47 protein-coding genes and 1 tRNA gene (2 of these 48 cut by a window edge) are annotated in these 57,671 nt (G+C 51.6%); 23 read left to right on the top strand and 25 right to left on the bottom strand.

The features are described 5' to 3' along the window. The 6 genes from uvrB to ACAW87_RS21655 all read left to right on the top strand — a co-directional run. A protein-coding gene (uvrB, locus tag ACAW87_RS21680) for an excinuclease ABC subunit UvrB (protein ID WP_370725743.1) crosses the window boundary here: on the top strand, nucleotides 1-1,448 show its 3' portion. 574 nt of this gene lie to the left of the window's left edge; only the last 1,448 of its 2,022 coding nucleotides appear in the window; the start codon falls outside the window, past its left edge; the stop codon is at nucleotides 1,446-1,448. Between the two features lie 131 nt (nucleotides 1,449-1,579). Beyond that, nucleotides 1,580-2,017 (top strand): nucleoside deaminase, encoded by a 438-nt coding sequence (locus ACAW87_RS21675; RefSeq protein WP_370725742.1) that lies wholly within the window; start codon nucleotides 1,580-1,582, stop codon nucleotides 2,015-2,017. A gap of 48 nt (nucleotides 2,018-2,065) precedes the next feature. Further along, nucleotides 2,066-2,680 carry a superoxide dismutase gene (locus tag ACAW87_RS21670; protein ID WP_370725741.1) on the top strand — a complete coding sequence of 205 codons (615 nt, stop codon included), beginning with the start codon at nucleotides 2,066-2,068 and terminating at the stop codon, nucleotides 2,678-2,680. 112 nt (nucleotides 2,681-2,792) lie between these two features. Further along, nucleotides 2,793-2,866: transfer RNA gene (locus ACAW87_RS21665), tRNA-His, on the top strand. Nucleotides 2,867-2,961: 95 nt separating this feature from the next. Next, nucleotides 2,962-3,630 (top strand): carotenoid biosynthesis protein, encoded by a 669-nt coding sequence (locus ACAW87_RS21660; protein ID WP_370725740.1) that lies wholly within the window; start codon nucleotides 2,962-2,964, stop codon nucleotides 3,628-3,630. A 194-nt stretch (nucleotides 3,631-3,824) separates the two neighbouring features. Then, nucleotides 3,825-4,703, top strand: a complete 879-nt coding sequence (locus ACAW87_RS21655) for a MerR family transcriptional regulator (protein ID WP_370725739.1) — start codon at nucleotides 3,825-3,827, stop codon at nucleotides 4,701-4,703. Nucleotides 4,704-4,843: 140 nt separating this feature from the next. Here ACAW87_RS21655 and rpsJ read toward each other — a convergent pair whose 3' ends face one another. From rpsJ to ACAW87_RS21640, 3 genes are all read right to left on the bottom strand, one after another. Continuing rightward, nucleotides 4,844-5,149, bottom strand: coding sequence for a 30S ribosomal protein S10 (gene rpsJ / locus ACAW87_RS21650; RefSeq protein WP_085411961.1), 306 nt, complete (start codon nucleotides 5,147-5,149; stop codon nucleotides 4,844-4,846). A gap of 161 nt (nucleotides 5,150-5,310) precedes the next feature. Continuing rightward, nucleotides 5,311-7,425: an elongation factor G gene (fusA, locus tag ACAW87_RS21645; RefSeq protein WP_370725738.1), complete on the bottom strand. Its 2,115-nt coding sequence runs from the start codon at nucleotides 7,423-7,425 to the stop codon at nucleotides 5,311-5,313. Nucleotides 7,426-7,718: 293 nt separating this feature from the next. Beyond that, on the bottom strand, nucleotides 7,719-8,618 hold the full coding sequence (locus ACAW87_RS21640) for an AraC family transcriptional regulator (RefSeq protein ID WP_370725737.1): 900 nt from the start codon (nucleotides 8,616-8,618) through the stop codon (nucleotides 7,719-7,721). A gap of 290 nt (nucleotides 8,619-8,908) precedes the next feature. Between ACAW87_RS21640 and ACAW87_RS21635 the strand changes: the two genes are divergently transcribed. The 4 genes from ACAW87_RS21635 (at nucleotide 8,909) to ACAW87_RS21620 (ending at nucleotide 16,133) form a co-directional block, all read left to right on the top strand. After that, nucleotides 8,909-11,083, top strand: coding sequence for a protein-disulfide reductase DsbD family protein (locus ACAW87_RS21635; RefSeq protein ID WP_370725736.1), 2,175 nt, complete (start codon nucleotides 8,909-8,911; stop codon nucleotides 11,081-11,083). A gap of 159 nt (nucleotides 11,084-11,242) precedes the next feature. Continuing rightward, nucleotides 11,243-11,935, top strand: a complete 693-nt coding sequence (locus ACAW87_RS21630; RefSeq protein WP_370725735.1) for a DUF2064 domain-containing protein — start codon at nucleotides 11,243-11,245, stop codon at nucleotides 11,933-11,935. Nucleotides 11,936-12,053: 118 nt separating this feature from the next. Next, nucleotides 12,054-15,095 (top strand): TonB-dependent receptor, encoded by a 3,042-nt coding sequence (locus ACAW87_RS21625; RefSeq protein WP_370725734.1) that lies wholly within the window; start codon nucleotides 12,054-12,056, stop codon nucleotides 15,093-15,095. A 63-nt stretch (nucleotides 15,096-15,158) separates the two neighbouring features. Next, complete coding sequence (locus ACAW87_RS21620) at nucleotides 15,159-16,133, top strand: nucleoside hydrolase (RefSeq protein ID WP_370725733.1); 975 nt, start codon at nucleotides 15,159-15,161, stop codon at nucleotides 16,131-16,133. Here ACAW87_RS21620 and ACAW87_RS21615 read toward each other — a convergent pair. After that, on the bottom strand, nucleotides 16,111-17,067 hold the full coding sequence (locus ACAW87_RS21615; protein ID WP_370725732.1) for an SPFH domain-containing protein: 957 nt from the start codon (nucleotides 17,065-17,067) through the stop codon (nucleotides 16,111-16,113). The genes ACAW87_RS21620 and ACAW87_RS21615 overlap by 23 nt on opposite strands. 153 nt (nucleotides 17,068-17,220) lie before the next feature. Continuing rightward, nucleotides 17,221-18,414 carry an MFS transporter gene (locus tag ACAW87_RS21610; protein ID WP_370725731.1) on the bottom strand — a complete coding sequence of 398 codons (1,194 nt, stop codon included), beginning with the start codon at nucleotides 18,412-18,414 and terminating at the stop codon, nucleotides 17,221-17,223. Between the two features lie 243 nt (nucleotides 18,415-18,657). Here ACAW87_RS21610 and ACAW87_RS21605 point away from each other — a divergent pair, with 243 nt between their 5' ends. Next, complete coding sequence (locus ACAW87_RS21605; protein WP_370725730.1) at nucleotides 18,658-20,187, top strand: M20/M25/M40 family metallo-hydrolase; 1,530 nt, start codon at nucleotides 18,658-18,660, stop codon at nucleotides 20,185-20,187. A gap of 32 nt (nucleotides 20,188-20,219) precedes the next feature. Here ACAW87_RS21605 and ACAW87_RS21600 read toward each other — a convergent pair whose 3' ends face one another. From ACAW87_RS21600 to ACAW87_RS21575, 6 genes are all read right to left on the bottom strand, one after another. Then, nucleotides 20,220-20,933, bottom strand: coding sequence for a LytR/AlgR family response regulator transcription factor (locus ACAW87_RS21600; protein ID WP_370725729.1), 714 nt, complete (start codon nucleotides 20,931-20,933; stop codon nucleotides 20,220-20,222). A 15-nt stretch (nucleotides 20,934-20,948) separates the two neighbouring features. Continuing rightward, nucleotides 20,949-22,040, bottom strand: coding sequence for a sensor histidine kinase (locus tag ACAW87_RS21595; protein WP_370725728.1), 1,092 nt, complete (start codon nucleotides 22,038-22,040; stop codon nucleotides 20,949-20,951). After that, a complete protein-coding gene (locus ACAW87_RS21590) occupies nucleotides 22,034-23,239 on the bottom strand; it encodes a sensor histidine kinase (RefSeq protein WP_370725727.1) in 1,206 nt (401 codons plus the stop codon). Before ACAW87_RS21590 ends, ACAW87_RS21595 begins: the two co-directional genes overlap by 7 nt. Continuing rightward, nucleotides 23,236-23,520 carry a hypothetical protein gene (locus ACAW87_RS21585; RefSeq protein WP_370725726.1) on the bottom strand — a complete coding sequence of 95 codons (285 nt, stop codon included), beginning with the start codon at nucleotides 23,518-23,520 and terminating at the stop codon, nucleotides 23,236-23,238. The genes ACAW87_RS21590 and ACAW87_RS21585 overlap by 4 nt, the downstream gene beginning before the upstream one ends. Nucleotides 23,521-23,550: 30 nt before the next feature. After that, nucleotides 23,551-23,745, bottom strand: a complete 195-nt coding sequence (locus ACAW87_RS21580) for a hypothetical protein (protein WP_370725725.1) — start codon at nucleotides 23,743-23,745, stop codon at nucleotides 23,551-23,553. A 156-nt stretch (nucleotides 23,746-23,901) separates the two neighbouring features. Further along, nucleotides 23,902-26,280 carry a PAS domain S-box protein gene (locus ACAW87_RS21575; protein WP_370725724.1) on the bottom strand — a complete coding sequence of 793 codons (2,379 nt, stop codon included), beginning with the start codon at nucleotides 26,278-26,280 and terminating at the stop codon, nucleotides 23,902-23,904. A gap of 248 nt (nucleotides 26,281-26,528) precedes the next feature. Here ACAW87_RS21575 and ahcY point away from each other — a divergent pair, with 248 nt between their 5' ends. Further along, nucleotides 26,529-27,839: an adenosylhomocysteinase gene (gene ahcY, locus ACAW87_RS21570; RefSeq protein ID WP_370725723.1), complete on the top strand. Its 1,311-nt coding sequence runs from the start codon at nucleotides 26,529-26,531 to the stop codon at nucleotides 27,837-27,839. Between the two features lie 73 nt (nucleotides 27,840-27,912). On the opposite strand, the gene ACAW87_RS21565 is transcribed toward ahcY, so the two are convergent. Beyond that, nucleotides 27,913-28,764: a helix-turn-helix domain-containing protein gene (locus ACAW87_RS21565; RefSeq protein ID WP_370725722.1), complete on the bottom strand. Its 852-nt coding sequence runs from the start codon at nucleotides 28,762-28,764 to the stop codon at nucleotides 27,913-27,915. 344 nt (nucleotides 28,765-29,108) lie between these two features. On the opposite strand from ACAW87_RS21565, the gene ACAW87_RS21560 reads away from it, so the two are divergent. After that, nucleotides 29,109-29,906, top strand: coding sequence for a phytanoyl-CoA dioxygenase family protein (locus ACAW87_RS21560; protein ID WP_370725721.1), 798 nt, complete (start codon nucleotides 29,109-29,111; stop codon nucleotides 29,904-29,906). Nucleotides 29,907-29,948: 42 nt separating this feature from the next. Beyond that, the gene (locus tag ACAW87_RS21555; protein ID WP_370725720.1) at nucleotides 29,949-31,793 is read left to right on the top strand and encodes a glycoside hydrolase family 13 protein; all 1,845 of its coding nucleotides are present in this window, start codon (nucleotides 29,949-29,951) and stop codon (nucleotides 31,791-31,793) included. An 84-nt stretch (nucleotides 31,794-31,877) separates the two neighbouring features. On the opposite strand, the gene ACAW87_RS21550 is transcribed toward ACAW87_RS21555, so the two are convergent. From ACAW87_RS21550 to ACAW87_RS21510, 9 genes are all read right to left on the bottom strand, one after another. Further along, nucleotides 31,878-32,909, bottom strand: a complete 1,032-nt coding sequence (locus tag ACAW87_RS21550; RefSeq protein ID WP_370725719.1) for a cyanophycinase — start codon at nucleotides 32,907-32,909, stop codon at nucleotides 31,878-31,880. A gap of 48 nt (nucleotides 32,910-32,957) precedes the next feature. Next, nucleotides 32,958-35,039, bottom strand: coding sequence for a T9SS type A sorting domain-containing protein (locus tag ACAW87_RS21545; RefSeq protein ID WP_370725718.1), 2,082 nt, complete (start codon nucleotides 35,037-35,039; stop codon nucleotides 32,958-32,960). 115 nt (nucleotides 35,040-35,154) lie between these two features. Beyond that, nucleotides 35,155-35,817: a zinc metallopeptidase gene (locus ACAW87_RS21540; protein WP_370725717.1), complete on the bottom strand. Its 663-nt coding sequence runs from the start codon at nucleotides 35,815-35,817 to the stop codon at nucleotides 35,155-35,157. Between the two features lie 219 nt (nucleotides 35,818-36,036). Beyond that, the gene (rfaE2, locus tag ACAW87_RS21535) at nucleotides 36,037-36,519 is read right to left on the bottom strand and encodes a D-glycero-beta-D-manno-heptose 1-phosphate adenylyltransferase (RefSeq protein WP_370725716.1); all 483 of its coding nucleotides are present in this window, start codon (nucleotides 36,517-36,519) and stop codon (nucleotides 36,037-36,039) included. 1 nt (nucleotide 36,520) lies between these two features. Next, nucleotides 36,521-37,561 (bottom strand): lysylphosphatidylglycerol synthase transmembrane domain-containing protein, encoded by a 1,041-nt coding sequence (locus ACAW87_RS21530; protein ID WP_370725715.1) that lies wholly within the window; start codon nucleotides 37,559-37,561, stop codon nucleotides 36,521-36,523. Nucleotides 37,562-37,693: 132 nt separating this feature from the next. Continuing rightward, nucleotides 37,694-38,065 carry an aspartate 1-decarboxylase gene (gene panD, locus ACAW87_RS21525; protein WP_370725714.1) on the bottom strand — a complete coding sequence of 124 codons (372 nt, stop codon included), beginning with the start codon at nucleotides 38,063-38,065 and terminating at the stop codon, nucleotides 37,694-37,696. Nucleotides 38,066-38,364: 299 nt separating this feature from the next. Further along, a complete protein-coding gene (locus ACAW87_RS21520; protein WP_370725713.1) occupies nucleotides 38,365-38,559 on the bottom strand; it encodes a hypothetical protein in 195 nt (64 codons plus the stop codon). Between the two features lie 123 nt (nucleotides 38,560-38,682). Beyond that, complete coding sequence (locus ACAW87_RS21515) at nucleotides 38,683-41,103, bottom strand: TonB-dependent receptor (RefSeq protein ID WP_370725712.1); 2,421 nt, start codon at nucleotides 41,101-41,103, stop codon at nucleotides 38,683-38,685. A 230-nt stretch (nucleotides 41,104-41,333) separates the two neighbouring features. Further along, on the bottom strand, nucleotides 41,334-41,729 hold the full coding sequence (locus ACAW87_RS21510) for a DUF8478 family putative metalloprotein (RefSeq protein ID WP_370725711.1): 396 nt from the start codon (nucleotides 41,727-41,729) through the stop codon (nucleotides 41,334-41,336). A gap of 219 nt (nucleotides 41,730-41,948) precedes the next feature. On the opposite strand from ACAW87_RS21510, the gene ACAW87_RS21505 reads away from it, so the two are divergent. After that, nucleotides 41,949-43,583, top strand: a complete 1,635-nt coding sequence (locus tag ACAW87_RS21505; protein ID WP_370725710.1) for an acyl-CoA carboxylase subunit beta — start codon at nucleotides 41,949-41,951, stop codon at nucleotides 43,581-43,583. 104 nt (nucleotides 43,584-43,687) lie between these two features. On the opposite strand, the gene ACAW87_RS21500 is transcribed toward ACAW87_RS21505, so the two are convergent. Further along, a complete protein-coding gene (locus ACAW87_RS21500; RefSeq protein ID WP_370725709.1) occupies nucleotides 43,688-43,909 on the bottom strand; it encodes a Kazal-type serine protease inhibitor domain-containing protein in 222 nt (73 codons plus the stop codon). 170 nt (nucleotides 43,910-44,079) lie between these two features. Further along, complete coding sequence (locus ACAW87_RS21495; RefSeq protein WP_370725708.1) at nucleotides 44,080-44,892, bottom strand: lysophospholipid acyltransferase family protein; 813 nt, start codon at nucleotides 44,890-44,892, stop codon at nucleotides 44,080-44,082. A gap of 259 nt (nucleotides 44,893-45,151) precedes the next feature. On the opposite strand from ACAW87_RS21495, the gene ACAW87_RS21490 reads away from it, so the two are divergent. From ACAW87_RS21490 to atpC, 5 genes are all read left to right on the top strand, one after another. Beyond that, a complete protein-coding gene (locus ACAW87_RS21490) occupies nucleotides 45,152-45,850 on the top strand; it encodes a porin family protein (protein WP_370725707.1) in 699 nt (232 codons plus the stop codon). A gap of 124 nt (nucleotides 45,851-45,974) precedes the next feature. Further along, complete coding sequence (locus tag ACAW87_RS21485) at nucleotides 45,975-46,142, top strand: hypothetical protein (RefSeq protein ID WP_370725706.1); 168 nt, start codon at nucleotides 45,975-45,977, stop codon at nucleotides 46,140-46,142. Nucleotides 46,143-46,354: 212 nt separating this feature from the next. Continuing rightward, nucleotides 46,355-47,389: a fatty acid desaturase gene (locus tag ACAW87_RS21480; RefSeq protein ID WP_370725705.1), complete on the top strand. Its 1,035-nt coding sequence runs from the start codon at nucleotides 46,355-46,357 to the stop codon at nucleotides 47,387-47,389. 412 nt (nucleotides 47,390-47,801) lie between these two features. Next, complete coding sequence (gene atpD / locus ACAW87_RS21475) at nucleotides 47,802-49,325, top strand: F0F1 ATP synthase subunit beta (protein WP_370725704.1); 1,524 nt, start codon at nucleotides 47,802-47,804, stop codon at nucleotides 49,323-49,325. Nucleotides 49,326-49,438: 113 nt separating this feature from the next. Continuing rightward, nucleotides 49,439-49,687 (top strand): ATP synthase F1 subunit epsilon, encoded by a 249-nt coding sequence (gene atpC, locus ACAW87_RS21470; RefSeq protein ID WP_370725703.1) that lies wholly within the window; start codon nucleotides 49,439-49,441, stop codon nucleotides 49,685-49,687. A gap of 111 nt (nucleotides 49,688-49,798) precedes the next feature. Here the strand turns inward: atpC and ACAW87_RS21465 are convergent, their stop codons facing one another. Beyond that, entirely contained in the window at nucleotides 49,799-51,196 is a 1,398-nt protein-coding gene (locus ACAW87_RS21465; RefSeq protein WP_370725702.1) for an APC family permease, read from the bottom strand. 122 nt (nucleotides 51,197-51,318) lie between these two features. Further along, nucleotides 51,319-52,794, bottom strand: coding sequence for an ATP-binding protein (locus ACAW87_RS21460; protein ID WP_370725701.1), 1,476 nt, complete (start codon nucleotides 52,792-52,794; stop codon nucleotides 51,319-51,321). Nucleotides 52,795-53,080: 286 nt separating this feature from the next. On the opposite strand from ACAW87_RS21460, the gene ACAW87_RS21455 reads away from it, so the two are divergent. The 3 genes from ACAW87_RS21455 to ACAW87_RS21445 all read left to right on the top strand — a co-directional run. Beyond that, nucleotides 53,081-53,233 carry a hypothetical protein gene (locus ACAW87_RS21455; protein ID WP_370725700.1) on the top strand — a complete coding sequence of 51 codons (153 nt, stop codon included), beginning with the start codon at nucleotides 53,081-53,083 and terminating at the stop codon, nucleotides 53,231-53,233. 345 nt (nucleotides 53,234-53,578) lie between these two features. After that, a complete protein-coding gene (locus tag ACAW87_RS21450) occupies nucleotides 53,579-55,465 on the top strand; it encodes a 3-keto-disaccharide hydrolase (RefSeq protein WP_370725699.1) in 1,887 nt (628 codons plus the stop codon). Between the two features lie 190 nt (nucleotides 55,466-55,655). Next, a protein-coding gene (locus ACAW87_RS21445) for a plastocyanin/azurin family copper-binding protein (protein WP_370725698.1) crosses the window boundary here: on the top strand, nucleotides 55,656-57,671 show its 5' portion. It continues 159 nt past the right edge of the window; only the first 2,016 of its 2,175 coding nucleotides appear in the window; the start codon lies at nucleotides 55,656-55,658; the stop codon falls past the right edge of the window.

The raw sequence follows: 57,671 nt of genomic DNA, 5'->3' as shown, positions 1-57,671 counted from the left end.
TCCGTGTGAAAGGCGATACCGTCGATCTGTTCGTATCCTACGCCGATTTCGCGTACCGGTTCATTTTCTTCGGCGACGAAATCGAGTCTATTCAACGGATCGACCCGGCTTCGGGTAAGAAGCTGTCGAACGAAAAGTCGGTGACTATTTTCCCGGCCACGCTCTTCGTCACGGGTCGCGAGACGTTGAACGGGGCCATTCACCAGATTCAGGACGACCTGGTAGCGCAGATCAAGTTTTTCGAAGGTGAATACCGGGAACAGGAAGCCGAACGTATCAAGGAACGCACCGAGTTCGACCTTGAAATGATGCGTGAACTGGGCTACTGCTCCGGCATCGAGAACTACTCGCGCTATTTCGACAACCGACAGCCGGGTCAGCGTCCGTTCTGTCTGCTCGATTATTTCCCCGACGATTTCCTGATGGTGGTCGACGAAAGTCACGTGACTATTCCGCAGATCCGCGCTATGTGGGGCGGTGACCGGTCGCGCAAAGTAGCGCTGGTCGATTACGGATTCCGGCTACCGTCGGCGATGGATAACCGCCCGCTGACGTTCCAGGAGTTTGAAGACCTGACGCCGCAAACCATCTACGTGTCGGCCACGCCATCTGACTACGAACTGCGCAAAAGTGAAGGTGTGGTGGTAGAACAGCTTATTCGGCCAACGGGCCTGCTCGACCCTGAAATCGAGGTACGTCCAAGTCTGAATCAGATCGATGATCTGCTGGAGGAAGTGGACGCGCGTATCAAACGCAACGAACGTGTGCTGATCACGACCCTGACCAAGCGTATGGCCGAGGAACTGAGCAAGTATCTGGAGCGTGTCGGCATCAAAACGCGCTACATTCACTCGGAAGTAAAAACCCTCGACCGCGTCGAAATCCTGCGCGACCTGCGCTTGGGTAACTTCGATGTGCTGGTGGGCGTAAACCTGCTGCGTGAAGGACTTGACCTCCCCGAAGTGTCACTCGTGGCCATTATGGATGCGGATAAGGAAGGCTTTCTGCGCGACATTCGGTCATTGATTCAAACGATTGGTCGGGCAGCGCGGAACGTAAATGGTCGTGTGTTGATGTACGCCGACCGAATTACCGGTTCGATGGCGAAAGCGATTGACGAAACCAACCGCCGCCGCGCCATTCAACTGGATTACAACATCGCAAACGGCATTACCCCAAAAACGGTGCTCAAATCGCGTGAGTCGATCATGGGACAAACCAAAGTAGCCGACTCAAAACCGAAGCAATTCTACGTGGAGCCCGACGAGATCAATATTGCGGCCGATCCGGTTGTGCAGTACATGGGCAAAAACGACCTGCAACAGCTCATCAAAGAAACCCAAACCAGGATGGAACGCGCCGCCAAAGATCTCGACTTCATGGAGGCCGCCCGCCTTCGCGACGAGCTTTTCCAACTTCGCGACAAGCTGAAGGCTGAGACGGTTTAAGTAAAGCGTCATTAGGTGGTCATTACGCTACGCGGTCATTCGTGGTCATTCGTTGCGAAACAATAAATGACCACGAATGACCGCGTAGCGTAATGACCCGCAGCGGCGGACCGTACCTAATGACGTTTCAAATGTTTACCGACGAATATTTCATGGAAATGGCCCTGGCTCTGGCCGAAGACGCGGCTGATGCGGGCGAAATTCCGGTGGGGGCGCTGGTGGTTTGTCAGAACCGTATTATCGGAAAAGGACGTAACCAGACCGAGCGACTGAACGACGTTACGGCCCACGCCGAGATCATTGCCATAACGGCGGCTACCCAGGCTTTGGGCGGCAAATACCTGACCAACTGCACCCTGTACGTCACGCTCGAACCCTGTGTAATGTGTGCAGGCGCTATTTTTTGGGCGCAGTTGGGGCGACTGGTTATTGGTGCCGACGATCCCAAGCGGGGCTATTCGCGGTTAACTCCATCGCCGATGCACCCGAAAACACGGATCGAAACAGGCGTTTTGGCCGATGAAAGCAGAGCCTTGATCACGAACTTTTTCGGACGGCTAAGAACATAAAGCAAAACCACGGTGTTAGACCGGGTGAATTAAACCTTAAACACAGATATGGCTTTCGTACTCGATCCACTGCCTTATTCAAGCGATGCGCTTGAACCGAACATAGACAAGCAGACCATGGAAATTCACCATGGCAAACACCATAACGCCTACGTAACCAACCTGAACAACGCTGTGACAGGCACCGAAATGGAAAACCTGTCGATCGATGAGCTGGTAGCTAACGTGAGCAAATACCCCGTTGCCGTTCGCAACAATGGCGGTGGACATTTCAACCATACATTCTTCTGGAATATCCTGTCGGCAAACGGCGGCGGTCAGCCTTCAGGCGAACTGGCCACAGCTATTGACGCGAAATTTGGTTCTTTTGATGCCTTCAAAGAAGAATTCACGAAAGCCGCTACCACGCGTTTCGGTTCGGGTTGGGCGTGGCTGATCGTTACGGCCGACGGCGAACTGGCCGTTTCGTCAACGCCAAACCAGGATAACCCCCTGATGGATGTTACCGAGCAGAAAGGTACCCCCGTTATTGGTCTCGACGTTTGGGAGCATGCGTACTACCTGAAATACCAGAACAAACGCCCCGATTACATCGCCGCTTTCTGGAATGTAGTTGACTGGAGCGCAGCCGACGCCCGCTACGTACAGGCTAAAGCCGCTTAAGTAATTAAGAATGAGGAATTAAGAATTAAGAGCGAAATTTTATGCGAAAAACGCACTCAAAGGCACTCTTAATTCTTAATTCTTAATTACCTTTGCATTCTCAAATTAAATGGTGCGCGTAGCTCAGTCGGTTAGAGCGCTGGTTTGTGGTGCCGGAGGTCGTGGGTTCGAGACCCATCGTGCACCCACCGTTTGAAAGTCCTGACATACGTGTCAGGACTTTTTTTTTAGCCTGATTCGCTTCATTTAACAGTAACTTGCTAGCAACAGCACTCCTCTGTATGGCCGATATTTCTGCACTGCAACCGCGCTACGACAAGCTAATTCGTACCATTCTGACGCTGGCATATATTGCCGGGCTAATTGGGCTGCAGGTACCAGCTGTTGCGCCTCTTTTTAAGATGTTAACCCCCCTAAACTTGCTGGGTACGTTGGCAGCGTTGATGTGGTACCATACTGATTGGCGCCCTGCTTTTCTGTTCTACATCGCCCTTGCCGTACTGACGGGCTATTTCATCGAGTTATTGGGCGTGCGGACTGGCTATGTGTTTGGTGGCCCATACGCGTATGGCGAAGGCCTTGGACCAAAGCTCTTCGATATTCCACCTATCATTGGTGCCAACTGGCTGTTGCTGACTTACTGTTTCGGCTCGCTTTTTGATCGCTATCCGTGGCCGGTCTATCTGAAAACAGCTATTGCAGCCACCGCTATGGTAGCCCTGGATTTGGTAGTAGAACCCGTTGCCATTCGCCTCGATTTCTGGACCTGGTTTGGTCATCCAATTCCTATTCAAAATTACCTGGGTTGGTGGTTAGTGTCCGTTGCCTTACTCAGTATATGGTACGGGTTGCCTTTTCGGAAAGACAACAGGCTTGTAGTACTGATAATCAGCCTACAAGTTTTCTTTTTTATTGGTCACCAACTGCTGTACACACTTCTCCGTAACTAAACAATAGGGTAGCGTTTAGGGTTAATTACTCGTAATTGCAACCGAATTTCCATGTCTTAACCCGAAAAGTTGGAAAGTGGTGAGTAGGTACTTAGTTTCGACATTGCATTCTCGTGAGCAGTGGTAAATGAGGCCTATTTGACCTGTTTTGAAAGCGTTTATTGTCTGCACCACTTTTATAATCTGATCATCCCATGAGTAACTACTCGATTAAAGATTTAGAGCAACTCTCTGGCATCAAAGCCCACACGTTGCGGATCTGGGAGCAGCGTTATAATATTATTCAGCCAAAGCGAACAGATACGAACATACGTACCTACGATGACCATGATTTAAAGCTGGTACTGAACATCTCGTTGCTGAAAGACCACGGATATAAGATTTCAGAAATTTCCAAACTCTCTGTTGAGGAGATGTATCAGGAGGTTATAAAAATTTCTGATAAGCAACTTAGCTATCCCGACCAGATTCATGCCCTCACCATTTCTATGATCGATTTGGATGAAGAGCGCTTTGAAAAAATTATCAGTACTAACATCCTGCAGTTCGGTTTCGAGAATACGATGATCAACATCATCTATCCGTTTCTGAGCCGTATAGGTACGCTGTGGGTAACGGGCTCTATTGGTCCGGCGCAGGAACACTTCATCACGAATTTAATTCGTCAGAAACTAATTGTGGCCATTGATGGTCAAGTGAGCAAGCAACGTCCTAATGGTAAAAAATACTTACTGTATTTGCCAGAGGGGGAGATGCATGAGATTAGTTTGTTGTTCGCTAACTACATCATTCGGGCGCGGTACAATAAAGTAGTGTATCTGGGTCAAAATCTGCCGTTTTCTGAGTTGGCTTTCGCTTATAATGTGCACAAGCCCGATTATATCTTCTCAGCCATTACGTCGGTGCCATCCAACCACGAAGTGCAGGCATACGTGAACAAACTGGCCGCTCAGTTTCCTGAGTCGCACCTGTTATTAACGGGTTACCAAATCGTAGGCCAGGATATTGAGATGCCGGAGAACGGAACCATCGTTAACAACATCGACGATCTGATCAGAATGGCGAGTACGTAGAAAGTTCAAAGGTTTAATGTCTAAAGGTTCAAGGTTGCTTCGCACGCAAGCGGAGCAACCTTGAACCTTTAGACATTAAACCTTTGAACAAAAAAAAGCCCTCCGCTAAATAGCGGAGGGCTTTTTTTTACTACGGAAACTTAAACTTTGATTTCTACATCAACGCCGCTAGGCAGCTCGAGTTTCATCAGGGCGTCAACCGTTTTAGAGCTGGTCGAGTAAATGTCAACCAACCGCTTGTAGGTGCAAAGCTGGAATTGCTCACGCGCCTTCTTGTTCACGTGGGGTGAACGAAGCACCGTGTAAATCTCTTTGTCGGTAGGCAGTGGAATTGGACCACTTACCATCGCGCCCGTTGATTTAACGGCCTTTACAATTTTTTCAGCCGATTTGTCAACCAACATGTGGTCGAACGACTTCAGTTTAATGCGAATCTTCTGATTCATACAAAGCGGTTCGTTTAGTTAATTAGACCCCATCCGAAAGAACCATTTACTCCGGGAGGGGAAGATTGAATGTTCAAGGTTCAAAGTCTAATGTTCAAGGTTGCTCTGCTGCTATAGCGAAGCAACTTTGAACGTTAGACTTTGAACCTTGAACTAATTTTCTAAGAAAGTCCGCCTTTCTCTTTCTTCACTACGGTGTCGGCGATGTTGTTCGGCACGATTTCGTAGTGGGCAAAGGTCAAGTTAGCTGTGGCACGTCCTGATGACATAGTACGGAGTTCAGTAATATAACCGAACAGTTCCGACAGAGGCACATCGGCTTTGATTACCTGCGAACCAGCGCGGCTATCCATACCTTTCATGATACCCCGGCGACGGTTCAGGTCACCCGTGATCGGACCCGTGTATTCTTCCGGCGTCAATACTTCAACGGCCATGATTGGTTCGAGCAGTTTTGGACCGGCCTGACGACCTGCCTCACGGAAGCCCATCCGAGCAGCCAATTCAAACGACAGTGAGTCTGAGTCAACATCGTGGAATGAACCGTGGAACAACCGAACTTTCATTGAATCGACAGGGTAGCCAGCCAATGGGCCGGTAGACATCGCTTCAGCGAAACCTTTCTGGATGGCAGGGATGAATTCACGAGGGATTACACCACCAACAATGGCATTATCGAACTGGAGACCAGCTTTGATAGAACCATCTTCTTCCGGGTCACGGGGCATCAGTTCAAACACGATGTCGGCAAATTTACCGCGACCACCCGTTTGCTTCTTATATACCTCGCGGTGTTCAACCTTCTTGGTGATGGTTTCTTTGTAAGCCACCTGAGGTGCACCCTGGTTCACTTCAACCTTGAACTCACGACGCATCCGGTCAATGATGATCTCGAGGTGAAGTTCGCCCATACCACGAATGATGGTTTGGCCGGTTTCTTCGTTCGACTCAACTTTCAGGGTTGGGTCTTCTTCGATCAGTTTACCAATGGCTTTCGAGAAGTTGTCCTGATCGGCCGTCTTCTTAGGCTCAATGGCGTAACCAATAACTGGCTCTGGGAATACCATCGACTCCAGAACGATTGGGTTCTTTTCGTCTGACAGGGTATCGCCCGTTTTGATGTCTTTGAAACCAACTACAGCTCCAATATCACCCGCTTCGAGACGGTCGATCTGGTTTTGCTTGTTGGCGTGCATCTGGAAAATCCGTGAGATACGCTCCTTGTTACCTGACCGGTTGTTGAGAACGTATGAACCTGACTCCAACACGCCCGAGTATGAACGGATGAAGCACAGACGACCTACGTAAGGGTCAGTAGCAATTTTAAACGCCAGAGCCGAGAAAGGCTCTTTCGTTGATGGCTTACGTGAAATCTCTTCGCCGGTGTCGGGGTTTGTACCCGTGATGCTCTCTTTGTCCATTGGCGATGGCAACAGGGCCATCACATAGTCGAGCATAGTTTGAACACCTTTGTTTTTGAACGACGATCCGCAAAGCATCGGCACGATCTTCATGCTGATGGTTGCTTTCCGAAGAGCCGCCAGGATTTCGTCTTCAGAGATCGACGTAGGATCTTCGAAGTATTTCTCCATCAGCGAGTCGTCGAATTCGGCAACGGCTTCCAGGAGTTTTTCCCGCCATTCGGTTGCTTCATCCAGCATATCGGCTGGAATTGGCACCTCACGGAAGGTCATTCCTTTGTCGTCTTCGTTCCACTCGATACCGCGGAAGTTAACAAGATCAACCACGCCACGGAATGTATCTTCCTCGCCGATTGGCAACTGAAGAGGCACTGCGTAGCTACCCAGCATTTCCTTCACCTGCTTGCACACGTTCAGGAAGTCGGCGCCAGAGCGGTCCATTTTGTTTACGAAGCCAAGACGGGCAACGTTATAGTTGTTGGCCAAACGCCAGTTCGTTTCCGACTGAGGCTCAACACCGTCAACGGCACTGAAAAGGAACACCAGACCATCCAGTACACGTAGTGACCGGTTTACTTCAACCGTGAAGTCAACGTGGCCCGGGGTGTCAATGATGTTGATGTGATACTTCTGCTCGCGGTAGGTCCAGTCAACGGTAGTGGCGGCCGAAGTGATCGTGATACCACGCTCTTGCTCCTGCTCCATCCAGTCCATTGTGGCAGCTCCATCGTGAACTTCACCGATCTTGTGACTTACCCCGGCGTAATAGAGAATACGTTCGGTAGTAGTCGTTTTGCCTGCGTCGATGTGGGCAGCGATACCGATGTTTCTCGTCAATAATAAATCGCGAGCCATTAGCTTGTTATACAGAAAGTTATGTAATTCTAAAACGGTGGAAAGAAAACAGCACAAATAAATCGGCTGGTCTTTCATGAATCAGGTCGCAAAATTACTGACTTCCAGCGGGAAAGTCAAGTTAAAGTGCTAAGTCTTGAAAGTCAGCTTGAAGTCTGGAAAGTCATTTGTAAAATAGTCCTGAATTTGGAAAGTCGGTTTAGTGCTGCTTACGCAAGCGAATGACTAATGCGTGAGCAACACCAAACCGACTTTCCAGACTCAGGACTATTTTATCAAAGACTTTCCAGACTTCAAGACAACAACCCAGCCATGCTGGGCAACAGGGGCGATTGTTTATCTCGATAGATGGCCTGGTAACGCATGGGTGTGGTGCCGGTTTGCTGCTTAAACTGCCGGTGGAAGTGTGAAATGTTATTAAAACCACACTCGAACCCAACCTGACCTACGCTCAGGTCGGCCTGTGTCAATAGCTTACGGGCGTGGCTGATGCGCAGTTCGTTCAGGTACTCGACAAATGATTTGCCGGTACGTTTTCGGAAATACCGGCAAAAGGCGGCCGGGGCCATACCCGCTACCGACGCAATCTGCTCGATCCGGATTTCTTTGCGGAAATTTTTCAACACAAACTCTAGCACACGCTTCATGCGCTCAGTCTCTGCCTCACTGGCTGTGAGTTGATAACTGTCTGAAGCCAGCAGGATGGCCTCGCGATCGGCGGCCAGTTCGTTGAGGATACCCAATAGTTCGAGCACTTGCGCCATGCCCTGCAGATGGGGTAGCTGAATAAGCCGGGAAGCAAGCCGTGTGACGGTATTGGCACTAAAACACAACCCATAACGCGACCGATGGAGCAATTGCCGGATAGCCCCTGATTCGGGTAACACCGACAACAGGTTTTCGTCTAGCGAAGCCGGGAATTGCACAACAATTGCTTCGGCCGGTAACTCATCGTACCGGTCATCATCGTTTCGCCAGAAATGAGGAAGGTTTGGGCCAATCAAGACGAGGTCGCCGACATCGAAGTTGGTAACATGGTCACCGACAAAGCGTTTGCCATTGCTTTCCAGTATATACGTGAGTTCATACTCTGGATGGTAGTGCCAGAGTGCACCAAAAGCCGTAAGACGGATGTGTTTTACGAGCAAGGAGTGTTCCTGATCGATCGTTACCTTTTCGTAGAGCGCTTTCACCGACTATCAGATTTTAACTGTTGGGTATGTAAAATTTAGTAAAAATAGTTAAGATTTTACACAAACTACAATTTTCTGTCAGGAGTAGAATAGGTTGGGCTTATTTTTGACGGTATAAACAGAATTATGAGATTTTCAGGCAATTGAGGCTACCAATTCCTGTACATTCTGTTCAGGCTGTTGAATAAACGTTTACGCTGAAAACTCTCTTTTTACACTGCCGCTGAAAAGCAACCATTTCCCGATTAAAACGCGTTACTCCCGTAACCTATTAGTTGCCCCTACACAATATGAATCGGTTTGTTGCCCCGTTGGGCCTGTTGCTTTGCCTGTTTACTGCCGTTACAACCACCTTCGGTCAATTCGGACAAAGTGGTATTCAAAAGCCGGCTACGTTTTCGTACAGCGTGTCGCCCGCAAAGGCCAAGGTTGGCGATGTGGTTGAGCTTCGTATCACCATTAGTGCGAAGGAAGGATGGCATGCTTACGCGGCTAAAACCAACCCGAAAATTGACGGTGGTCCATTACCAACGGCGCTGACACTGGCAAAAAACAAAACCTTCGAGACGGTTGGCAACTTGGTGTCGATCGGCTACGAGACCAAATACAGCGATATCTGGGAAGGTGATGAATACATTATGCCCAACCCGGCGCTGTTTATTCAGAAAGTCAAGATACTGGGCGTCAAGCCCGTCTTGACCGGAACGATTGAGGGGCAGATCTGCAAGGAAAATTGTGTTCCTTTCAACGAAGATTTTGACGTTTCGACCAAAATAGCGGTTGCCGCCGCGGCTCCCGAAAGTCTGACTACCGCTACAGCCACTACACCAACGAGTACAACGGTTGTGTCGGAAACGAACGTACCTGAGTCGGCTTCAGCGGTCGTTGACGGAACGGCGGTTGATACGGTAGCGGCGTCAGGTACGTCGGCTGCGCCCGTTGTTGGTGAGGTCGATCCGCTGGCAACGTCGGAACAGCAGGGCGGTTCTGATTCATTGTGGGGTTTTGCGCTAGCTGCGTTTTTGTCGGGGCTGGCGGCCCTGCTAACGCCCTGCGTGTTTCCGATCATTCCGATGACGGTGAGCTTTTTCACGCATCAGAAAGGAGGTTGGTGGAAAGCGCTGCTCTATGGCGCGTCGATCATTGCCATTTACGTACTGATCGGTACGCTGGTGTCGCGCATCAACGGCCCGGCCTTCGCTAATTTCCTGAGCACCCACTGGATTCCGAACCTGCTGTTTTTTGCCGTCTTCTTCATCTTCGGCCTGTCGTTTCTAGGTTTGTTCGAGATTACACTGCCTAGTTCGATCGTGAACAAGGCCGATGCGGCGTCGGAGCGGGGCGGGCTGGCCGGTATTTTCTTCATGGCCTTCACGCTGGTCTTGGTGTCGTTTTCGTGTACCGGCCCCATCGTAGGTAGTTTGCTGGTAGCCTCGGCAGGAGGCGCGGTCATTAAGCCAATCATTGGTATGGCGGCATTCTCGTCGGCGTTTGCTATTCCGTTCACGCTGTTTGCCCTATTTCCGCAGTGGCTGCAAAAATTACCTAAATCAGGCGGCTGGCTGAACTCGGTGAAAGTGGTGCTTGGCTTCCTGGAGCTGGCGCTGGCTCTGAAATTCCTGAGCATTGCCGATCAGGTGTATCACTGGAATCTGCTCGACCGTGAGGTGTACCTGTCGTTCTGGATCGTCATTTTCAGCCTGATCGGGTTTTACCTGCTGGGTAAAATCCGCTTGCCGCATGATAGCGACGAGATGATGGTGATCGACAATCCGGCAACGGGGACCATGCGTTTCCCGATTCCGAATGCAAAGGTCAGCGTATTTCGTATGCTGCTGGCTATTATCACGTTTACGTTTGTAGTCTACATGGTGCCAGGCTTGTGGGGCGCGCCGCTGAAAGCACTGGCCGGTTATTTGCCTCCCGAAACAACCCAGGATTTCAACCTGCACAGAACCGGGGGCATTGGACAGAAAGGAAATGCGGAGGTACAACGCACGGTTCGGCATGGTGAACTGTTCAAGATGCCGCACGGGATTCCAGGCTTTTTCGACTATAAAGAGGCGCTGGCCTATAGCAAAACGGTGAACAAGCCTGTGTTTATTGATTTCACCGGCCATGGCTGCGTGAACTGCCGCGAAATGGAGCAGCGTGTCTGGAGCGATCCGGCTATTCTGGCCCGGTTGCAAAACGATTACATAGTAGTGGCCCTGTATGTAGACGATAAAACCGAATTGCCCGAAGGGGAGTGGTACAAGTCGAATTACGATCAGAAGACGAAGAAAACGATTGGCGCGCAAAACGGCGATTTACAGATTACGCGCTACGGGAACAACGCCCAGCCGCATTATTGCCTCGTTGATGAAACGGGTAAATTGCTGGTGTCGCCCATCAACTACGACCTGAATGTACCCAGATTCGGTGCGTTCCTCGATTCGGGTAAGGCGGCTTTTGCGAAGAAGTAAAATCTTTTTTGTACGTTTCTTTGTCTCTCAATCAGCCCGGCTGCTGATGGGGCTCGTTGTGTCGCAAAGAAACGTCTCGTTTTTAATCGTGTATCGACTGGTGAAAATCGCAACGGGTCTGCTTTACGTATAGTTAGTATACAGTCCAGTCAATACGCCTTGACCAACGCAACCGCCATCCTGATTTTTGCCCAGCCTGTTGCCCGCGATGCCGTGCAGAAACGGGTGGCTCATCAGGCCTTGTCTAACCGGCAGGCGTTGCAACGATTGACGGAACGTACCCGGCTGGTGGCCAGGGCTACCAACCTGCCAGTCATCGAATCGGCCGCGCTGATCGATCACAAAGGTTCATTTGGGGAGCAATTAGACAAGGCTTGTCGGGCTACATTTTCCCTTGGCTATGAGCAGATTCTGGTCGTTGCCAATGATTGCCCTGCACTCACCACTGATCACCTGATGAAAGCGGCCAATCGGGTGGCCCAGACCCCGGTACTCGGCCCTGACCAACGTGGCGGGCTGTACCTCATCGGAATGACGAGGCAGGTTTTTGAGTCCATTTCATTTTTGACGCTTCCCTGGCAAACGACTAAACTGGCGCAGGCCGTTCGGCAGTGGCTGTCTCAGCGGCCCGCTACGCTACTAGCCCGGTTGGGCGACGTGAACAGCCACGCCGATCTGCAACGCTATCAGTCAGGTACGTTGGCGGTTGCTTTGTTTATAAACCGGCTTTTACGGCTAATAACCAATGCGTTGAACAGCCCGAATGGCTTCGCGCCGCTGGTCCGGCTCAAGGGTAGTTATGCCGGAGCTGACTCGCTAAGACCTCCCCCCGTTGAGGCACCCCGTTCCTAACGGCCCAATCTCTCTTTTGCTTCCCAGAATCTGTACGCACAAAATTATGGCCCCCAAAGGCCAGTGATTGGTGGTGCTGTCCGGCTATTTACCTCTCAACTATTATTTCAAAGAATGTATGAGAAAGTTGTTTACGCAACTCTTGTTTGTGGCCAGTTATAGCCTGGCCGTGGGCGTTTATGCCCAATCGAATACCTCTAAAGAGCAAACGGGCCTTGAGGTGAGTGTGACCGATTTACTGCTTCGACGGCCGGTCACAAACACAGTGGTTTATCTGCAAAACAGCACCACGAAAATGCTGGATTCGGCCCGAACCAATGAAGAAGGTAAAGCCCGGTTCACCAACGTGTCTTCTCAAACCCGCTACCGGGTATTTACCCGTCCCAATGCTACGTATACCGATGATGAAACGTCGGATGTGAGTATAAAAGCCGCTGGCCAAACAACGGTGACCCTGCAACTGCCACTCCGGCGCGAAAGTACGCTCGACGAAGTGGTAATCAACGACCGGCGGCTGGCCCGGCTCAATACGCAAAACGCAGAAGTATCGGCCCTGGTGTCGAAACGGGAATTACAGAATCTGCCGCTTGAAGGCCGTGATATTACCCGTGCTTTATACCGCCTGCCCAACCTGACGCTCGCCACGCAGGGCTATGCCGAAGCACCTAATGTGGCTATCAATGGGTTGAATGGCATATATACCAATTACCTCATCGACGGGATGGATAACAATGAGCGGTTTTTGGGAAATATGAAGTTTAACACGCCGGTGGGGTTTGCGGAAGGCATTACCGTGTACACCAACAACTATTCGGTCGAGTTCGGAAACACCAGCAACGGCGTAGTGAATGTTACAACCCGGTCGGGTTCTAACCAGTTAACGGGCGAAGCGTTTTACCTTACTCGGCCCGGCTCGGTTATCGACAGTCCTTCGCGCTTTGCCACATCTGATTTGTCGGGTAATGCCGTGAAAGACGGGTTCCAGCGGCATCAGCTTGGCTTTGGGCTGGGCGGTGCGCTGAAACAGGACAAAACATTTTTCTACATCAACGTAGAGCAAACCTTCGACCGAAAAGATAACCGACTAGTGGTGCCTTCGCTGGGTGTAGATGAGGTGGTGACAGGTCGCAACCACTTCTCCTATGTATCGGGCAAACTGGATCATATTTGGAATAATCGCTTCAAAACAACATTGCGGGCCAATATTGGTAGTTTCGATATTGAACGGCAGGGCGGTGGTCTGGAGGGCGGCATTCTGTTTCCGTCGGCTGCTGCCGCACAGAAAAACCGAACGTACCTGATTGCGCTCAAGAACGCCTATGTCATTGGCAACCGTAACGGCGGACCGGAAATTACCGGTGAAACCAATTACCAGCATTCACGCTTTCGCTGGAACTACCGCGAGCCGGTAAATCCGACCAACCCATCGGTAACGGTGCGTGGGCCAAATGGCGTACCCATTGCCACCATTGGTCAGAGTGGAGCCATCTTCGATGATATTGAAAACACAGACCAGATTCAGCAAAAATTCACCGTTCGTCGGGGCGATCATACGCTAAAGGCAGGAGTCGAATTTATTACGTCCGATTATGCTCTTTTGGGTGGCGCAAATCCCTACGGCACCTACGATGTTCAGTTAACTCAGGTTCAACTCGACGCGCTGAAAGCCCGAAACATTGGGTCGGCCCTGAACGTCAACGATATTCCCCGCGATGTGACGGTACGTACCTACGATGTTGAGCTGCGGCCTACTACCTTCGGCACGCGGCAGAATGTAACAAGCCTGTATGCTGAAGATCTCTGGGCAGTACGGCCAGACCTGAACCTGACGTTTGGCCTGCGCTACGATTACGATAACCTGACAAAAGGCGGCGGCACAAAAGGTGACTACAACAACGTTGCCCCTCGTGTGGCGTTCAACTATCAGCTAACCGAACAGACAGTAGTGCGGGGCGGATATGGCATGTTCTACGATAAGATCAAGTACTCCGTATACAGCGATAACCTGCAATTCAGCAGTAGTGGGGCCGATTTTAAGAAACAGCTGAATGAGTTGAAACGGCTTGGCCTTTTGCCCGGCTCTGCCGATCTGGACAAGATCACCTTCCCCGGTAATCTCAATGCCCGCTCCACTACGCCGGTAACGTACCTGAACGGGCCTTCATCGGAGCAACTCCAGGCCCGCCGCGACAGGCAGTTCAGCAATAATTTTAGAATCATGAATCCCGACGGCTTCCAGAATCCGTATTCGCACCAGTTTTCGTTGGGCCTTCAGCACAAACCCACTGCCAATACCCTGTTCTCGGTCGACCTGGTGCACGTGGCCACCAATGATCTGTTCTACATTTATAACCTGAACGCGCCAGCGCCGTATCCACTCAATAATGCCGCCGATGCTAAAGTCAGAATCGTAGCGCAGGCCGACCTGACGCGCCCGATCCCGATCCGAACAGATAGCCGTGGCGCCTATGCCGTTGTGAATGGTAGCGATACGCTTCGGGGTATTTCACGAAATATCTTCGAGACCCGAACCGACGGTATTGCCCGCTACTGGGCCGCTAACTTCGTGTTTCAGAAACTCAAAGGGGCTGATAAATATGCCTACCGATTAGGCTATAATCTGTCGGTGATTCGCAGCAACACAACCGGCATAAACACACGGGCGCAAGACTCTAATAACTACGCCGCCGAGTACGTCTACGATGATAATGACCGACGGCACGTATTCTCGGGTATTTTATACTACTATCCGCTCCGAAACCTGGTCATTACACCTACTGTACTGTTGCAGAGTGGCTTACCCATTACCCGCGTAGCTGATGCCCGGTCTTTTGGGGGCGTAACGGACCTAAATGGCGATAGTGAAAGTTTCAGTTTGCCAGCCGACCTTCAGCCCGGGGAAACCAGAAACAACGATCGCCTTCCCTGGGCCAAAACCGTTGATTTGTCGGCCAGATACACGGTTATGTTTTTCGGTCGCCCCCGGCTCGAAATTTCCGCCGACGTGTATAATGTGCTGAATACCGAGAATATTTCGGGCTTTAACGTGGTACGCGGTTCATCAAACCAGTTTCAGACCGGGCCGCGTGGGTCGGGTATTACCACCCGGTCGGCCGCCCCACCCCGGCAGTTTCAGTTTGGACTCCGGTATATTTTGTAAGAAATCGGTGTAATCCCCGCCCCCCTTCAGGGGGTTGGGGGTCACGAACCCATCAAAAATCATATGAAAAAACTCCTCCTTCTCCTTTTATTGCCAACGTTGCTGTTCGCACAGTCGAAGCCTCGGCGGGTATGGTTCGATACTGATATTATGATTGGTTTGCCCGAACGGGCTCCCCGCGAAGTCGACGATGGGGTAACCTTAATTATGGCGCTTCGTCAGGCCGACAAGATTGAACTGGCGGGCATAAGCACGGTTACCTACGCCGATTACGGCTACGATGTGACGCAGAAAATTCTGGGATGGTACAACAAGACGGGCAAAACCATTCCGGTGTATAAAGGCTCGGATAGTGGAAGCGATACGGGGGTTGAAACAGAGGCATCGCGGGCTATGGCGGCCGCACTTCGTAAGGAGAAAATGCCTATTCTCGCCCTGGGGCCTGTCACTAACGTAGCCACTGTAGTGAAGAACCATCCTGAATTGGCGGCACAAATTGAGGAAGTGATCGTTTGTGCGGGGCGTACGCAGAGCTTTCCTTTTCGGCCGGGTCTGGAAAAAGCGACCGTTGGTGACTACAATTTCGAGCGCGATACGCTGGCTTTTAAGGTGCTGTTCGACGCGGGAATTAAGGTTGTGCTGTCGGGGTTTGAATGCAGTGCCTACTTGTTACTGGGCAAAACCGACGTTGACTTTCTGGGAAAATCGACCTTCGAGGGTGATCAATGGTTATGGGCTCAACTTAGTCCCTGGCAGGAACGGGCAAAGTCGCTGTTTGGCGTTGAGGGGTTTATTCCTTATGATGTGACTCCGCTTGGATACCTGACTCATCCTGAGTATTTTAAATACTACCGGGATATTCCGGTGCGGATCAATATCAAACCCAACGACTCCACGATTGGGTCGTCGGTGAGTCGTCGGGAAAAGCCGTTTCTGGAGGTGTCTTATGAGTACAAAGACACGAAATGGCGGGCCTTATATGCCTATAAAACCCTGCCCGGCTTTGAAGAAATTGTTATCGAGTCGCTGAAGAAGTAGGCGGGAGTTTGTTTTGAGGGGCGCTGTTGAGCTTTTCGATGGCCAGCAACTGCTTCATGGTTTTTTCCATGCCGTCGGTTGAGCCGTCGAGGAAGATGACGTTGCCATTGCCATTTTCGGCGAAGTGTTTCACGGCCTCGGTCCAGATCGAGAAAAGGATGAGCGAGGCGTCGAGTTCGGCTTCGTTCATCACTTTAGCCGATTCGGCCATACCCTTGGCCACTTCTTCCCGGAACAGGGCCACACCCTGACCACGGAGTTGTGCCGCCGTTTTCTCGGCCTCGGCAGAAATCTTGATGGCGTTACCTTCTGCTTCGGCGGCTTTGGTTTTGGTAATCAGCAAGGCCTGCCCTTCGTTTTCGGCGGCAGCTTTCAGGTTCGACGAGGCCACTACCTGCGCCATTGATCGCATAATAACCTCATCGAAGGCGATGTCGTTGAGTTGTAGATCGGTGAGGTGATAACCCCAGCTTTCAAGCAGCGTATCGATTTGCGATTTAACGTGTTCGATAATTTCGGAGCGTAACCCCAGAATCTCAGACTGTCGTTTGGTGGCCACAAAGCTACGAATCGACCCTTCGATGGTACGGATAAGCGCCTGCATGAACGACGCTTCATCGATGAATTTGAACGCTACATTTTTGATCGTTTCTTCGTCCTGATTCAGTACCGAATACACCAGCATCGCCTTGAAATTGACGTTGGCCTGATCGGCGGTAATGGCCTGGAATGCAAGCTCAACCGACCGATTCTGGATCGAGATTTTGCGGTAAATCATCTCGATAAACGGAATCTTGAAATTCAGTCCCGGTGTAAGTACCCGGCTGTATTTCCCGAAGATAGTAACGACAGCCACGGTGCCCTGTTGCACAATGACGATGGAGAGGAAAGCGACAAGCGCAATCAACAGAAGGAAGAACGGAGTCAGGAACATGGTAGGCAGCTGATTGGTCTAGGTAGTGAAAGGCCTAAACTAGCCATTTCGACCTGACAATCAACACAAAACCTGGATAAATGGACCTGCCACCGTAAGAACGTTCGCCACTACTGACGAACGTTCTTAGAAAACCCAATCGGGGCCATAGGGTTACCCAATGGCTTCGACCGGCATCTCTACATCGACTACCGTAGCCCCTTCTCCACGCTGACGGGCATAAACGACAGCCGCCAGTAGCAACCCCAGAAAAGCCATACCTGCGCCAACCCACTGAGGCGATGCATAGCCTAAGCCAGCGGCAATGGGTAGTCCGCCAAAAAAGGCGCCCAGTGCATTACCGATGTTGAATCCGGCCTGCGTCACCGACGAAGCCAGCATTTCGGAGCCGTTGGCCGCCCGGATCATCAGAATCTGGATAGGTGCGCCCAGCGAGAACGAAATAGCTCCCGTCACAAAGGTCATGGCCAGCAGCGGTATTTTAAACGGCGACACGTAATAGACGACAATGAGGCTCACAACCATCAGGCCCAGAAACAGCATGGTGGCTTTAATCGGCGACACCCGGTCGGCGACCATTCCCGACAGCAGGTTACCCACGGCCATGCCCATGCCCGCCAGCACCAGAATCCAGGTAAGCTGGCTGGGCTCGAAATGAGCTACCTCCGTCAGTAGTGGGGCAATGTAGCTGAACCACGCAAAGAGGCCGCCCGTACCAATAGCCGTGACGCCCAGAATGAGCCAGGGTTCGGCATGGGTAAATAATTTCAGGTCTTTCCGCAGGTTCGACTCACCAACAACCGGCATCTCGGGCAGCAGTTTGTAAATACCCAGCAACGTGATCAGGCCCACCACGCCAATCAGCACAAACGTGATACGCCAGCTTAGTTCATGACCGACATATGTACCCAGCGGCACCCCGATAATGTTGGCCACGGTCAGCCCGGCAAACATCATCGAAATGGCCCGCGCTTCTTTGCCGGGACCCGCCAGTCGGCTCGCCACCACAGCCCCCACGCCAAAGAAAGCGCCATGCGGCAGACCCGACAGCAGGCGGGTCACCATCATGATTTCGTAAGTAGGCGCAAAAGCGGAGAGAATGTTAAACACCGTAAACAGGGCCATCAAGCCCAGCAGAATTTTTTTCGGCGGATAGTTGCCCGCAATCGCCACCAGTAACGGCGCGCCCAGCACCACGCCCAGCGCGTAGGCCGAAATCAGGTGGCCAGCTACAGGAATAGAAATGTGGAGTGTTCGGGCCAGGTCGGGTAGAATGCCCATCATCACAAACTCGGTCATTCCAATTCCGAAACCACCCATGGTCAGTGGTAGCAAATTCTTATTCATAACAAATAGGCTGCCTCAGTGCAGTACAATTCAATTTAGCTGGATAAGCCTAAAACAAGGCTTCTTTCCAGGAAAAATGCAAATTGATGAAATTTGTTTCACTGCCTGTGAAAGGTCTAATTCATTACTGGCTGAATGCAACAAATTAGCTTCATAAGCGCTGTCATCTTGTTTTTAACGTGCTGGGGCTCATCAAGGCCGCTCTAAATGCGTATTTTCGACAGAACTGACCGACCACTACGAATGAAACACCTTATACGCCTGTTAACTGCACTGCTTCTTACAAACATTGCTCACGCCCAAAGTGAGTTAACGTTGAATACACGTACCTATCGCCAGCAAAACGAACGTCGGCTACTCACCGAATTTATGGGCCTGCTAGCCTTGCCAAACATCGTATATGATACCGCGGGTATTCAGAAAACAGCCGATTATGTGGCCGTTATGCTGAAGAGGCGAGGCATAGAACCACAGAGGCTCGAGGGGAAAACAAAAGGAGTTCCACCCGCTATTTACGGCGAAGTGATGGTACCGGGTGCCACAAAAACCGTTGTGTTTTATGCACATTACGACGGCCAACCCGTAAATCCCAATCAGTGGGCCAACGGGCTGAAGCCTTTCGAGCCGGTGCTTTACAGCGCCTCACTCGATGCTGGTGGCCAGGCTATTACGATGCCGAAAGCGGGCGAGCCTATCAATCCCGATTGGCGGATTTATGGCCGTAGCACGTCTGACGACAAAGCGGGCGTGTTTGCCATTCTGGCGGCCTACGAAGCCATGTTGACGATGAACGTTAAGCCAACGGCCAACCTGAAATTCTTTTTTGAAGGAGAGGAAGAAGCAGGATCTGTGCACCTGGGCGAAATTCTGGAGCGCCACAAAGACAAGTTAAAAAGCGATCTCTGGATTATCTGCGACGGCCCGGTACATCAGACGGGACGTAAACAGGTGCTGTTCGGCGTGCGAGGGGATATTAACCTGGAATTGAAAGTGTTCGCCTCTAAACGCCCACTGCACAGCGGTCACTATGGCAACTGGGCTCCCAACCCCGCCATGATGCTGGCCCGACTTCTGACCTCGATGAAAGATGACGACGGCAACGTGCTGATAAAGGGCTTTTATGATGATGTAACGCCCCTGACCGATCTGGAGAAACAGGCACTGGCCAAAATTCCTCCGGTAGACGAACAACTGAAGAAAGAGTTGGGCTTTACCGTAGCTGAAGGCGGCGGCAAACCACTAGCCGAACTGCTGATGCGACCATCGCTCAACATAAATGGGTTTGCCAGTGCTAACGTAGGAAAGCTGGCCGCCAACGTCATTCCTACCTCAGCTACGGCAGCGCTTGACCTGCGTCTTGTGCTGGGTAACGATGCTCAGCGACAGGTACAAAAGGTAATCGATCACGTGGTGGCGCAGGGTTATTATGTAACGCAACAGGAAAGTATCACGGATGAAGAACGAGCTAAATACCCGCGCATTGCCCGTATTGTGGCCAAATCAGGCTACAATGCACAACGTACCCGCATGGATTTGCCCATTGCCAAAACGGTAGTGAAAGCGGTGCAATCGACTGTTAGCGGCGATATTGTGTTGCAGCCAAGTCTGGGTGGAAGCTTGCCGCTCTACCTGTTTGACCAGATATTGAAAACACCAACGATTACTGTTCCTATTGCCAACCACGACAACAATCAGCACGCCGAAAACGAAAACCTGCGCCTCCAGAATCTGTGGGACGGCCTGGAAACCTACGTTGCCCTGATGCAGCTGTAACGCGGACTAGGCGTCCCCGACTAAAGTCCGCGTTACTTGAACCGTGCCAGCAACTCATCGCGGTACGTAGGGCTGAGCGGAACGGGTCGTTTGTCGGCCATCAGAATTTGGTGTCGCTCGATCTTGTCGATCTGATCGAGGTTGACGATGAACGATTTGTGGATGCGCATGAACCGGTCGGCGGGTAGCTGGGTCAGGGCTTCGGCGATGGTCATGCGGGTAACCACTTTCTTGTCGAACTCGTAGAAGGTCAGGTAATTCCCGTCTGATTCGACAAAGAGCAGATCATCCAGGTCGATTCGGACATAATCGTATCCATCCTTCACAAACAACGTTGGCGAGGTTGCTTTTGCCGCTTCGGTCGGCTGGCCGCTTGCCTGACGGATATCGGCGGCGTGGCGGTCGTTGGCCCGGTTGGCGCCCTGCAAAAACCGGCCAAAGTCGATGGGTTTCACCAGATAATCGACCGCGTTTAGCTCGAACCCTTTCACGGCATGTTCGGCGTAGGCAGTGGTGAAGATGAACAACGTACCAGGCGGGAGTAGCCGGGCCACGTCGAGACCCGTAATATCGGGCATGTTGATATCCGAAAAGACCAGATCGACTGGGTTTGTTCTCAGGTACGTTAGCGCTTCGACCGCGTTGACAAACGTAGCTTTGAGGTCTAAAAAGGGCACCTTGTTAGCGTGGAATTTAATGACATCCAGCGCAATGGGTTCGTCGTCGATGGCAATGCAGGTGAGCATAGAAAAATTGGCCTACTAGGTCAGGTTGATGGTCAGGCTGAGCGTATTTAATTGGTCGTGTTCGAGGCTTTTCAGGGTGTACAGGCCCGGATACAGTGTGGTCAGCCGCTGGTCTACGTTGTTCAACTCATGATCGACGTTAACGGTTGGGTTGGCCGGGTACGTTAGCTGGTAATGTAGAACCTGTTTTTGCACCGACAACCGGCTGTGGATAGGTACGTTTTTGCCTGCCTGCCGATGTTGTAACGCATAATCGACAAGGGGTGTAAGCAGGAGGGGGGCCATCTGAATGGGCTGCTCGTCCCAGTCGAAATCATGCGTCAGGGCGTAGGGGTCGGGCATTAATTGACGGTGAAACTGTACGTATTCATCCAGAAAACGTAGTTCAAGGTCAATATCGACACGTTCAGTCTGGGTTTTCTCCAGTTGGTAGCGCATCAGCCGTGAGAGTTGCTGTACACCATCGGGGGTACGTTGCCCGCCTTCGGTGAGGGCTGTTCCGAAAATGTTATTGAGCGAGTTGAACAGAAAGTGGGGGTTGATCTGCGCCTTTAAGGCTGCCAGCTCAGCCTGTGTAGTTTGTTCGGTAAGCTGTTGCCGCGCTTTTCGACTGTCGCGGAAATAACTCCAGAAGGTGTAGAGTATGTTGCTGATCATGAATGTGTTGGCTAATCCGTAGCTGGCCCGATGCTCGTCGTGAAGCCAGAATGTCAGCAGATCGGCTACAACATCTTTCGAGGCCCAAAGCAGTATGGCGTATAGAACTAGTTTCTGCCAGGTAACTTTCTTGAGCCGGTTAAACAAATACCGGTAATGCAGCGCTGCTACGCTCCAGAACAGGCCAAGCCAGGCGAGGGTAACGAATGGATGCCATACCAGTCTCCCAACTATGAAACCTACAAACGCACCGGCTCGAAAGCTACCCCCTTCATCCAGTTTTCTAAAACCTGCAGTTGGATCCAGGTAGCTATTGATCAGCCATTCGCCGTTTAACAGCCACAGTCCGACTACCGATAGCACCAGAATAATCCAGACGTTGTAAGCCAGCCAGATGCGTTGAACGGGTCGGGGAATTCGGTTGACGAGTGATTTTATCCAGATCAGCATAATCTCAGATGCAGGTCTACCCGGTAGCGGTCGGGTTTTTCGGTGATGGTCAGTTTGTGGCGATCGGGATAGGCTAGCCGCAATCGTTTACGTACGTTGCGCAGGCCCATGCCGGTACCGGCTTCCAGATCAGTGCGGGGAAGAATGCTATTTTCGGTCGAAAAAGAGAGGACACCCTCGGTTACGTGCAGCCGAACAGTGACGAAACAAGGGTGCTGAATGCTAATGCCGTATTTGAAGGCGTTCTCGATCAGTGGATTAAGCAGCAAGGGTACAATGGGCGCAGGCTTACCATCCCAGGCCACGTCGGTACTAATCTGAATGGAGTCACGCTGGGGAAGCCTGAGTTGTTGTAGCCGTAGGTAATCGCGAATGAAGCCAATTTCCTGCCCAGTTTCGGTGATCTCTTTCCGCGACTCTTCCAGCACGTACTGCATAATACCCGTTAGCTGTTCCAGACTTTGCGCCGTGCGGGGTAGTTGCTCATCAATGGCGGCTCGTTGCAAATGCTGGAGCGCGTGAAAAATAAATGGCGGGTTCACCTGTGCAGTTAGGGCCGCCAATTCGGCAAGGCGGGCATTCTGAACCAGCTCGCGTTGCTCTTTTTGTCGAACGAAAACATGCATAATCAGGCATTGGATGAGCCAGAAGCCAAACGCCAGGGTAGGTAGTGCCGAGTCGATATTCACTTTCGCGGTAAGCGGGCCGCTGTGGGTTATGCCGCTGATGACTACGGCTTGCCAGACAAGCCAAATGAGTCCGAAAAAGACCACGAAGGCCAGCTTACCCATTGTGCTCATGTCGAATAGGGTGTTGCGGGCCACATGCCAGTAGATGTAGTAGCCGATGCTACATAGAAGCAATAGCACAGGCACAAGCAATGTCCAGACCAGATACCAGAACGAACCGATTGGACCAATCCTCAACAACTCGTGACCTTCGTTCCAGCCATCTTTGGTTCCCTTTACAATGTCCTGAACCACGGCAGAGTCGTTGGTGCGCATGATCACTTTTTCGGCCGATTGCGCATATGTGGTAAGCCAGTCGGTCAACGGTGCGGCTAGCAGCGACGTACCCAGCCAGAGTACGCCCAACGCACCCAGCCACAGCGGCCAGTGGGCTTTCCAGCTTATCCAAAACCGACTGGTCAGGTACGTTGCGTTCATGGCGGGCTGACTAGTGTTAGGCGTTGGTATCATTCGGCAGTTTCCGGCGTGGTGGGGTTATTCTCCTTTTTAGTCCGTAGTTGGGTGTACAGCATGAAAATCCCTACGAAAAACATGCCGATACGTAGCCACTGTGGAAACGTCAGTTCGTTGATCGCCTCAAGGTCAGACAGGGGAAACCGGTGCTTTACCCAGAGGTAGCCGCGCCCCAGGCCAGTGGTAATCAGATCGAGGCCCCGGAAGACCCAGACAGCCGCGGCACCGATCAGTAGGAAGCGGAAACGGTGGTCGGTTTTTTTGGGTGACGTATTCATTTACGTAAGAGTCTAGGCGGGTTCAGGAAGCTAAGGTACTAACACGTTTCGCGTGAAGCGGGCCATCTGAACGGCGTCGCTAGCCAGCGTCTGTTTGACCGTGTCGGCCTGCCAGGTTTCGCGCATGCGTTGCCGAATGGTGGTCACAGCCGAAACTGACCCCAGGAAAATCAAGACCCAAATGAAATTCCAGGCAACGGTTTTCAATGTCGATGAGCGGTTCATAAGCGTGGTCGTTAAGTGGCGCAGTCATTGGTCTGACTGGCTGACGAATCAAACCTACGGCGCTACCGATTGGCCCCAAAATGGATGGGCCAAGACCCGCCAACTTTGGGAAGAACGGGCTGAACTTTGGGATGAACAGGAAAAGGTAAACCCAATTTATTCCGGTAAATACACGCTGAACGTAGCTCCCTGGCCGGGCTGACTATGGGCGGTGATGGCTCCGCCGTGGTTGGTTGCTACCCGTTCGCAGATGGCTAGCCCAATGCCAGTTCCCGCAAATTCACTGCGGCCATGTAGTCGCTGAAATACCTGAAAAATACGATCGCGGTACTGATTATCGAACCCGATACCGTTGTCGGTTACCGATATACACAAGTAAGCCGGTGCTTGTCGGGCGGGTTTCACCGAGGCCGGCAGGTCAGTCGACAGCAGGTGCCGGCAACTGATCTGGATGACAGGCGCAGTACCGGCTCTCCGGAATTTGAGGGCGTTGCTGAGCAGGTTCTGAAATAACTGACCCAATTGTACTTCATCGCCTTTAATAATGGGTAACGAATCAATGCTGATACTAGCTCCGGTTTCGGCGATAGTCAACTCCAGATCGTTCAGTACGTTATGCATAACCTGCTCGAGCGAAACCGGGTTAATCACTTCCTGGCGGGTAGAAATGCGCGAAAAGGCCAGTAAGTCTTTAATCAGTACCGACATACGGCTGGCGGCGGCCTGCATTCGTTGCAGGTAATCAACGCCTTCTCCCAACTGATCGCGATACTGATTCTGCAGTATATCGCCGAACGACTGAATCTTGCGGAGCGGTTCCTGCAAATCGTGGCTGGCTATGTAAGCAAATTGCTGTAGGTTCTCGTTTGATCGGCTCAGATCCTGAATCGTATCCTGAAGTTGCTGGGTACGTTGCCGAACCTGCTGATCGAGTTCATTGGAGAGTACGCGCAAACTGGCTTCACTGTCGGCTAGTTGTTGCTGCGCTTTTATCTGTTCCGTAACATCAATGGCGATGTCGAGAATGGCGTAAACATTGTTCTGATCGTCGCGCAGGGGGGTGTAGGTGATGTTATAAAAGTTGTGGGTCATTACGCCATGCTGCACAATATCGACCTGAGTGCCGAAGCTCTGAAACATGACGCCCGACGTGTACACATCATCCAGAATTTGCAGAAATGCCTGACTTTCCAGCTCCGGCATCACCTCCCGAAGGGGTCTGCCAACCACGTCGGGGCCTTTCCCGACGATATCGATAAAAGCCTGATTGGGCATCTCCACAAGCAGATCTCGCCCCACAAACAGACCAATGGCGGCGGGGGCCGTTTCGATAACAGAACGGAGTTTGGTTTCGCTTTCGGCCAGCGACTGTTCGGCTTTTTTGCGCTCGGTAATGTTAGCGCTAATGGTAGCCAGCCCAATAATGTCATCCGAATGTGTGCCTTTCAGAGCTACTGCGTTCCACTGTAACCAGAAAATTTCGTCGGTTTTGGCATTTAGAAAGCGCATTTCGTGCGAAAAGTGGCCTTCTAGTAGTAAGTCGGTTAGCAGTTTCTCGGCCAATAGTCTGTCATCTGGATGAATACAATCCAGAATTCGCTTTCCCTCAAACGAATCCCAACCCAGCATAGTTAACCCCGCCGGATTAACATACTCCACCGACGCATCGATAGCGGCCAGTCCCACAAATTCATGACTGGCGTCGATCAGGGAACTGAGTTTCTGTCTGTCTTCTTCGGCAATGATCTGATCGTGTACATCCACCACCGTACCTACCATGCCTTCGTACGTACCAGTTGTGCTAAAACGGGGTGCCGCCTTATCGAGCGACCATCGGAAGTTGCCATCTTTTCCGCGTAGCCGGTACAGTACGCTAAAAGATTGTTGTAATTGATTGGCCTTCAAAAAAAGTCGGCTCGTCTCGGGCTTGTCATCAGGGTGTGTAGCGTCGAGCCAGCCAAAGCCTTCAGCCTCTTCGCTGGTTTGGCCCGTATAGGCATACCATTGTTTATTCAGATAAGTGCAATTGCCATCGGGTTCGGTGATCCAGAGAATGGCTGGCACAGTATCAGTGAGGTGCCGATACCGGTTTTCGCTGGCTTCAAACTGCTGGCGAAGCTGCATATCCTGCGTCATATCCTGGGCAATGCCTGTCAGTCGATATGGTTTGCCTAAGTCTGTAAAATACGTCTTCCCTATAAACCGTACCCAGTGCGATAAGCCATCCTTACTTCCTACTGTTCGATAGGTGACGTCATAGTTGCCGCCCAACTCAGGCTGTAGTGCGTGCCTGACTGCTTCGTTTAGTCGATCTACATCCTCAGGATGAACGTAGTTTAATAGCTCTACATATGGTATTTGTAGAATCGATTCAGGCACCCCAAAAAGCATTCGACACCGATCATCCCAGGTAACAAGGTTAGTAACAGGGTTGATTGCCCAAACGCCGATCCGAGCTGCCTCAATGGCCCCATCTACATCTAAAGGCTCGGTAAATGCCAGGTTTTTTTTCTCGTTTCGGTATTCATCTGCCATAATGTGTGCCGTCGTGCTGCTAACGAGTAAATAGAGAAAGGCTAAAAATGTTTCATGGCTAACCAACTAGTTGGTATGTGCCTTATTGCTGATAAGCCTTAATTCACGCTTCTTACCCCTTACTAATTATTCTATTCGTATTTTTGTACTTTCCTAAGAAGCGGCCTGAACACGGAATAAACAAGGTCGTTTTTGATTTATGGAAAAATAGATCATTGTAATCAACCAACCGACGTCGTTTAATCGATATGCAAACGTCAACATACGTCCCCTACAAAGTTAAGGACATCGCCCTCGCTGAGTGGGGCCGGAAAGAAATTCGCCTGGCCGAAGCCGAAATGCCCGGCCTGATGGGCCTGCGTGAAGAGTTTGGTCCAAGCCAGCCGCTGAAAGGTGCCCGCATTGCCGGTTGCCTCCACATGACGATCCAGACGGCCGTTCTCATCGAGACCCTGGTGGCTCTTGGTGCCGATGTAACCTGGTCATCGTGTAACATCTTCTCAACGCAGGATCACGCCGCCGCTGCCATTGCTGCGGCCGGTATTCCTGTGTACGCCTGGAAGGGTATGAACGAAGAAGAGTTCAACTGGTGCATCGAGCAAACGTTGTTCTTCGGCGAAGACCGTCAGCCCCTCAACATGATCCTTGATGACGGCGGTGACCTGACGAACATGGTGTTCGACGTATATCCTGAGCTGATCGCGGGCATCAAAGGCCTGTCTGAAGAGACTACGACCGGTGTCCACCGCCTCTATGAGCGCATGAAGAACGGTACGCTGCACCTACCTGCTATCAACGTAAACGACTCGGTAACGAAGTCGAAGTTCGATAACAAGTACGGTTGCCGTGAGTCGCTGGTCGATGCTATCCGTCGGGCAACTGACCTGATGCTGGCTGGTAAAGTGGCTGTTGTAGCTGGCTACGGCGACGTAGGTAAAGGTTCGGCTGAGTCGCTGCGTGGTGCTGGTTGCCGCGTGCTGGTGACTGAAATTGACCCGATCTGCGCGCTTCAGGCGGCTATGGACGGTTATGAAGTGATTCCAATGGATGAGGCTGTAACCCGCGCCAACATCTTCGTAACGGCTACCGGTAACATCGGTATCATCAAAGATCGTCACTTCAAAGCCATGCGCGACAAGTCGATCGTTTGTAACATCGGCCACTTCGACAATGAAATCGATATGGCGTGGCTGAACGAGAATTATGGCAACACCAAGAGCCAGATCAAGCCACAGGTTGATATGTATGAGATCGATGGCAAAGAAATCATCGTATTGGCCGAAGGTCGTCTGGTGAACCTGGGCTGTGCCATGGGTCACCCATCGTTCGTGATGTCGTGCTCGTTTGCCAACCAGACACTGGCGCAACTCGAACTGTGGGAAAACCCCGACAAATACGAAAACAAAGTATACGTGCTGCCTAAGAAACTCGACGAGAAAGTTGCTGCCATGCACCTTGCTCACGTAGGTGCCCGTCTGGAGCCACTGGGCCAGGATCAGGCCGACTACATCGGCGTACAAGTATCAGGCCCCTTCAAATCGGAGCTGTACCGGTATTAGAATTGAGAATTAAGAATTAAGAATTAAGAATGGCTCTGCCGAAGTACCACATGGTGCCTTAGCAGAGCCATTCTTAATTCTTAATTCTTAATTGATTCCGGTATTTCCCCGGCGATGTACCTAGTTTGGTCTGGAAAAGGCGGTTTAACGTGCTGATGTTGTCGAAACCGGCTTGCACGGCGATCTGACTGATGGGTAAATCGGTTGAGGTGAGCAACTGGCAGACGTGCGTCAGGCGAACCTTGTTCAGGTAATCGATGAACGTTAGGCCCATGTGCTGTTTAAACCACCGGCAAAACGCGTTTGGCGAAAAATGGCAGGTCTGCGCGATCTCCTGTAGCGAAATAGACCGCTGATAATGCGTATTGATGTAGTCAATGGCCGTTCGGATACGGGTCGACGCATCGGCCAATGTAGCCTGACGTTCATAGTCCTGCTGCAAAATAGGAACTCGTTCGGGTACGTTGCTTAACAGATCAAGCACTTCGATCAGCCTGACCAACGCCAACGTACCTGTGGCCTGCACGGCCTCCCGAATTCTTTCGATTACGATATCGTCGGGCTCGGCGAAGGCAATACCCCGTTTGGCTTCCTCGAAAAAGGCTTGTAGCGGTTTGCACTCCGCAAATGACTCGAAAATTCCCTTCGGAAACTGAATGCAAAACGCCTCGACCAACGGCGTAGCTTCCTCGTCGTAGCTGACGAACGTATGCGGCAGGCTATCGCCGATCAGGAAGAGATCGCCCTCGGCATAGAGCGAAATGTCGTCGCCGATAAACCGCACACCTTTCCCTTTCGCGAAATACACCAATTCCAATTCAGGATGATAGTGCCAGTGCGACTCAAACGCAGGCTGATACAGCCGAAACGCCTTAAACGAGGCATGGGGTAGGTTGGAAATGTCGCGTTCGAGTGATGGTTTCATAGAGAGTGAAAGAGCGAGTGCTTGCTGGTTCTGAGGGCGTATTGCTTCTTCTGGGTACGTTGCTTGTGCGTTCTGGTAAATTGCTTTCGCGCTGTCGAAGGGCCACGCGTCAGCCCACTACAGCGCGAAAGCAATTTACCTAGAAGAAGCAACACACTCACCCCCAACATACCCCAATTCTGCCAACATATTACCAATCCTTCCCTTAAACGTAACTAATATTGGTAATATCTGAATAATTACGGCATAAATATGTAAAACGGGGGACTGAGCATTTTGGGCAATTTTGTGGCGTTGTCAGGTACGTTGTCTGGCAGCATAATCCCTGTCAAATCTGTAGATCCATGAACCTACTCGACACGCCCTACGCACTCAGTCCCGAACAGATCGATTTCTATCAGAAAAACCGGTTCATCAAGCTCAAAAACGTATTCGACGCCGATACCCTGGCTCAGTACAATGACGTCATCAGCGAGCAGGTGGCGAAGATGAATACTGTGACCACCGCCCTAAATGAGCGGGATACCTACGGAAAAGCGTTTCTGCAACTGTTCAATCTCTGGCGCGAAAACGACGACGTAAAAGCATTCGTATTCAGCAAGCGCCTCGCCAAAATCGCTGCCGATCTGATGCAGGTAGACGGCGTCAGGATGTACCACGACCAAGCGCTCTTCAAGGAAGGTGGCGGTGGCATCACGCCCTGGCACGCCGACCAATATTACTGGCCACTCAGCAGCGACAAAACCGTTACCGCCTGGATTCCCCTTCAGCCCGTTCCGCTCGAAATGGGGCCACTCGAATTCAGCGCGGGTAGCCATCAGATCGTGGAAGGCCGGGAGCTGAGTATCGGCGACGACAGTGAAAAGCTTATCGCGGCCAAGCTGCGCGTCACCGACTTTGCGCACGTCATCGAGCCGTTCGATCTGGGCGAAGTTAGCTTCCATTCGGGTTGGGTGTTCCACCGCGCCGGGGCCAACGTAACCGACCAGATGCGGAAGGTGATGACCGTGATCTACATGGATAAGGCCATGAAACTGCAACAGCCCATCAACAAAAATCAGGAAAACGACTGGCATACCTGGTGCCCCGGTGCCGAGATAGGCGAGGAGATCAATACCGAATTGAATCCGGTGCTGTCTTGATTGCCCGGTATCGAGTAATTTTAAAGTCCTTAAAACTTCGTCATGACTACACGCCGCCTGCTGTTAGCCGCTTCACTGTTACTCATTACCAGTTACACGCTGATCGCCCAGCGGGTCGAACCTGCCTTTTGGTGGGTAGGCATGAAAGACACCCGCCTGCAATTGCTGATTCACGAGAAAGGCATCGCTGAGGCGCAACCAAAATTGACCTATGCCGGGGTGAAAGTGGCGAAGGTGACAAAGGTGAAAAGCCCGAATTACCTGTTCATCGACATGGTAGTTAGCCCCGGTACAAAGCCAGGTACGTTCCCGATTCAGTTTCTGAAAAACGGTCAGTCCGTGTTCACGTATCAGTATGAGCTAAAAGCGCGTGAAGCAAATTCCGCCCAACGGCAGGGCTACACACCAGCCGACGTCATGTACCTGATCACCCCCGACCGATTCGCTAACGGGAACCCGGCCAACGACAACGTACCCGACATGCCAGATCCTGCCAGTCGGACGGGTCGTGACACCCGCCATGGTGGTGATATTCAGGGTATTGTCGATCACCTGGATTACGTCAACGACATGGGCTTTACTGCTTTGTGGATTAATCCGCTGATTGAAAACAAGATGCAGGAGGCGTCGTATCACGGTTACGCCAGCACTGACTTCTATAAGATCGATCCGCGCTTTGGTACCAATGACGATTACCGGAACCTGTCGAAAGTGGCGAAGCAAAAGGGCATTAAGCTGGTGATCGATATGATCATGAACCACTGCGGTTCGGGCCACTGGTGGATGAGCGACCTGCCCACCGACGACTGGCTCAATTACCAGGAAAAACCCAAAATAACGAACCACTCCCGCGAAACGAACCAGGACCCGCACGCTTCGGAATACGACAAAAAACTGTTTGCCGATGGCTGGTTCGTATCCGCTATGCCCGACATGAATCAGCGTAATCCGTTGCTGGCTCAATACCTCATCCAGAATACGATTTGGTGGATCGAATACGCTGATTTACACGGTATTCGTATGGATACGTACCCGTACCCTGACAAGGCGTTTATGGCCGAATGGTCGCGCCGGGTGATGCAGGAATACCCGAATTTTTCGATGGTGGGTGAGGAGTGGTCCATGAACCCGGCGATTATCGCGTTCTGGCAGAAGGGAAAGCAAAACCGTAATGGCTACGTGTCGTACATGCCCAATATGTTCGATTTCCCGCAGCAAAACGCGTTGGTTTCGGCCTTGAACGAAGATGATAAAATCTACAATCAGGGCCTGATGAAGCTGTACCAGACACTGGCGCTGGACTTCCTCTACGAAAACCCCACGAATCTGGTCGTTTTCCCCGACAACCACGACATGAGCCGGTTCTACACCCAGATCAACGAAAAGTTCGACCGTTGGAAAATGGGTATGGTTCAACTCCTGACGACAAGGGGTATTCCACAGTTTTTCTACGGTACCGAAGTGCTGATGACTAACCCGAAAAGCGACCAGCACGACGAAATCAGGGGCGAAATGCCCGGTGGCTGGTCTGACCACAAAGCCAACGCGTTCACCGGACAAGGCCTGACCGATCAGCAACGGGAAGCCCAGCAATTTATGAAGCAGTTGTTACAGTGGCGTCAGCGCACGCCCGTTGTACAAACCGGCAAACTGACTCATTTCGCGGCCAGTAACGGCATCTACGTGTATTTCCGGCACAACGCATCGCAAAAGATCATGGTGGTAATGAACAAAAACAGCGAGGTCAAAACGCTGGATGTGGCCAACTATGCCGAGCTATTGACCGGCCACAAAACAGTCAGAAACATACAGACCAACCAAACGCAACCGTTGGGCCAAACCCTATCCGTTCCCGCCATGAGCGCGGTGATTTGGGAGGTTAAATAAGGGGTTTACAGTCTGCTGTTTTCTGTTGCGCTACTACGTTACCATTTGTACTGAGAGGCAGCGCAACAGAAAACAGTAAACTACTTATTTGACCACAAACACGCCGTCTTCTACAGACCAATACGTCACCGTGCTACCGGTTAGGGCTGTCCAGTTAACCAGATTGAACGTACCTGACCCTGTTGATGTACCCTGAACAGCATTGACGCGAAGCGGAGCTTTCCAGCTAAGCGATTTCCCGGCAATACATTGGTCAGGACTGCTGGTACTGGTAGGGGTAACGAAATAGGCAACACTTGAGCCAAACACCTGTGCTACACCGGTTGGCTCAATAGCAACCGCCGTTTTCTCGCTGACGCCAATGCCGCGACCGGTGATATTCCAGTCGGTACGCATCCGGGCCAAAAAAGCGACCAGACGTCCCTGACGGTTGCGTTGGGCGAAGTGGGTATCGGTGATCGTATTAGTTAAGAAAGGGGCATCGATAAAGTCGTTTTTACCCAACATCAGGTTAGCGTGGTAGGGATCAGACAGGGCTTGGTCGCTGGTCAGGCTTTCTTTGAATGCTGGGTAATAAATTGCGCCAAGAATAGCACAACCTGCGCTGGTGCCGCCCACGGGTACTTTCTTGGTGTTGATGAGGTAATTGATCGCGTCTTCTACCTTCGAATCTTTCCAGAAGCTGACGTATTTCCCCTGATCGCCACCGGCAATGAAGAGCGCTTCGGCGTTTCTGATTTTCTGTACAACGGCGTCATCATTCACCCACTCCGCCGAATTGAGCATGATCGTTTCTACGGAGTTTACCGGCACGCCCAGCGTTGTGTACAGGTACGTGTTGTAACCATCGGCCCCACTGGCGCGCAGAATGACGACATCGCCCCCGCCCGATTTTCGGAGAAACCAGCGCATAGCTTCGTCTACATCGGTGCTACCACCTGCCAGTAAAATGCCTGAGCTGGTTGTTGTGGTTACGTCAGTTGCATCGCCCGTGAGCCAGGTAGTGGGGCCAGTTGCCGTACCCGATGTTGGGGCTGGGGTTTTCTGACCGCAGGCAATGTGTAGCACCAGTACTAGAAAAAGACAGGGAAACCATTGTAACATAGAGCGATTCATAACAGCAAACATGAGTTGATCAGGTACAATTTTGTGTTGCAATATGTCTTAAAGCTTCAGAAATCGAACAGCCTTAACGGTTGGTTGACCTGGAAGCTGGATCAGATATATGCCCGCAGACAAAGAACTGACATCGATAGTTAACTGATCAGTTGTTAGTTCATACGTGCCTGCCAAATTGCCTTGCGCCGTTAGTAGTTGAATTTGTTGCCCAAGAAAGCCGGTCGGTAACTGAACAGTTAATGCCGAGCTCGTTGGGCTCGGATAAACACGGGGAGAAATCAGTGGCGCCAGTTCGGTGCTAAGTAACGGCGTCACCACGATAGTAAGCTGGCTCGTCGCTCGACATCCATCAGGTGAAACAGCTGTGAGAGTATATAAACCAGCCTGAATGGGCTGCACAGCCGATAACGACAGTAGATTGCCGGTGGCCGATAGGGCATTGGGGCCAGTCCACTGGTAAGACTCACCACCTGTAGCGCTGAATGATAAGGTTTCGCCCTGTAGCACTGGGCTATTGCTGCTTACGCTCACAACGGGCTGCGCCAACACGTGTATTTCCTCTGTAGATAAAGTTGTAACTGAAAACGTATCTGTTGAGCTGATTTTTAGTTTATAGTTACCATTGGGCGTTGTTGTGGGCACAGTAAACTGCGGGTTACTACCGGCCTGCGTGCCCATGGTAATTGTTGACGAAGCACCAAGTAGCTCAGCGCGGTAAGGCATATTATCAGGCAGACCAACCGTTGTTAACGATACAGAAAGGGGGCTTCCTGCACAGAGTGTCGTTGCGAGGGGTGTTGCTTTTGAAATGAGCGCGTTACAGCCTAGACAAGTGATGCGGCGACCATAGAATACACTATCAGAAACTGGCGCTTCCGGCTCACGATCACCGAAAAAAGCAGTCAGCTGTCCTGTAGTTTCATGACGGCTGACCAAAAATTCAGCACTGCCAACTTGGGACATCTGAATTCCTGTAACACCAAAGGCAGGTCCTGTGGGTAACAGGTATTGCACAGATGCTTGGCCACCATAACTCCGTGTAGTATTGTGCTCATAGGTTATGTAGACGCCTTTATTGTTCGGATCAGCGTATATGTTGAATGCGTTTGGGGCCAGATGCATTCGTAACGTTGGGATTTGCAACGAAGGTCGGGAAGGGAATCCTACCTTAGGAATATACTGGACATAACCACCCGTTTTAAGGTCGTTGGTATAGAATCCAACATAAAAACCTGTTTCGGTCTCAAGGGCACATACTGGCTCCTGATAGGCTAATAATTCATCAGAAAGCTTCAACCCGTTTCCCGGAAACCGGGTACGTCCATCCAGCCCTACCTGTTGAAAGAAGACGCCCCTTAGTCGTGGATCTGGTTCATCGACCTGAATAAATGTGCTCAGCCAATTACCAGTAACAAGCATATTCATCGGTTTCCAGTTACCCGTCACCGGATTGGCCAAGACTGTTTTGGTACCCAATGAATCAAACATGACCAATAGTAGGCTATCAGCAGTTGCCCGTAGGTAGGCGAAACCGCCGTTGATCGGTAAAGCGTCTAATTGATGCTTGTCGGGTAGTTGATACCGCGTCGTGTAATCAAAGTCAAGTGGTCGGGGAAACGGCTGTGTCCACAGTGTTTTCCCCTGTTTTAGCCTTGATACAGTATAATAATCTATCGCGTATACATCCTTGTTATCACCCGGATACAGGTAATCTGCACCATATTCACGAGAAACCGACGACTGAATTTTACCCTCTTTGCTTAGATGAATAACAGATGGTCGGATGTCGTACACATAGCCACCCGTGTATGTGTATATATAAATGCCTCCTTCTTTATCGGGAGCTGCCCGGCTTACAAACTCATCTTTAGACAAAATAGAAACGCCCGGCGCAGGCCAGCGCAATTTCCCTTCGTTGTCGATATACTGAATAGTAATTGAATCCCTGGAAGTGCTTGTTCCGAACGTCCAGACGCCTCCCTGTGGAGAGGAATAGATATGACCGCGGTCGTATTTCACTGGAAAAGGCGTTGGCTGATTTGGATTGGGAAGCCATTGCGCCTGGCTGGTAACAGCAATTAGTAACAGAAGTGCAATGTTGTAAAAAAATGGGTAACTATTTTTCATATCTAAGGCTTATGTAAGTCTTCAAATTTGGTATATAAATAAACAACAACGTCATACATATATAAAAAAAGCCAGGTACAGCAACGTACCTGGCTTTTACTAAAAACTATATTGATTAGTCGCGGCTACGGCCGTTTAGGATGCTTACGTAATACAGCAGTGTAGCCATTGAACTAAGCGCCGCTACTACGTAGGTCATGGCAGCCCATTTGAGCCCGTCTTTCGCTACGCCGTATTCGCGCTGTGAAACTATACCCCGACTTTCTATCCAGGCTAATGCCCTCTTGCTGGCGTCGAACTCAACGGGCAACGTGATGAAGGTAAACAGGGTTGTAACTGCGAATAAAGCAACGCCGATTTGTAGGGGCAGCAATGTGCTGTTGATCATCAGGATACCGGCCAGTAGAATCCACTGCATGTACTGCGAGGAAACGCTAACAAATGGCACAATGGCCGACCGGAACTGCAACGGACCATAAGCCACTTTATGCTGAACAGCATGCCCACATTCGTGGGCAGCGACTGCCGCCGCCATTACGCTCCGGCCATGATACACGTCGGGCGAGAGGTTTACGGTTTTGTCCTGCGGGTTGTAATGGTCGGTAAGCTGCCCTTCAACAGAGAGTACCCGTACGTCGGTGACGCCGTTTTCGTATAGCATTTTCTGCGCTACTTCGGCACCGGTAAGGCCGCTGCTGAGCGCAATCTGCGAATATTCAGTGAATTTGCTCTTGAGGCGCCACTGTACAAACAGGCCCACAAGAAACAGGACGATCATTAAGATGTATGCACCTGGCATGGTCTTCGATTTAGTTTAGTGGATGGCGATCAAATCAACTATCGACTTGACCACCTACAAATAAAACAGCAACAGGCCGAAAAATGTGCCATAATAACTAGTCCAAGGTTTAATGTCTAATGTCCAAGGAGCAAAAGCAGAGCTACGTTAGACCCGCAGCGGCGGACCGCTTGACCGTTAAACGTTAGACCAATCTTTTCAACCGTAGGCCTCAACAATCTTCTGGATTAGGGAGCTGGTAGAATAACCCGGAACGAGCGCGATGGTTTCGACACTACCGCCATTGCCCAGGACAAAATCGGCTCCTACGATGGTGGCGACGGTATAGTCGTCGCCCTTCACCAATACGTCGGGCCGGAGCGTTTCGATCAGTTCCAGCGGGGTTGGTTCGCCAAAGAGCGTGACCAAATCAACGAATTGCAGAGCGGCCATAAGGCGGGCGCGGGCCTGCTCATTCACCACCGGACGAAGCGGCCCTTTGATGCAGCTAACCGACGCGTCGGTATTTAGACCCAGCACGAGTTTATCACCTAATGCGCGAGCTTTTTCGAGGTAGTCGATGTGGCCAAGGTGCACAATATCGAAGCAGCCATTGGTAAATACCACCCGTTGCCCCTCAGCGTGCCAGGCACGTACCTGCGCCGCCGCGTCATCGCGGGAAACAATTTTCTGGGAAGTCATACTAAAATGTTGAACGGGAACCCTGCTCAGCACTGACCGGCGACGTACCTACTTCGGCACCCGCTTTTTTGCTCCGGCTCAGCACGATCAAAAAGGACAAACCGCCGAAAATAATTACCACGGCCCATTGCGAGAGCAGCATCAGCGTTGCCAGCGTTTGACCGTCTTGCTGGGTAAGTCCGTAAATCACCAGCGCCGAACCTACCATGATGTTGAAGGCGCCTAACCCGCCCTGTGTGGGAGCAGCCATGCCAATGGTGCCCATCATCAGAATCGTCAACGCTGCTACCGGGCCGAGATTGGCCGTTTGGGGCATGGCAAAAAACAGCACGTACATGGTCAGGTAATAAAGCGTCCAGATCAGCAGCGTGTGGAAGATGAATAGACCCGGCTGACGAAGCTTGCGTACGCTCAGCAGTCCGTCGACAAGGCCCAGCACGAATGTTTCGACCTTTACGAAGAGCGCATTACGGCGAAGCACTTCCTTGTATTTGTTATACATGAACCAGGCTATTACGGCCCCGCCAATGCCAACGGCCAGCACTAGATAAAGCCCTGTACGGCTCCCGTTTCCCCCCTTTCCAGCGAACAGGCCGAAAACTAGGTCGCTGAGGCGGGTAAATTCCAGCACAAGCGTTAGGCCAATGATAACCAGTAGCATCAGCACGTCAAAAATACGTTCGGCCACCACCGTGCCGAAGCTCACGTTGACGGGTATTCCCTCCAGCCGGTTCATGGTGCCGCAGCGCGTTACCTCACCCATGCGGGGAATAAGCAGGTTAGCGAAGTAGCCCGTCATCACCGCCAGCAACGAGTCGAACTGCGACGGGCGATGGCCCACAACGGGTTCAAGCAGTAAACTCCAGCGCACGCCCCGGCTCCAGTGCGACAGCATGGCGATAACGGCATACACGCCCACCCAAAACAGGTTAGCCTGTCCCAGGGCAGCAAACATGGCGTTCAGGTCGATGTCTTTAAAGACGAACCAGAGAAGCCCCCCGGCCACAGCGAGGGAAATGGCGTAGGTAAGGATGTTTTTCATGAAAAAGAAGGGTTTGTGGTTTGTTGTGCGTGGTTTGCAGTTGCGCTGCTCGGGTACATGGTTTCGTCTAGGGAAGCAACGTACCTAGGCAGTGCAACTACAAACCACGCACAACAAACCACAAACTAAAATTTACCCCCTCGCCGCCTGTCCGCCCGCTACTAACCGGTTGTTTTCGTCGGGGAATACAACCAGTGGTTTGTGCGTTTTGGCCTCTTCGTCGGTGAGCATGCAATAAGAGATGATGATGATGATATCGCCGGGTTGAGCGCGGCGGGCGGCGGCTCCGTTTAGGCAGATAATGCCCGTTCCGCGCTCACCTGTAATGACGTAGGTAATCAGTCGTTCGCCATTGTTATTGTTTACGATATGCACCTGCTCGTTCTCCAGCAGGCCCGCTGCGTCCATCAGATCTTCGTCGATGGTGATGCTGCCCACGTAGTTCAACTCAGCCTGAGTGACCTTCACGCGGTGCAACTTCGATTTCATTAAAGTCAGAAACATAGTCTGTTTTTGAAAAGCGTCTTCATAAAGAAGGCGTCCGCAAAGGTAGCGGACGCCTTCTGGTCAGCAAAACAAGCGTGTATAGGGTAACGTTCATCGCTTATTTCGAAGAAAGGTAAACCTGCTAAATACGCCTCTCAATCGGAACAGCGTGCGTTGCAAATTAGGCCCGGCATTCGTCGAGGCTCGATTGACCGGAGGCTACTTTGAGGATGAAGTCGGTCAGCAAAGAGTCATCAACTGCCGCTTCAAAGTCGCTTTGTCAAGCTTAACTACCTACTGTTTGGTCATGTAACGCATCATGCCAATGCCTTGAAGGTTGCGTCGAAACGCTGAAAATTTCGTAGCATCAACTGGTCAAAGCCGGCGTCTTCATCTGAATTTGCTGCTTCAGACAATAGCTCTTTCAGCATAGTCCGAAACAACTCGGGTTCTTCATGAATCAATTCTCGAAGAGCCTCTTTGATCAGCCCTTTATCTACGACTTGTGTCATTGTATTTGCTGGTTAACGTATCCAATCTACCAAACACCGTCTGATTCGCAAAAGTTGATAGTCACGTACCACGGGCTTCAGCCCGTATTTTAAATACAAATACGGGCTGAAGCCCGTGGTACGTTAAAACGGCACCACTACTTTCAAACTCATGTTTCGGCCCATGTTAAACACGCCGATGCGGCCGGTGGCGTTGTTTGGGTCGAGGTATTTCAGGCGGCTTTGGTGGGCCTGATAGATCACATCAAACAGATTGGTGGTCGAGAAATAGACGGAGAATAGCGTCTGTTTGCGGTTGCCCGTTACGTCGGCACCGGCCCCGATATGCACCAGCGTGTAGCCAGGTGTGGCCGTTTCGGTGTTCGATGCCGCCAGGAACCGATCCTGTCGCTGCGTGACCTCCACATCCATGGTGGCGTACAGATTCCGGAACCGGTTGCCAATTCGGTCGCGGGTAAGACGGAGCTGCGTGACCCAGCGCGGCGCCGGCATAAACGGCAGGTATTGCGCGTCTTCGGCAGTGGCCGACAGGTTACGTCCAAACACCGACGAGTAGGTTTGCGTCAGGCTGAACCACCGCGCCGACGCCGGGTTGTAGGTGATCATGCCTTCCAGCCCCTGTAATCGAGCGTCGCCCTGCGCGTACCGAAACACCGGTATTTCGCCCTGAAACAGCGAGTCGGTGCCCGCGCGGTTCAACACCCGTTCCGAATAGATGTAATTCTGGATGCTGTTCTGGAATAGGCTCAGATCGACGTACCAGTTCTGGCTTTCGTAGGTCAGCCCCAAATCGCCCTGATAGGCCACCTCCGGCACCGCGTCGAGCTTTCCGATTTCGTAGCGGAACGTACCTGCGTGTACCCCGTTCGATGATAGCTCGGGTACGGTTGGCGCCCGGAAACCGCGCGATACGTTGGCCCGTACGTTCAGCTTCTCGGTAACCGAATACACAGCACCTAAACTAGCCGATACGTTACGATATGTTTTGTCGGCACCGCTGAAACGGAGGCTGTTTGGCCCCTGCGAACGTACCTGGAAAGCACCCTCCGAATCGAGGTACAACGAACCCACACTGAGTACACGAATGTCGAAACGGGCACCACCGCTGATTTTCAGTTTGCCAATGTTCTTTTTCGCGAAAATGAATTCTCCGTTGTCGAACAGGTTGTAGTTCGGGTATAATGCCTGGTACCCCTGATTGTCGAGCGACTGCTGCATGCCGTTACTACCTACGGTCACCTCCAGATTATTTTTCGTCGGGAAGTTGTACCGGACATCGTAGTAGTTGGTGTACAGCATCAGGCCAAGCTGCGCTTGATTAGGCCGAAATATATCCGCAAACTCGTCGCGGCGGTTGCGGGCGTGGCTGAGGTTGGCCGTTAGTGAACCGCCGTTATTGAACTGGAACAGGTTGTTTAGTGATACTTTGGCGTTGACCAGCCGCTGCGAATTGAACGGTAAAAAATCACGGCTCGTCAGTTCATCATCCGTAACGGGACGTTCGGTTTCCTCGCCGTTTGGCAACAGTGAAGCGGTAGTAAAACGGCCGGTTCGGGCGTCGCGGGTGCCGTTGATGATGTTGAATTTCTGTTCAGTACGCAGGAAATGCAACCGCGAATAGCCCCAGCGTTTGTTCAGTCCAACGTACCCACTGATGTCGAAAATATCTGCGTAGTTCGAGCCGTAAACACGCCCATCGGCCCGGTTCTGGTAATTACCCGCTGATTTAGTCGAAGCGGTTGTAAGCCACACAAAGCCGTTGTGATTTCCCGCCGACTGCACCGACGCACCCAATAGTCCGTGGTTGCTCTGGTAGTTAGTCAGCACCCGTCCCTTAATCTTGCCCTCCTCGACCGGGCGCGGCGACAGGGCCGTAACCACCCCACCCAGCCCATCAGATCCGTACATCAGGCTACCCGCGCCGCGAATGACTTCGTAGCGATCAATCGAATATTCGTCGAGCTGAATACTGTGTTCCTCGCCCCATTGGTTGTCTTCCTGCCTGATGCCATCATGCATGGTAATGACCCGGTTAAAACCCAGTCCGCGGATAATGGGCTTGCTCAGTCCCGCACCCGTCGTCACCTGCGACATGCCCGGCAGTTTCGACACGGCATCGATCAGGTTCGTGGAGCTTTGTTGCATCAGTCGAAGTTGCGACATAGCCGCAATCGGCACCGGACTTTCGCGGATAATGGTTCTGGTTGATGCGCCCGACACGATAACTTCTTCAAGCATCTGCGAGGCGTTTTCCATGATAAAATCCTTCGTAGTCGCGCCGCTAACGGTGACGCTCTGCACCAGCGTTTTGTGCGAAATATAGCTGACCTGCACTGTGAACGTACCTGAGGGCAAGTTCGTAAGGCGATAGGCCCCGTCGAGGTCAGTGGTGGCCCCGAGGCGTAGGTCGGGTAAATAAATGGCCGCCCCAATCACAGCCTCGCCCGATTCGCCGTGCGTAACGCGACCGGCCAGGCTATTTTGGGCAATACAAACAGAGACAGGTAGCCCGAGACAGGCCACCATGAGGAGTAAAATCTTCATAAGGACAGGAAAACGTTGGAGGAATGTTATTTCGCTTTGCTGTCATTCGCCTTCGGCGTCATTATGTGGTCATTTACCTGCGGCGTCATTGATGGTCATTGATAGTCATTTGTCGTAAGACAATGAATGACTACCTAATGACGCGAAGCGAATGACTACTTAATGACGCGAAGCGAATGACTACCTAATGACGCGAAGCCAATGACTACTCAATGACGCGCTTTCGCGCATCACGCCAACGGTGGTCCTCGATGTGAAAAACAGGTGAATTTTGCCCAACGTACCCGCGCATCAATCGCAGACGCAGGGGCGGATAACAGCGGCTGCTCAGGTGCCTGAAACGTGAAAAACGTGGGTTCCGTAAACGGATAAGCCACGTCGGTCATGGCATCGAGCCAGATCAGTTGCTGCTTGCTGTGGTTATTCGGCTGAATCGGGTCGGACCCCGTCGGGTCAGAGCCGGGGCCACCCAATGCTTTGGGCAGAAACGGGTGCGCGTGAACCACAATCGTACCATCGGGCAGCCGATGGGCATGCCGGAACACCACGGCGTTGGTCAGCATGAAGAGCTGAACCAGCAGCAGGAGCCGGGCTACGGTAACACGATATGTTAAGGTTTTACGCATCAGTCAGTAAACATAACATACGACTCTTTGCCTGAAGTCGATGTGATGGGCTATCCCACAAATTAACGCTATAAATTGAAGTTACTCAATTGGTTGATCGATTAAGAGGGAATCGTTACTAGCCGATATAGGGTAAGGAAGGTGATTTGTTGCTTTGACAACAACTAGCTAATATTCGCCGTTTAGATGCTACCGCCAACGGTACACACTCCTTCATTCATGCAACTTCTTCTCGACAACCTAAACCAGCAAACCGTACGAACCCAACTCGGCGGTGGGCAAAAAAAACTGGACGATCAGCATAAAAAAGGGAAACTGACCGCGCGCGAGCGGGTAACGTACCTGATTGATCCTGATTCGGAGTTCCTTGAAATCGGCCTGTTCGCCGGTGATGGCCTATATGCCGAGCATGGTGGCTGTCCGTCGGGTGGCGTGGTCACGGGGCTTGGGTACGTATCCGGGCGGCTGTGCGTGATCGTTGCCAATGATGCCACGGTGAAAGCCGGGGCCTGGTTTCCAATAACTGCTAAAAAGAACCTCCGGGCGCAGGAAATGGCTATGGAGAACCATCTGCCCATTATTTACCTGGTCGACAGTGCCGGTGTGTATCTGCCGTTGCAGGATGAAGTGTTCGCCGACAAAGACCATTTCGGACGGATGTTTCGCAACAATGCGCACCTGTCGGCAATGGGCGTGTTGCAGGTAGCGGCTGTAATGGGTAGCTGTGTAGCGGGTGGCGCGTACCTGCCCATCATGTCAGACGAGGCGCTGATTGTGGAAGGAACCGGATCCATTTTTCTGGCCGGTCCGTACCTCGTTAAATCATCGATTGGTGAAGACGTGGGGGCCGAAACACTAGGCGGAGCCGCCATGCACACGGAAATCTCGGGCGTGATCGACAATAAATTTCCTGACGATAAAAGCTGCCTCGACGCCATTCGCCGTATTCTCGATAAAACGGGCAGTCAGCCACTTGCCGGATTTAGCCGTGTCACACCCGCCTTACCAACCCTTGATTCAACCGAGATTTACACGCTACTGCCACAGGATCGGGTGAAGCCGTATGACATGCAGACGATCATTGACCGGCTCATCGACAACTCGGAATTCGACCCCTACAAACCCGATTACGGCCAATCGTTGATCTGCGGTTACGCCCGCATCGACGGATGGGCGGTGGGCATCGTGGCCAATCAACGGAAGGTGGTAAAGGCTAAAGTGCGAGCTGCGCTGGGCGGCAGTGCGCCCGGAGCCGCAGCCACCGAGATGCAAATGGGCGGGGTGATCTACGGCGACGCAGCTGACAAAGCGGCAAGATTCATCATGAACTGCAACCAGAAAAAGATTCCGCTGGTGTTCATTCAGGACGTAACAGGCTTCATGGTCGGTAGCCGGGCCGAACAGGGGGGCATCATTAAAGACGGTGCCAAGCTCGTCAGTGCCATGGCCAATTCGGTGGTACCCAAGTTCACAATCGTGGTGGGCAACAGCTACGGCGCTGGAAACTACGCCCTCTGCGGCCGCGCCTATGACCCCCGTCTGATGATTGCCTGGCCCACCGCTCAGATGGCCGTGATGAGTGGTGCTTCGGCGGCAAAAACGTTGTTACAGATTCAGGTGGCGTCGTTGAAAGCCAAAGGCGAGACCATTACGCCCGAAGATGAGCAGGCTCTGCTGCAAAAGATCACCGATCAGTACAACGCCCAGCTCTCGCCCTACTACGCCGCCGCTCGCCTTTGGGTCGACGCCGTGATTGACCCGCTGGATACCCGCCGCTACATCTCAACTGGCATCGAAGCGGCCAACCACGCGCCTATCACAAAGGCGTTCAACGTGGGGAATATTCAGACGTAGAAAATAGTTTGTGGTTTGTTGTTTGAGGTTTGTAGTTGCGCTGCTAAGGCACAGAACTGGCATGTTAGCAGCGCAACTACAAACCTCAAACAACAAACCCCAAACTACTTAGCACACACACCCTTCGTATATGCCACACCCGCGCAGGCGGCTTCACAAGCGTTACCGTAGGTACGTCCATCGCAACCGCAAACAGGATCATACTGTTGGGTACAAACACAGTTAGTGTTGACTTTAGGCACACAGTTGGCCGTAGGTTCTACGGCTGCTTTTTCGGCACAACCCATCAGGCAGGCCAGGCTAAGAAAAGCGATGAGTGATTTCATGACAGACGTTAGAAAATGGCAAGACAACGTACCTACAAGACCCGGGATGGGTTGGGAAGGTTGGAAATAGCGTTTTGAGTTTGAGGTTTAGTGTTTGATGTTGCGCTGCTAGAGCACGATTCGGTTGATTGAGCAGCGCAACATCAAACACTAAACCTTAAACCCGAAGCCTAATTCATCCAATCCATGCGCTCAGGGATGTCCTGTTCGATGGCTTTACGCACTTTCTCGACAATTTCCTCTACACTTTCGCCGGGACCGATGATCAGCGGTGCTTTGAAGCGAATGGAAAGCTGCGTGTTGCGTTTTTTGAAGCGTAGCCCTTTCTTATCGAACGCACGCCGAAAACCATTGATCACCACCGGAATCACGATCGGGTCGTTGGCCATGATCAGGTGGGCAGTTCCCTTGCGGATAGGGGCGAAGGGCTTGGTTGTCCCCTGCGGAAAACTGACGACCCAACCGTGTTTTAACGCAATCTGAATCTTATCGACCGCTGCCGAATCGACGTTTCGCTGCACTTCGCGACCATCGGCCCGCCACGACCGTTCGATGGTGAGGGCACCGCCGAGGGCGAATATTTTGGCCAGAATACCTTTCTGCATGGTTTCGCTGGCGGCCACATAATACTGCCGGGCACGGGGAGCCAACAGGTACATCGGGGGCAATATGGTGTCTTTAAAGCCCCACTTCACCGCACAGAATACGTGGAAAAAGGCGATTACGTCAGCAAAATAGGTCTGGTGATTCGACAGAAACAGGACGTTGTTGATCGGCAGATTTTCCAGATGTTCCGTGCCCTCGATCTTGATGCGGTTGACGGTTGTGTACCTGAAATACGTAAACCAACCCACTGCACCAATGATCAGTCGTCTGAACAACAGCCAGTTGCCAAAAGGGTCACACTCGAACAGACCAATAAAATCGAGCCGGTCGAGGGGTTTGGGCAGGTAGCTAAAGCGAGTTGGTTTGACGTAACGCATAGGGGCGAGGACAAAGCACTAATCTGAAAATAAGTAACAATGTTTTCGTGGAAAAGTGCAAAACATTGATGGACGAGCCCGCAAAGAAAGTGGAATCGGGGTCTTGAAAAAATTTTTAGCAAGGCATTAATCCTTCAGGTACATCTTGCTATCCAAGCTACAAATAACCACAAAACGCGCCTATAGCTGACGTTCTACTTCCCGATTTACCTTTTCAACCTCTTATCGGGGTGCACCTGTTTCAACCACCTTATTGATCATGAAAACTCAGTTCGTAAACGCGCTACTTGGCTCTGCCTTCACAATTGCTTCTCTTTTTGTTAGTTCATCGGCTACTGCCCAGGTCGAAGTTGGGTTTCGGGGTGGCGTAAACTGGGCTACGGTGTCAGAGCCGTCGCTGATGCGAAATTTACCCGTTCAGCCCGAACTGTCGCCCGGCCTCACCGGTGCTATTTTCCTTACTATTCCGTTGAGTGATCGCGTATCGTTCCGGCCAGAAGTTGGGTACGTTCAGAAAGGTTTTGTTCTGCGTGAAGGTACTAGCCTCGATCTGGGTATCATCGATATTCCCATCGGCGCGCGGATTGCCTACCAGACGCAAGCCATTCAAACGGCTTTCCTGCTGAAAGCGAACCTGACCGATGGCCCCGTTCAGCCCTACGTATTTGGTGGCCCTGCGGTGGGCTACTCGGTCAATGGTCGTGTACGGACTCGGGCCACGGCACTTTTCACTAGCCAAAATATGGATGTTGACCTCGACTTCGGCAATACGCTCAATCCCTGGGATGTCAGCGCGGTGGGTGGCCTCGGCCTGTCGGCTGAAACTGGCTCCGGTAAGTTCTTCGTGGAAGCGCGTTACGATTATGGCCTTACCCGTCAGTTGAAAGTGCCGCTGGTTAACCTGCCCGTTCGCAACCGCAGCGTAGGTGTATCGCTCGGCTACGCGTTTACGCTGTAAAAAGTCTGAAGAAGTGCTGAGTGCCAAGTCTGGAAAGTCGTGTTCACGTTGTTGACGCACCTGGACCACTACTAAAGACGACTGTCCAGACTTGGCACTCAGCACTTTTTAAACACTTTAATTTTTGTTGATTACGAATCAATCGGTAGACGTACCTGCTTCTGGCGGGTACGTCTTTTTTGTGGTACGCGGATTAAAGGGATTCAAGACGATTGACGCCGATTCTTTGGTTGAAGCAGAGCAGATCCGTTTTAATCCAAAAATCGGCGTCAATCGTCTTGAATCCCTTTAATCCGTGTACCTATTCCAAAATCCGCGTTGATCGTTTTAAATCCCTTTGATCCGCGTACCATCATCCAATACGGCTTCTGAAAATGATATTCGTCATGTATACAAATTATAAATACGCGTTGAGGTACACTCAATTCTGTTTATTTTTGTCAGTCCGTAACAGAACAAAACAGCATGGTCGGCTTTACCGACTTTGATTTCAGCAAACAGAACATGGCAACACTCGTAAACGACTTTACCTATTCAACCAAATCAGAGCCTCACCGCATCCGTACGCGGCAGATTATGAAAGCCCACCCGGAGGTGAAAAAACTGATTGGGCAAAAGAATCCGACCACGTTTTGGGTGGCGCTGGGTTGTGTGGCCATGCTCATCACCATGGCGTGGTTTCTGCGCGATCAGCCCTGGTGGATGGTCGTTGCGGCTGCCTGGTTCATTGGTGCATTTCCAGCCCACACGCTGTTTATCTGTATTCACGAAGCGGCTCATAACCTGATTTTCCGTAAGCCCGCCGCTAATGTCTGGACGGGTATCATGGCTAACCTGCCAACGGTATTCCCAACGGCTATTTCGTTCAAGAACTTCCACATCAAGCACCACGCCTTCCAGGGTGTGCACGAACTCGACGCCGATCTGCCCGATTGGTACGAAGCAAAACTGATCAACAATTACGCGATTGGTAAAGCGCTTTGGCTGTTGCTGTTCCCGATCTTCCAGGGTGTTCGTACCCTGCGCTGCATCGAACTGGCCGTGATTGATAAGTGGGTAGTAGCCAACGTGGTGGTTCAACTCGTATTCGACGTGCTGATCGTCGTGTTCTTCGGCTGGAAAGCCCTAGCTTTCATGGTGATGTGTCTGTTCTTCTCGGTTGGTCTGCACCCACTGGGCGCCCGCTGGATTCAGGAGCATTACCTGACCCTCGACCCTGAGCAGGAAACCTACAGCTACTACGGCCAACTGAATGGCGTAAACCTGAACGTAGGCTACCATAACGAGCACCACGATTTTCCATCGGTTCCCTGGAACAAGCTACCCCAACTGAAGCAGTCGGCTCCTGAGTTCTACGACACACTGAAATACCACACGTCGTACGTGAAGTTGTTGTTCATGTTCCTCTTCAGTCAGGAAGTGTCGCTGTACTCGCGAATTGTCCGCAAAGAACGTGGCCGCATTACCCTCGACGATCAGTCAAAACCTGATGTTGAACTGATTCAGGCGCAGGCAAAGGCAGAGCCTGCCACGGTATAACGTACCCGACTTTTAACGAAATGCCCGCTTCTGATGCAGAGGCGGGCATTTTTTGTGTACTGCTGTTCAGGATATTTTATCCTGAACTTGCTAGCCGCGCGTTTGTAACGCGTGTAGGGTTGACTAGAAAAGGAATTTGCTTTTTCGCCTCAGGCGCGTTACAAACGCGCGGTTAGCAAGTTCAGGATAAAATATCCTGAACAGCATCGTGCAGATTAGGGGCCTCCTTGTTTTTGTCCAAAAAAAGCAAATCCACGATTTCGGCGCAAAAAAGCCTAAAAACCTTTTGCACAATAAGTTTAGGCCCGTGATTGCGTTACGAACCTATTGAATGAACTTTGCGATTACGCGGTTTTATTCCTACTTTTGCGGGCTGAAATAGGTTCTTACTTTTCATATTTATCATATACCAATGATTACGGAAACGGCAGTCAATACGGGTAAGATCACACAGGTGATTGGCCCGGTTGTAGACGTGAGTTTCGAGGCAGAAGGCTCTCGGATTCCGGCTATTCTCGATGCCCTTAAGGTAACGCGGCCCGATGGCCAGGTCGTTATCATGGAGTGCCAGCAGCACCTTGGCGAAGATCGTGTTCGCGCCATTGCGATGGATTCGACCGAAGGTTTGCAGCGCGGCATGGACGTGGTTGACTTGGGTAGCCCCATCTCAATGCCCATCGGCGAAGCCATCAAAGGCCGTCTGTTCAACGTCGTAGGCGAGCCTATCGACGGTTTGGGCGCACTGCCCGACGCTCGTCGGTCATCGATTCACCGGTCTGCTCCCCGGTTCGAAGATCTGGCCACGTCGACCGAAGTACTGTATACGGGTATCAAAGTAATTGACCTGCTGGCCCCTTACGTAAAAGGTGGTAAAATCGGTCTCTTCGGTGGTGCCGGTGTAGGTAAAACCGTATTGATCCAGGAACTCATCAACAACATCGCTAAAGCCTACGAAGGTCTGTCGGTGTTTGCTGGTGTGGGCGAACGTACCCGCGAAGGAAATGACCTGATGCGCGAAATGATCGAAGCCGGTATCATCAAATACGGCGACGCGTTCAAACACAGCATGGAAGAAGGCGGTTGGGATCTGACCAAAGTTGATTACGAAGAGCTGAAGCAATCGCAGGCTACGTTCGTATTCGGTCAGATGAACGAACCCCCTGGAGCCCGTGCCCGTGTGGCCCTGTCTGGTCTGACTATCGCCGAATATTACCGTGACGGTGATGGCGAAGGCGAAGGTCGCGACATCCTGTTCTTTATCGATAATATTTTCCGCTTCACGCAAGCCGGTTCAGAAGTATCCGCCCTGTTGGGCCGGATGCCATCGGCCGTAGGTTACCAGCCTACGCTGGCTACCGAAATGGGTGCCATGCAGGAACGTATCACGTCGACCAAGCGTGGTTCAATCACATCAGTACAGGCCGTATATGTACCTGCCGATGACTTGACTGACCCCGCCCCTGCAACGACCTTTGCTCACCTTGATGCCACCACGGTATTGAGCCGGAAAGTAGCCGAACTTGGTATCTACCCTGCCGTTGACCCACTCGACTCTACGTCGCGGATTCTGTCGGCCGAGGTACTGGGCGAAAAGCACTACGGTACAGCTCAGCGCGTAAAAGAGATTCTGCAGCGCTACAAAGAATTGCAGGATATCATCGCCATTCTTGGTCTGGAAGAATTGTCGGAAGAAGATAAGCTGGTAGTAAGCCGGGCCCGTCGGGTTCAGCGCTTCCTGTCGCAGCCGTTCTTCGTGGCCGAGCAGTTCACCGGTCTGAAAGGGGTGTTGGTGCCTATCGAAGAAACCATCAAAGGCTTCAACGAGATCATCGACGGCAAATATGACCACCTGCCCGAATCAGCCTTTAACCTGGTTGGTAACATCGAAGCCGCCGTTGAAAAAGGCGAGCGTCTGATCAAAGAAGCAGGACAATAAACTGATTTACGAATTACGATGTACGATGTACGAATTGGCTCTGCCTTTTAAGGTTGTGGTCTACTCAGCAGCGCTAACTCGTAATTCGTATATCGTAAATCGCAAATCATAACGTGCAACTCGATATCATAACCCCAGACCGGAAGGTATTTTCAGGCGAGGCTTCGTCGGTGACGTTTCCGGGATCGGAAGGTCAGTTTCAGGTGCTGAACGATCACGCGCCGATGGTCAGCACACTGGCTCGTGGGCCGGTTACCATTGCCACATCGGGCGGGGTGAAAACCTTTACCGTTGATGGCGGCGTGGTAGAAGTATTGCGCAACCGCGTGCTGGTTCTTGCCGAAGCCGTTCTGGCCGCATAATCAGTAACGTACCTACAGTGAAAAAGCAGACTCAGCAACGGGTCTGCTTTTTTTGTGGGATGGGGTGTTGCTATGCGAAAGCAACCCAAGCATCAAGCAATTCCTTAAAATCTACTGAAACGGCCACCATTTCCGTGCTCGGGCGGTGAGTAGATAGGCTACCGTACCCAGCGCCGTAACGGTCATGCCCGATAGCATGTAGGTTGTGCCGGTCGAGTAAAAAATGTAGCCCCAGACAGCGATGACCAGAATGACCGGCAGCGGATATAACGGCATTTGGAACGGGAAATGCACAGCGGGCTTACCCTCGGCGGTTCGTTTTCGGTGAAGCAGGAGCAAGCCCACCGCCTGACCGATAAACTGAATGACCACCCGCATGGCCAGAATTGCCGTGATGACGTTGGCCAGTTTGAACAGCAGACTGAAAATAAACGCCAGTCCACCCAGGAAGAGGAGTGAGATATACGGAAACTCGCGGGTGGGGTGCAGTTTGGCAAACACGTTGAAAAACTGTCCATCGGCGGCTGCCGCATAGGGAACACGTGAATAACCGAGCAGCACCGCGAACAGTGACGAAAAGGCTACAACCAGTACCAGCAATGTAGCAAAACGCGCCGCGTCGCTACCGTACAGCGCTTCAACCATTGTGCTCACAATAAATGGGCTATTCGCTGCTTTTTCAAACGGTAATACACTGGCAACGCTCAGGTTTAGCGCTCCATACAGAATGGCAATGCCAACCACCGAGAGGAACATGCTCAGTGGAATGTTACGTTCCGGCTTCTGAATCTCACCGCCTAGATGGCAGATATTGTAATAGCCCAGATAACAATAGATTGTTTTCACAGAAGCCACGCCGACAGATGCTGCCAGCACGGTAGGCGACACGCTTTCAGCCGAGGTCCAGGCCTCGCTGAGCAACGTACCTACGGAGCGTGTTCCGTAGTAGAGACCACCGAAAATTAGCCAGCCCATAGTGCCGAGTACGCAGAGCCAGAGCAACACGCTGATTCGGCCGATGCCATCAATGCGGCGATAGAGCAGGGCAATGACCAGTAGGACAACGGTTCCCGAAACGATCCGGCGCGTGACTTCGTCGAGCGGGTAGAGGTAGGAAGCGTATTGGGCGAAACCGATGGCTCCCGATGCTACAACGAGTGGTGCCTGAATTAGCGTCTGCCAGACGTAGAGGAACGAAAATAACTTACCCCAACGCTGTTCGCCATACGAAATCTTTAAAAACTGGTAGCTGCCCCCCGCCTGCGGAAAGGCCGCACCGAGTTCTGACCAAACCAGTGAATCGATGATAGAAATGAGTGCGCCCAGTGCCCAGGCCAGGAGAAAATGTGGCCCGCCAATGGATTTCATCACCAGCGGCAGTACTACAAACGGCCCAATCCCGACCATGTCAATCATGTTCAGGGCCGTTCCCTGCACAAGACTGAGTTGCCGGGGCAAACCACCAGTGGGTGTTGAGTCGGGTACGTTGGAAGAAGTAGACGTGTTCAAATCAGATCGTACCGTTTCATCGGTTGTATACGTCTGTTGAATCCGTGCCGGGTACGTTAAGTTCCAACTGCCGAGATCGTGAAATGACCGTGTTTGGCGTTAGTATCACTCATACACGCTGCTCAAACCAACGCTTGCTGACCCGGAACCGGTAAGGGCTCTGGTACGTCGGTTTCGAGGGGAACGGTGACAACAATGCGGGTACCCTGGTCGGGTTGCGTAAGCAGGCGTAAAACGCCATTCATGAGGCGGGCTCGTTGACGCATGTTGTGCAACCCATGTCCGTTTATAATAGCATCACCCTGAGCCATGCCAACACCACAACCATTATCGCTAATGGCTAGTAAGAGGCGATTTTCGCGAATACGAAGTTCAATGTCAATATTTGTTGCCTTAGCGTGTTTGATGGTATTTGTCAGAGCTTCCTGCACAATTCGATAAAGACCGATTTCTATGCTTTGTTCCAGGCGCGTATCGCCACCCTGCGACATGACCCGAACGGTTAGCCCCGACTGTTGAGCTGATTGCTCGGCTACATAGCGGAGGGCTGGTTCGAGGCCGAAATCGCTGAGCACGGGTGGCATCAGGTTGTTCGATACATGGCGTGTTTCCTGAATAATTTTCACCACCAGGTTTTTTAAACTGGCGTAGACACGTTGCTCGCTATCGGGTAGCAGATATACCGAACGCAGGTTTTCGGCCAGCAATTTCAAACCAGTCAGCATCTGGCCAATGCCATCGTGCAGATCGCGGGAAAGTCGTCGACGTTCTTCTTCCTGTCCCTGAACCAGTGATGCCATTCGTATACGTTGCTCACTCAATTGCTGTTGGTAGCGCAGTCCTGATTCCCGCAGGAGTTGTTGCTGTGTCTGTTGTAGTGCAGTGTTCGAGGCAAGTAAGACTTCATTAACGGCCTCTGTTTGTTGGCGGGCTTCTGTTAGTTGAGCAAGCGTAGTGCGTAATGTTTGTACAACCGGGCTGAAAATTAACAGCCCTTCGAGTAACAAGACCAGTAATGTAACAGTCATCAATATCCGCTCAATGCGCTGTAGCGACTTGATTTTTCGCTGCGCTTCCCGTTGATACTGTCGCACAATCTGATCCATCTTACCCAAAAACTGGCGTTCATGGCCCATAATGGTGCGAAGAGTCTGTTTTCTTTCTGCGGTAGTCAGGCTAGTTTGCTGAAGCAATTGGTGTGTTTCTAGTCGAATAGCGTCGAAGTGGGGCTGAATTTGACGAAACATCACCTGAATCGTATCGCTATTGGTATGCTGTGATTTGAGGTCGGTTAGTTGACCAGTACGAAGCTCAACATGATACCGTTCCCAGTCGGCCAGCACCCGGGTTAGGTCGGAAGTTACCTGCCTTAAGTCGACCATAGAGGCGGCCGTCGTCATTAAAAGAACATCTTTTACAATGGCCTGACTCTGGAAGCGCTGTTTACCGGCATAATTGACCAACCACGAATCGTTCTCCTGCCCAATTAATTGACGTTGTACCAACACCTGCCCCCAAATAGTAAGGCCCGCAACAAGCGATAAAGCGAGTAGATATCGATACGTAAGAGAACGAGTGAGTGTAGACAATTGCTTCATTGACAGGTTGATGTGCGAAAATAATTGCTTTTGAGCGAGGCTGGGAGAGATTCTGAACCTGAATTAACGAACTCATACGATACGTTCGTCTGCCTTTCAGATGGTTACACGCAAAAAAGTCACAAACATCGATACTATTTCTATTCTGTGAACTGTACCAAAACTACGAAATGTCCTATAAAACCTATAGATTGTTCGTAAATTAGCTACTTTAGTCGGAATACTAGTTGTCGAGAACCATTTTTTTCATCAGCTACAACCTGATTTATCTGTTCTGCAGTGCACCATGAAGAGTAGCCTTCTGATCTTCTGCTGGCTGTACGCTATCTGCCACTTATCGGGCTATAGTCAGGAGGAACCGTATCGTTTTTCGCATCTGACGATCGATTGGGGTTTGTCAAACAATCAGGTTATGGATGTGCTCCGGGATCGTAAATGATTTTTCTGGATAGCCACAACGTCAGGATTGAACCGGTATGACGGCAATAACTTCACTATATTTACTTATAACAAACTAGATGCCAAGGTATTAAGTATCAATTCGATCAATAAATTATACGAAGACTCTACCCGTCGGCTTTGGGTATTTACCACTTAAGGCACACTGCAGGGAACATTATTTTTCGATGTCTGGTAACGGGCAAACTGCTTATAACCCGCTCAACGTAGTAATTTTATAGACACTATAGCTTACCTATTCATTAACTCTTGTACGTACCCAGCCCGAATCGGCTTTGCTAACCGGCGTTAGTTGAGCCGATTTGTTTCACGTTTATAGTCACCTATGACCAATTCAATTAATTATTTAGTAGCCAGTCTGTTTGCCATCACGCTCAGTGCATCGGCGCAACAGACTGAGATTCCTTCCCAAATCATTGACCTGCAAAATCTGTCAGCGTTTAAGCCAACGGGTAGCAACTGGAAAGTGGCAGGCGATGTCTTCTACGACCTCAACACCGCTGGAAAGGGCAACACCAAATCAGGAACCGGTATTCTAGTGAACACACTATCCGCCAAGGGTAACCAGAACCTGTTCACTACCATGGAACATGGCGACGTGCAACTGGAACTGGACTTCATGATGGAGAAAGGGTCCAACGCCGGCATTTATCTACAGGGTCGCTACGAAGTGCAGTTGTTTGATAGCTGGGGTGTGAAAAATCCGAAATCGAGTGACTGCGGCGCTATTTACGAACGCTGGGATGAAAGCCGCCCCGAAGGTCGAAAAGGCTACGAAGGACATCCTCCCGCTCAAAATGTTAGCAAAGCACCGGGCCTTTGGCAGCATCTCTCGATCACATTCCGCGCGCCCCGCTTCAACAGCGCTGGTCAGAAAATAGCCAATGCCCGTTTTCTGAAAGTAACTCAGAACGGTGTTGTCGTGCAAGAAAACGTGGAAGTGACAGGTCCAACCCGCGCTGCTGCCTTCACCGACGAAAAACCAACCGGCCCGCTCATGATTCAGGGCGACCACGGTGCCGTTGCCATTCGGAATATTCGCTACAAGGCCTACGGCATAGAACCAATGACGTTGACCGACATGAAATTAAAGGCATATGAAGGTCGCTTCAAATCGATAGACGACATGGAATCAATGACGGCCAAACGTGACATGACCATCGACGTACTGGCGCATATGGCTCCCGGCAGCCGCGATAAGTTCGGCGGCGTTATCACCGGCACCATTCATATTCCCCGCACCGGTCAGTACCTGATCAGCCTCAACCTAGACTGGATTCCGGCAGAGACTAACGCCAACAACCCGAACGGCGAAGGTCAGTTGACCATTGCCAACAAACCCGTTTTCGCCATTTCAGGCAAAAACGGCGGTACGACATCGGCAATGGTAACGCTCGAAGCGGGTGATCATCCGCTCAAACTGGCGTATTACAAAAATTTCGGCTTGTGGTATGCCCGTTCCAACGACATAACGCTCTCGCTCGAAGGGCCTGGTGTTCAGTACACCACCCTGAATCCGGTAATTGTGGCGCAGGATCCGGTTGGTGAGATTTCGCTTATTGCCAAAGGCGAACCGGTCATGCAGCGCGGCTTCGTGAACTACAAAGGTGCCAAACGTACCCACACGATCTCGGTCGGTGAACCGGGTGAGGCCAATTACAGCTTCGATTTAAGCAAAGGCGAATTCCTGCAAATCTGGCGCGGCGATTTCCTCGAAACAACGCCCATGTGGTACGGTCGCGGCGAAACGCAGCTGTCAGTGCCGTTGGGTAGTGTGATCGAGATGGCGGGTAAACCGTCTATCACCTTTCTGGCCGACCAGAACGCGGCCTGGCCTGATTCAAACGCCGTCTACAGAAATCAGGGCTACGATCTCGACAAGAACGGGCGACCTGTTTTCAAGTACATGCTCGGCACCGCCAATGTCCGCGAATCATTTGTCACGCAGGATGAAGGCCGTCGGCTAGCGCACACATTTACGGTGGGCATGGGTCAGGAAAAAGGGCAGCTTTGGTGCCGGGTTGCCGAGGGAAGCAGCATTGCCCAACTCGCCAATGGCCTCTACGCCGTGAACGACAAGCAGTATTTCATTGAACTGCCGACTGGCGAAAAACCGGTTGTCCGCACCACGCCACAACGTACCCAGGAACTGCTGATCCCCGTAAAAGCAACGGGCGCCACCGGCACGGCAACGTATTCAATTATCTGGTAATAATGCTGTTCAAGATTTGCAATCTTGAACTCACTAAAAGCGCGTTTGTAACGCGCATCTTACAGAAATAACAGCTTTGTGAATTTACTACAGACGCGTTACAAACGCGCTTTTAGTGGGCTCAAGATTGCAAATCTTGAACAGCATCTGAGTAACAATCAATGACGCGAAGCATAATGACCGTTAATTCATGAAACGCATACAAGTCAACATACATAATCTGCTCGGAATAGCCCTCGTTACGATGGTTCTGAGCAGCATTTGCCAACTACCAGCACAGGCCCAGATTCAATCGAAAGACGGCAAGCCGGTTAGTTCGAGCAGTAAACAACCCGCACCGGCCCCAAAAGGGTTGGCCAAACCGGAAGTCGATCCAGAGCGGGAAGACGACTTCTACAAGATCATCTCGTTGCCTGTTCCCGAAGATGTGATTCTAGAAGTGGGCGGCATGGCTACGTTGCCCGATGGGAATCTGGCCGTTTGTACACGCCGGGGCGAAGTCTGGATCGTGTCCAATCCCTACATCAGCGGCGCGCAACGGCCTACCTACAAACGCTTCGCTCAGGGCCTGCACGAGCCACTGGGTCTGGCCTACAAAGACGGTGACATCTACGTGACGCAACGCAGCGAGGTAACCCGCCTCCGCGATACCGACCAGGATGGCCGCGCCGATTCGTACGACAAAGTGTATTCGTGGCCACTCTCGGGTAACTACCACGAATATTCATATGGCCCAACCTTTCTGCCCAACGGCAACATGCTGGTGACACTTAACGTAGGCTGGAGTAATAGCCTCGGCCACGGCGTCAGTCTGACCCCCTGGCGCGGATGGGCTCTAGAATTGACGCCCGATGGCCAAATGAAGCCCTTTGCGGCGGGTATGCGCTCACCGGCTGGGTACGTTATGAACGAAGCCGGTGATTTTTTCTACAGCGAAAACCAGGGCGACTGGGTTGGCTCGGGGCGTATCTCGCAGGTTGAACGCGGCGACTTCATGGGTAATGCCGAAAGCCTCCGCTGGACAGGTTTGCCCGATTCACCCCTGAAAATAAAGCCAGAAGACGTACCCAACACGGGTGAACCCCTCTACGATGTGTCGAAGAAGTTCACCGACCTGAAAGCACCCGCCGTTTGGTTACCCCACGGCATTCTCGGCATCTCTACGTCGGGCATGATTCCTGACAATACAAAAGGCGGTTTTGGTCCGTTTGCCGGTCAACTGTTTGTGGGCGATCAGGGGCAGAGTATCCTGTCGCGTGTTGATCTGGAAAAAGTAAAAGGCGAATACCAGGGCGTTGTTTTTCCATTCCGTCAGGGGTTCTCATCGGGCGTTTTTCGTATGGTATGGGGACATGATGCATCCATGTTTGTGGGCATGACCAGTCGCGGCTGGTCGTCGACGGGCAAGGAATTGTTTAGCCTGCAACGCGTTGTCTGGACGGGCAGAACACCGTTCGAGATGAAGACCATCCACGCCATGCCCGATGGCTTCGAGATCGAGTTCACCGCCCCGGTCGACGCTGAACTGGCGGCTGATCCGGCGTCGTATAAAGTGACTGGTTTCAACTATAAGTATCACGCCACCTACGGCAGTCCGGTCATTAATCGCGGTGGCTGCCCCATCAAAGGCATTATGGTGTCGAAAGATGGAATGAAAGCGCGTCTGGTTGTTGATAGTCTGCGACTGGGCTATATCCACGAAATCACGGCGGCGGGTGTTCGCTCCGACAACGGCCGTTCACTGCTGCATAACGTGGGCTATTACACACTGAATAACCTGCCCGATGGCGAAAAACTAGCGGCATCCAGCTTTACGCCTGCCCCCATGCACCACGATCACAGTGCCATGGCCTCTACGTCGGCAGCACCTGTGCCTGCGGCGAAATCGACGGGAAAGAAGACAACTCCCGCCAAATCAGGAGCAAAAACAGCCGTAAAAGCACCTGCCGCAGCCAAGCGAATCACCGACATGCCGACATCGTGGGGTGGCGATGCAGATTACACGATCAACATGGGCACAAAGCCTGGTTTGAAGTTTTCGCCCGAACAGTTTCAGGTGAAGGCGGGCAGCAAAGTGCGGGTTGTCTTCAACAACGAAGACGACATGTTGCACAACTTTGTGGTGGTAGCACCGGGTTCAGCCATTCAGGTGGGTGAACTGGCGATGAAGCTGGGTCTGGAAGGGCAGGAGAAAAACTACATTCCC

This window comes from Fibrella aquatica (assembly GCF_041321135.1).
In the GTDB taxonomy this organism is placed as follows: Bacteria; Bacteroidota; Bacteroidia; order Cytophagales; family Spirosomataceae; genus Fibrella; species Fibrella aquatica.
Note: the sequence above shows the minus strand (reverse complement) of the source record. Positions and strands in the feature narration are given on the sequence as shown.

What these genes read in the sequence shown, in the direction of transcription:
- ACAW87_RS21635 (WP_370725736.1), top strand. Translation starts at nt 8,909, where the DNA reads ATGAATCGGTTTGTTGCCCCGTTGGGCCTGTTGCTTTGCCTGTTTACT.
- ACAW87_RS21590 (WP_370725727.1), bottom strand. Translation starts at nt 23,239, where the DNA reads ATGATACCAACGCCTAACACTAGTCAGCCCGCCATGAACGCAACGTAC.
- ACAW87_RS21460 (WP_370725701.1), bottom strand. Translation starts at nt 52,794, where the DNA reads ATGAAGCAATTGTCTACACTCACTCGTTCTCTTACGTATCGATATCTA.
- ACAW87_RS21480 (WP_370725705.1), top strand. Translation starts at nt 46,355, where the DNA reads ATGGCAACACTCGTAAACGACTTTACCTATTCAACCAAATCAGAGCCT.
- ACAW87_RS21530 (WP_370725715.1), bottom strand. Translation starts at nt 37,561, where the DNA reads ATGAAAAACATCCTTACCTACGCCATTTCCCTCGCTGTGGCCGGGGGG.
- ACAW87_RS21540 (WP_370725717.1), bottom strand. Translation starts at nt 35,817, where the DNA reads ATGATCGTCCTGTTTCTTGTGGGCCTGTTTGTACAGTGGCGCCTCAAG.
- ACAW87_RS21555 (WP_370725720.1), top strand. Translation starts at nt 29,949, where the DNA reads ATGACTACACGCCGCCTGCTGTTAGCCGCTTCACTGTTACTCATTACC.
- ACAW87_RS21625 (WP_370725734.1), top strand. Translation starts at nt 12,054, where the DNA reads ATGAGAAAGTTGTTTACGCAACTCTTGTTTGTGGCCAGTTATAGCCTG.
- ahcY (WP_370725723.1), top strand. Translation starts at nt 26,529, where the DNA reads ATGCAAACGTCAACATACGTCCCCTACAAAGTTAAGGACATCGCCCTC.
- ACAW87_RS21560 (WP_370725721.1), top strand. Translation starts at nt 29,109, where the DNA reads ATGAACCTACTCGACACGCCCTACGCACTCAGTCCCGAACAGATCGAT.
- rfaE2 (WP_370725716.1), bottom strand. Translation starts at nt 36,519, where the DNA reads ATGACTTCCCAGAAAATTGTTTCCCGCGATGACGCGGCGGCGCAGGTA.
- ACAW87_RS21655 (WP_370725739.1), top strand. Translation starts at nt 3,825, where the DNA reads ATGAGTAACTACTCGATTAAAGATTTAGAGCAACTCTCTGGCATCAAA.
- ACAW87_RS21605 (WP_370725730.1), top strand. Translation starts at nt 18,658, where the DNA reads ATGAAACACCTTATACGCCTGTTAACTGCACTGCTTCTTACAAACATT.
- ACAW87_RS21455 (WP_370725700.1), top strand. Translation starts at nt 53,081, where the DNA reads ATGAAGAGTAGCCTTCTGATCTTCTGCTGGCTGTACGCTATCTGCCAC.
- ACAW87_RS21450 (WP_370725699.1), top strand. Translation starts at nt 53,579, where the DNA reads ATGACCAATTCAATTAATTATTTAGTAGCCAGTCTGTTTGCCATCACG.
- ACAW87_RS21615 (WP_370725732.1), bottom strand. Translation starts at nt 17,067, where the DNA reads ATGTTCCTGACTCCGTTCTTCCTTCTGTTGATTGCGCTTGTCGCTTTC.
- ACAW87_RS21520 (WP_370725713.1), bottom strand. Translation starts at nt 38,559, where the DNA reads ATGACACAAGTCGTAGATAAAGGGCTGATCAAAGAGGCTCTTCGAGAA.
- ACAW87_RS21585 (WP_370725726.1), bottom strand. Translation starts at nt 23,520, where the DNA reads ATGAATACGTCACCCAAAAAAACCGACCACCGTTTCCGCTTCCTACTG.
- ACAW87_RS21600 (WP_370725729.1), bottom strand. Translation starts at nt 20,933, where the DNA reads ATGCTCACCTGCATTGCCATCGACGACGAACCCATTGCGCTGGATGTC.
- ACAW87_RS21505 (WP_370725710.1), top strand. Translation starts at nt 41,949, where the DNA reads ATGCAACTTCTTCTCGACAACCTAAACCAGCAAACCGTACGAACCCAA.
- atpD (WP_370725704.1), top strand. Translation starts at nt 47,802, where the DNA reads ATGATTACGGAAACGGCAGTCAATACGGGTAAGATCACACAGGTGATT.
- rpsJ (WP_085411961.1), bottom strand. Translation starts at nt 5,149, where the DNA reads ATGAATCAGAAGATTCGCATTAAACTGAAGTCGTTCGACCACATGTTG.
- panD (WP_370725714.1), bottom strand. Translation starts at nt 38,065, where the DNA reads ATGTTTCTGACTTTAATGAAATCGAAGTTGCACCGCGTGAAGGTCACT.
- ACAW87_RS21580 (WP_370725725.1), bottom strand. Translation starts at nt 23,745, where the DNA reads ATGAACCGCTCATCGACATTGAAAACCGTTGCCTGGAATTTCATTTGG.
- ACAW87_RS21675 (WP_370725742.1), top strand. Translation starts at nt 1,580, where the DNA reads ATGTTTACCGACGAATATTTCATGGAAATGGCCCTGGCTCTGGCCGAA.
- ACAW87_RS21610 (WP_370725731.1), bottom strand. Translation starts at nt 18,414, where the DNA reads ATGAATAAGAATTTGCTACCACTGACCATGGGTGGTTTCGGAATTGGA.
- ACAW87_RS21490 (WP_370725707.1), top strand. Translation starts at nt 45,152, where the DNA reads ATGAAAACTCAGTTCGTAAACGCGCTACTTGGCTCTGCCTTCACAATT.
- ACAW87_RS21660 (WP_370725740.1), top strand. Translation starts at nt 2,962, where the DNA reads ATGGCCGATATTTCTGCACTGCAACCGCGCTACGACAAGCTAATTCGT.
- fusA (WP_370725738.1), bottom strand. Translation starts at nt 7,425, where the DNA reads ATGGCTCGCGATTTATTATTGACGAGAAACATCGGTATCGCTGCCCAC.
- ACAW87_RS21565 (WP_370725722.1), bottom strand. Translation starts at nt 28,764, where the DNA reads ATGAAACCATCACTCGAACGCGACATTTCCAACCTACCCCATGCCTCG.
- ACAW87_RS21575 (WP_370725724.1), bottom strand. Translation starts at nt 26,280, where the DNA reads ATGGCAGATGAATACCGAAACGAGAAAAAAAACCTGGCATTTACCGAG.
- ACAW87_RS21620 (WP_370725733.1), top strand. Translation starts at nt 15,159, where the DNA reads ATGAAAAAACTCCTCCTTCTCCTTTTATTGCCAACGTTGCTGTTCGCA.
- ACAW87_RS21550 (WP_370725719.1), bottom strand. Translation starts at nt 32,909, where the DNA reads ATGAATCGCTCTATGTTACAATGGTTTCCCTGTCTTTTTCTAGTACTG.
- ACAW87_RS21510 (WP_370725711.1), bottom strand. Translation starts at nt 41,729, where the DNA reads ATGCGTAAAACCTTAACATATCGTGTTACCGTAGCCCGGCTCCTGCTG.
- ACAW87_RS21670 (WP_370725741.1), top strand. Translation starts at nt 2,066, where the DNA reads ATGGCTTTCGTACTCGATCCACTGCCTTATTCAAGCGATGCGCTTGAA.
- ACAW87_RS21545 (WP_370725718.1), bottom strand. Translation starts at nt 35,039, where the DNA reads ATGAAAAATAGTTACCCATTTTTTTACAACATTGCACTTCTGTTACTA.
- ACAW87_RS21515 (WP_370725712.1), bottom strand. Translation starts at nt 41,103, where the DNA reads ATGAAGATTTTACTCCTCATGGTGGCCTGTCTCGGGCTACCTGTCTCT.
- ACAW87_RS21595 (WP_370725728.1), bottom strand. Translation starts at nt 22,040, where the DNA reads ATGCTGATCTGGATAAAATCACTCGTCAACCGAATTCCCCGACCCGTT.
- ACAW87_RS21500 (WP_370725709.1), bottom strand. Translation starts at nt 43,909, where the DNA reads ATGAAATCACTCATCGCTTTTCTTAGCCTGGCCTGCCTGATGGGTTGT.
- ACAW87_RS21495 (WP_370725708.1), bottom strand. Translation starts at nt 44,892, where the DNA reads ATGCGTTACGTCAAACCAACTCGCTTTAGCTACCTGCCCAAACCCCTC.